Raw genomic sequence first — 57,305 nt, forward strand, 5'->3', positions numbered from 1 at the left:
ACGCGGCTGATGCACGTCATCGCGTGGCTGCTGACGCAACGCGCGGTCCAGGCGGGGGAGCTACGGCCCCGGGACGCGCTCGATCCCTCGCGGCGGCTGGGCGATGCGCCGGTCACTGACGCCGCGCTGCTCGCGATGCTGCCGACGCGGGCGCGTGAGATGATCGGGGCGAGCACCGATCTGCATCGGCGCGTGGCCCTGATGGATGAGGCGCAGGATATGCCGGAAGTGATCGTGAGTCCGGTTCGGTCGATGCAGAAGCGGATCGCCAACGCGTTCTAGAGCGCTGAGTTTGACTCGGCAGCAGGGCGGCCCGCTGGGCGGTGAGCGCTTACATCATCACGGAGAGTTTGGGTTCGGGGAGGGGGCAAACTCACCCCGTAAAATCGGCAATGGTCGGGGCGATAGGATTCGAACCTACGACCCCTGGACCCCGAGACCAGTGCGCTACCAGACTGCGCCACGCCCCGACAACATTGCCGGTGAGCGCCCTAGCCGCGACATCCCGAACGTTCAAGACAATTATGGAGTGTGTCCGCGATCTATCGCGCACGCGGTGTCGCTGCTAGGAGCGCGCCATGACTCCGCTCGACCGCATCCGCAATTTTTCCATCATCGCCCATATCGACCATGGCAAGTCGACGCTCGCCGACCGGCTGATCCAGGAAACTGGTGGCCTGACCGCGCGCGAAATGTCCGAGCAGGTGCTCGACAACATGGACATCGAGAAGGAGCGCGGGATCACGATCAAGGCGCAGACCGTGCGCCTTGCGTATCACGCGAAGGACGGCCTCGACTACGTCCTCAACCTGATGGACACGCCGGGCCATGTCGACTTTGCCTATGAAGTGAGCCGCAGCCTCGCCGCGTGCGAAGGCGCGCTGCTGGTGGTCGATGCCGCGCAGGGCGTCGAGGCGCAGACGCTCGCCAACGTCTACCAGTCGATCGAGCATGACCACGAGATCGTGCCGGTGATCAACAAGATCGATTTGCCCGCCGCCGAACCCGAGAAGGTGCGCAAGGAAATCGAGGACGTGATCGGCATCGACGCGTCCGAGGCGGTGCTGGCGTCGGCCAAGTCGGGGATCGGCATCGTCGAGATCCTCGAGGCGATCGTCACCAAGATCCCGCCACCCAGCGGCGACCCGGAGGCGCCGCTGAAGGCGATGCTGGTCGACAGCTGGTACGATCCGTATCTCGGCGTCGTCATCCTCGTCCGCGTGATCGACGGCGTCCTGAAAAAGGGTCAGCAGATCAAGTTCATGCAGACGGGGACGATGCATCTGGTCGACCGGGTCGGCTGTTTCCGTCCGAAGATCGAGCAGCTGACCGAGCTCGGCACCGGCGAAATGGGCTTCATCACCGCGCAGATCAAAGAGGTCGCGCAGACGCGCGTCGGCGACACGATCACCGATGCTAAGCGGCCTGCGCTGGAAGCGCTCGCGGGCTTCAAGGAAGTCCAGCCAGTCGTGTTCTGCGGGATGTTCCCGGTCGATGCCGCCGAGTTCGAGAAGCTGCGCGAGAGCATTTCGAAGCTGCGGTTGAACGATGCGAGCTTCTCGTTCGAGATGGAAACGTCGGCGGCACTCGGCTTCGGCTTCCGCTGCGGGTTCCTCGGGCTGCTCCATCTGGAGATCATCCAGGAGCGGCTTACGCGCGAATACGATCTCGACCTCATCACCACCGCACCGTCGGTCGTGTACGAGATTGAGCTGACTCACCCCGATCCGTCCGGTACGACGCATATCGAGCTGCACAACCCCGCCGACATGCCCGAGCCGAACAAGATCGCGACGATCAGCGAGCCGTGGATCGAGGCGACGATCTACGTCCCCGACGAGTATCTCGGTAGCGTCCTCAAGCTCTGTCAGGACCGCCGCGGCATCCAGAAGAACCTGACTTATGTCGGCGGCCGCGCGCAGGCGACCTACGAGCTGCCGCTGAACGAGGTCGTGTTCGACTTTTACGATCGGCTGAAGTCGATGTCGAAGGGCTATGCGAGCTTCGATTATCACCAGATCGGCTACCGCGAGGGCGATCTCGTCAAGATGGGGATCCTCGTCAACGAGGAGCCGGTCGACGCGCTGAGCATGATCGTCCACCGCGGCACCGCCGAAGTGCGCGGCCGCGGCATGGTCGAGCGGCTCAAGGAACTGATCCCGCGCCATCTGTTCAAGATCCCGATCCAGGCAGCGATCGGCGGCAAGGTGATCGCGCGCGAGACGATCAGCGCGATGCGCAAGGACGTGACCGCCAAATGCTATGGCGGCGACGCGAGCCGCAAGAAGAAGCTTCTGGAGAAGCAGAAGAAGGGCAAACTGAAGATGCGCGAGTATGGCTCGGTCAGCATCCCGCAGGAGGCGTTCATCGCAGCGCTGAGGATGGGCGACGACGCGTAGGCGCCCAAGGCTAAGCGGCGCAGCGCTTTAGCTGAGGCTAGCGCCAAGCCGGACGGCGACCGGCCGAGCTCGTCCTCGGTCGTGTCGTCCGACGACGCGGCTTTGCCGCGGCGCGACCACGTTGCAATCCGTCGTGGCAGGCCTAAGCTCGCTAGATGACGCGAGTCTCATCCAAACCCCTGGAGTCGGGATCGCCGATCTCCGCGGAAGCCTATGATCGCTGGCTGCGCGGAAAGGTCGCACGATCTTTGGCGGACCCTCGTCCATTTATCGCCCACGAAGATGCTATTGCTGCCATGAGATTGGTTGTGTCGTCCATCGATCGGTCAGGCGGAGATCGCTGAAGCTGATCTGGCGCCCAAGGCGGTTAAGGATGCCACTACTATTCTAGAGTATATCGCCGATCGGAATCCGAGCGCTGCGTCACGCCTATCGACATTGATCGAGGCATGCGCCGATCGTCTTGCCGATCATCCGTTCATGTATCGGCCGGGCAGGGCTGACGGTACGCGCGAAGCTGTCGTGCATCCCAATTATCTTTTGATTTATCGTATCGTCTCGGACACGATCGAGGTCATCAACGTCGTACATGCGCGTCGCGATTACCCGTAATCTCCGTAACCAACTGTCATCATACCAACACAATCCCCGCCTAACCGCCCAACCGGGGAGTGAGCGTCGCGAGGCGTCGTCGGGCCGTCCGGGGAGGGCGGTGGATGGCGCGGAGCGACGTTGCGTATTGGGATGTGCGGCCGGTCGTCAGGGACGCCGCCGCACTATTGGGGAATATCATCTTGAAGATTTCGGTCGTTAAGTCGGCGTTGATGCTCGGCGTCGCGTTTGGTTCGGTTGTGGGTGGCTCGGCTGCGTTCGCACAGGCCGCGCCGGTCCAGGATCAGGTTCAGGCTGGGCAGGCCGCTCCCGAGGAAGGCTTGGACGACATCGTCGTCACCGCCGAGCGCCGTTCGGAAAACCTCCAGAAGGTGCCGCTCTCGGTCGGCGTCGCGTCGGGCGATGCACTGCGCGCCTACACCGCCGGCGGCGACGACACGCTGCTCGCGCTGTCGGGCCGCGTCCCCGGCCTGTACGTCGAATCGACGACCGGCCGTATCTTCCCGCGCTTCTACATCCGCGGCCTCGGCAACATCGATTTCTACCTCGGCGCGTCGCAGCCGGTCACGATCATCCAGGACGACGTGATCCTCGAGCATGTCGTGCTGAAGTCGAACCCGGTGTTCGACGTCCGCCAAGTCGAAGTCCTGCGCGGTCCGCAGGGCTCGCTGTTCGGCCGCAACACCACCGCCGGCATCATCAAGTTCGACACGAACAAGCCGACCAACGATTTCGAGAGCCGCGCCTCGGCCTCGGTCGGCAGCTATGGCAGCGTCAGCCTCGATGCGGGCGTCGGTGGTCCGTTGATCAAGGACCTCCTCTCGATCCGCCTGTCGACGCTGCTCCAGCACCGCTCGAATTATATCGACAACGCCTATGCCGGTGTAAGCCAGGACAGCACCGCGACGCCGCGCAAGGACGCCATGGGCGGCTTCGACGATCGCAACGTCCGCGTGCAGCTTGCGCTGACACCGGGCGAACGCTTCACCCTCGACCTGTCGGGCCACGCGCGCTGGTATGACGGCACCTCGACGTTGTTCCATCGCGGCGCGCTCAAGAAGGGTTCGAACGACGTCTCCGCCGAGCCGCGCAACACCGTGTCGCTCGACGAGGGTAACGACAACCCGCAGAGCTACAACACCTATGGCGGCTCGGCGCGTGCGTCGTATGACTTCGGTCCGGCCACGCTGACCTCGATCACCGCATACGAGACCACGTCCGGGTTCAGCCGCGGCGATACCGATGGTGGTGCGGGCGCGAACTTCCCGGTCCGCGGCGTCGCCAACGGCTTCGGTCAGTCGCAGGGCCAGATCCGCGATCTGGATCAATGGTCGCAGGAAGTGCGCGTTGCCGGCACCCCCGGTGGCCGCTTCAACTGGCAGCTCGGTGGCCTGTACTTCGACAACCGCGACATCACCGATTTCTACCAGCGGACGTTCTTCCTGACGACGGCGGCGCGCAATCCCAACAACTGGGTGCGGTTGCATGACGTCAACACCTCGTGGGCGGGCTTCGGCCAGGTCAGCTACGAGCTGATGGACAAGCTGACGGTGACGCTTGGCGGGCGCATCACCGAGGACAAGAAGCGTACGCAACTGCTGAAGACCGTTCAGAATGCGGCTGGCGTCAATCAGTATCCGACCAACTTCCGCCGCGACGTCACGCTGAAGTCGACCAAGCCGAGCTGGGATGCGAGCATCCTGTATCAGGCGAGCCCCGACATCAGCCTGTATTCGCGCGTCGCCCAGGGCTTCCGCGGACCAACGATCCAGGGTCGTTCGGCGGTGTTCAACTCCGACTTCTCGACCGCGAACTCGGAGACGATCCTGTCGTGGGAGACGGGGATCAAGACGCGCCTGCTCGACAATACGCTGACGCTCAACGCCACGGTGTTCGGCTACCGCGTCAACGATATCCAGCTGAACGGCAACGACGTCAACGGCAACGGCATCCTGTTCAACGGCAACAAGGCCGAGGCGTACGGCATGGAAGCCGAGGCCAATTGGAAGCCGGTACCGAACCTCACGCTGGGCGCCGGCCTTAGCCTGTTGCACAGCGCGATCCGCGACAAGACGACCGAGGTGCAGATCTGCGCGCTCAACAACCTCGTGGTCTGCACGCCCTCGGCGCCCGTCCGCGCGGTTCCCGGCGCTTTCGGGACGACGTACTTGGTCAAGATCGACGGCGAGCCGCTGCCGAATGCGCCGGAATACAATGTCGACCTCACCGCGCGCTACGATCAGCCGCTCGGCAACGGCGGTCGCGCGTTCATCGCGGGTGACTTCAACATCCAGGGGTACACGCAGTTCGTGCTCTACAAGACCAAGGAGTTCACCGCGAACGGAAACTTCGAGGGCGGCCTGAAGATCGGTTATGCCGCACCGGACGACGCCTATGAGTTGGCTGTGTTCGCCCGCAACATCACCGGCGAGAAGAACCTCAAGGGCGTGATCGAGAACTACATGGCGGCGGTATTCAACGAACCGCGGATCATCGGCGTCTCGCTCAGCGGCAAGTTCCGCTGATCGGGTAGGGTGCCATCAATCCTCCCCCGCAAGGGGGAGGTGGCTCGCACTTGCCAGACGGAGGGGGAGGTAAGGGAAACCGCTGTTGTGTGTTCCTCCCCCTCCGTCACCTTCGGTGCCACCTCCCCCTGGCGGGGGAGGATCGTTCGAATTGCCGACTTCATGCGGGAGGGGATGCAGTAGAACCTGCGTCGCTACCTAAACCAAGCGTGACGCATTTTTCAGCAGCGTGGGCGCAAACGGCATTGTAGCGCAACGTTGCGGCGAGTTGCCGTTTTCCTTCGGCCGGTTGATACTCGCTCCATGTCGCTCAATCCCGTATTCTATGATGCAAGCGGACGCCGGCGTCGGCGGTTCACCTTTGGCGTCGCGGCGTTCATCGCCCTGCTGCTGCTGTCGATCGCGATGTTCGCCGTCTCGATCGGTGCGGTGCCGACCGCGCCGCTGCTCCCGATCGAGCCCGAGCATCCCGCGCTTCACAAGCTGCCCGCACCACGCGGCGGCATCCTCCGCGAGACCCGGCGCGACCTCAATTACTACGCCAAGCAGCTGTTCGGGACGAGCGCGGCCAAGCCCGGTGTTGGCAACGGCGCCAACCCGCCGCTCGCGATCGCCTTCCACGCGCCTTGGGACGAAGCCAGCACGGCGAGCCTCGCGCGGCACGTCGAACAACTCGACTGGCTGATCCCCGGCTGGGTCTCGATCACCGGCAAGGATCACCACATCACCGTGTTCCGCGACCAGGCTGGGCGCGATATCCTCAACAAGGCGGTGCACCGCCCGATGATCCTGCCGATGGTGCAGAACGCCGTCGACGGGAATTGGGACGGCGCCGGTAGTGCCGCGATGTTCGCCGATCCGAAGGCACGCGCCGCCTTCCTAGACAAGCTGGTGCCGTTCCTCAGCGCGAACCATGCCGGCGGCGTGTTCTACGATTTCGAGGACCTGCCCGCATCGGCGCAGCCTAATTACCGCGCCTTCCTCGCCGAAACGCGCGCGCGCTTTGCGCCGCGCGGTTGGGTCGTTGCGATCGCGGCGCCGGTCGCCAACCCCGACTGGAACCTGCCCGCCTATGCGAAGGTGACCGATAAGGTCTTCCTGATGGCCTATGACGAGCACGAGACGAGCGGCGCACCCGGCCCGATCGCGTCGCAACGCTGGTTCGCGCGCATGGTCGCCGACGCCGCGCGCGGTATCCCCCCCGCCAAGCTGGTCGTCGCCATCGGCTCCTACGCGTATGACTGGCACGCAGGCGCGGATAGCGGCAACGGCGATGCGCTCGATGTCGAGGAGGCATGGCAGGCTGCAGCGGACTCGGGGACCGTACCGACTTTCGACAAGACCAGTGGCAACAGCAGCTTCGCCTATTCCGAGGGCGGGGTGCAGCATCAGGTCTGGCTACTCGACGCGGCGTCGGCGTACAACCAGATCGCGTTCCTGCAAAAGGCGGGCTTGGGGAGCGTCGCTCTCTGGCGTCTGGGGTCGGAAGATCCGGGGCTCTGGTCGATTTGGGGTCGCGATCATCGAAAGCTACCGATCCCCGACTCGATCGACAACATGCCCGCCGGCACCAACGTCGATATCGAAGGCAGCGGCGAGATCCTCAAGATCGCCGCCGAGCCCGTCACCGGCATTCGCGACGCGGTGCCGGCGAAGGACGGCACGATCGCCGACGTCAATTTCACGCGCATGCCGTCGCCTTATGTCGTGGTGCGGACCGGCTATCGTCCGAAGCAACTGGCGCTGACGTTCGACGACGGGCCCGATCCCGAATGGACGCCGCAGATCCTCGACATCCTCAAGCGCGAGCATGCGCCCGCGACGTTCTTCGTCATCGGCGAGAACGCGCTCACCGAACGGCCTTTGCTCCAGCGCATGGTCGACGAAGGCCATGAGATCGGCAGCCACACCTATACGCATCCGAACCTCGCCAACGTCTCGCAGCGGCAGGTGAAGTACGAGCTGAACACCACGCAGCGGCTGTTCCAGGCGTTCACCGGGCGCTCGCTCCGGCTATTCCGCGCACCCTATTTCGGCGATGCCGAGCCGAGCACCGCGGACGAGATCCTGCCCGCACTCGAAGCGCAGCAGCGCGGCTACATCTCGGTTGGCCTTCACGTCGATCCGGACGACTGGAAGCGCCCCGGCGTACAGGCGATCATTGACCGGACCATTGCGGGCGTCGAGGCGGGCAACCCGGAGCGCAGCGGTAACGTCATCCTGCTCCACGACGCCGGCGGCAACCGCGCCCAAACCGTCGCTGCACTCCCAATCATCATCGAGCGATTGCGCGCGATGGGCTACAGCTTCGTCCCCGTCTCGACGCTCGCGGGGCTCTCGCGCAATCAATCGATGCCGGTGATCTCGTCGAGCGACCGTGTCGCCGCGGTTGCCGATCTCGCGCTGTTCAGCACGCTCGGCGGCATCGTCGTCGCGCTCCGCTGGATCTTCGGGATCGCGATCACGATTGGCATCATTCGCGCGCTGGCCCTGTCCGCACTCGCGTTGATTCAGGCCCGTCGCGAATTGAAGACCGTGTTTCCGGCGATCGATCCGTCGCGGTTCGTCACGGTGATGATCCCCGCGTTCAACGAGGAGCGCGTGATCGTCCGCGCCGTGGAGGGCGTGCTGGCGTCGAACGACGTCGCGATCGAAGTGATCGTGATCGACGACGGCTCAAGCGACGGCACCAGCCGCGTCGTCGCCGAAGCGTTCGCCGGCGACGACCGCGTTCGCCTGCTGACGTTGGAGAATGGCGGCAAGGCACGCGCGCTCAATCGTGGTCTCGAACTGGCGCGCGGCGAGATCGTGATCGCGCTCGACGCCGATACGCAGTTCGAACCGATGACGATCGCCCGTCTGGCGCGCTGGTTCGACGATCCGAAGCTCGGCGCGGTCGCGGGTAACGCGAAGGTAGGCAACCGCGTCAATCTGATCACCAAATGGCAGGCGCTCGAATACATCACCGCGCAGAACCTCGAACGCCGTGCGCTCGCGCGGCTGAACGCGATGACCGTCGTGCCGGGTGCGGTCGGCGCATGGCGGCTCAAGGCGATCCGCAGCGTCGGCGGTTATCCCGACGACACGCTTGCGGAGGATCAGGACCTCACGATCGCGATCCAGCGCCACGGCTGGAAGGTGCAATACGACCAATTCGCGATCGCCTGGACCGAGGCGCCCGAGACGATGCGTGCGCTCGCCAAACAGCGATTCCGCTGGGCATTCGGGACGTTGCAGTGTCTCTACAAGCACCGCTCGGCGATCGGCAGTTCGCATCCGCGCGGGCTCGGCTGGGTCGGGCTGCCGCAGGCGATCGTGTTCCAGATCGTGCTCGCCTCCATCTCGCCGATCATTGATCTCGCACTGCTGGTTAGCTTCGCCTCGACCTACCTCGCGGTGCAAGCGCATGGCTGGGAGCAAACGAGCCACGACGTCTATACGATGCTCGCCTACTGGCTAATCTTCACCGCGATCGACCTGCTCGCCGCGACGATCGCGTTCGCGCTGGAGCGCAAGGAACGCTGGCGGCTGCTCTGGCTGCTGATCCCGCAGCGGATCGGTTATCGACAGGTGATGTATTACGTCGTGCTGAAGGCGATCGCCCAGGCTTTGCGTGGACCGCTGGTCGGCTGGGGCAAGCTGGCGCGGACCGGGCGGGTTACGGCAAACTAGGCGCGCAACGTATCGAACCGACTCGCGTTATGGCCCTGCGCTATATATCGGGTACGCGCAGAGTTCGAGAGGTAGGTGGCATGCGGTATCTGACGACGGCGCTGGTGATGGCGGCAAGTCTTGGGGCGACGGGTGCGGAGGCACAGCAGCGCCCTCCGATGGTGCTCGCTGCCGCCTCGTTGCAGGAGTCGTTGACTGCGGCCGCCGATGCGTGGGCGAAGAAGGGGCATGTGAAGCCGACGATCTCGTTCGCGGCTTCGTCGGCGCTCGCGCGGCAGGTCGAGGCCGGTGCGCCGGCGGATTTGTTCGTGTCGGCGGACGAGGACTGGATGAACGCACTTGCCGCGAAGAACCTGATCGTCACCAGCACCCGCGTCACGTTCCTCGGCAACCGCCTCGTGGTCGCGGCGCCGGCGGGTAGCAAGGTAAGAATCCCGGTGCGCCCGCCGGCTGCGCTCGTTCGCGTACTGACCGCCGGGCCGTTGGCGATGGCGGATACCGCAGTGCCAGCCGGAAAATACGGGCAGGCGTCGCTTGAGAAGCTCGGCGTCTGGGCGCAGGTGTCGCCGAAGATAGTTCGCGCGGAAAATGTCCGCGCGACGCTGGCCCTGGTCGAGCGCGGCGCGGCACCGCTCGCGATCGTCTACGCCACCGATGCCAAGGCGTCGCCCAAGGTTCGTATCGCTGGCGTCTTCCCCGAGGCAACGCACCCGGCGATCACTTATCCAGTCGCGCGGCTGAAGACGTCGACGAACCCGGAGGCGGAAGGCTTCCGCCGCTTCCTCGTCTCGCCCGCGGGCAAGGCGATCTTCGTCCGCTACGGGTTCTCCGCGCGCTAGTGCTCGACGCGACCGAATGGGGGATCGTCGCGCTGTCGTTGAAGGTCGGTGGCGTCGCGATGGCGGTGACCTTGCCGATCGCGTTTGCGCTCGCCTGGCTGCTCGCGCGCGTCCGCTTTCCGGGGAAAGTCGTCGTCGATGCGGCGATCCATCTGCCGTTGGTAGTTCCACCGGTCGTGACCGGTTGGTTGCTGTTGCTGGCGTTCGGACCCAATGGCCCGATCGGTGCTTGGTTGCAGGACTGGTTCGGCGTGACGGTCCTGTTCCGCTGGACCGGCGCGGCGATCGCGGCGGGCGTCATGGCGCTGCCGTTGATGGTGCGCGCGATGCGGATCTCGATCGAAGCGGTCGATAGGCGGCTCGAGAATGCGGCGCGAACGCTAGGTGCGGGGCCGTGGCGCGTGTTCTGGACGCTAACCTTGCCGCTCAGTATCCCCGGCGTACTGGCCGGCGCGGTACTCGGCTTTGCGCGGTCGATTGGCGAGTTCGGCGCGACGATCACCTTCGTCTCCAACGTACCCGGCGAAACGCAGACCTTGCCGCTGGCGATCTATTCGGCGCTCCAGCAACCTAGCGCCGATGCGCTGGTGTGGCGATTATCGTGCGTTTCGGTAGGCTTGTCGCTGATCGCTCTGATTGCGTCGGAACTGTTGACGCGCCGTGCAGGGCGGGGTCTCCATGTCCTTTGAGATCGATATCGAGAAGCGCCTCGGCGATACGCAGGTGTCGTTGACGTTGGCGGCAGGCGAGGGGGCGACGGTGTTGTTCGGCCCGTCTGGCGTCGGCAAATCCAGCGTTCTCAACATGGTTGCCGGGCTACTCCGCCCCGACCGCGGCCGTATCGCGGTCGATGGTGAACCGCTGTTCGGCGACGGCTTGGACGTACCACCCGAGCGCAGGAGAGCGGGATATGTCTTTCAGGAAGCGCGATTATTCCCGCATAAGCGCGTGCGCGCGAACCTGCTGTACGGCGTCCGTGGGGAAGCCCAGCGGTTCGAGGACATCATCGGCTTTCTCGGCATCGGCCATCTGCTCGAACGCTGGCCACGCACGCTCTCCGGCGGCGAAGCTCAGCGAGTGGCGATCGGCCGGGCGCTGCTCAGCCAACCGCGCTTCCTGTTGCTCGACGAGCCGCTGTCGTCGCTCGATCGTGCGCGCCGCGAAGAGATCATGCTGGCGATCGAGCATGTCCGCGACGTGCTCAAGCTTCCGATCCTGATGGTGACGCACGACCCTGAAGAAGCCGAGCGGATCGGAAACCGGGTCGTGCGTATGTAGCTTCGCGGACGAGCAAAATTATACGAGTTCGAAGCTTTGTTTCTCGCCATCGACCGAACTCGTCGCGACCCAGAGGTCGAACAGGCCCGGTTCGATCACCCAATCGCCGTCACCCCAGAAGCGCAGGTCTTCGCGCTGCAAGCTCAATGTCACGCGCTTCGATGCGCCCGGCGCCAACGAGACGCGCGCGAACCCCTTGAGTTCGCGGACCGGTCGGGTGCGGCTGGCGACCCGGTCGTGGATGTAGAGCTGCACCACTTCGTCGCCGGCGCGCGCATCGGTGTTCGTAACGGTGGCGGTCACCGTGAGCGCACTGGTCATCCGCGCTGGCACGACTACGTTCGATACCGAAAAGCTGGTGTAGCTCAGGCCGTGACCGAACGGATAAAGCGCTGCGTTCTGGGTCTCGCGGTAGCGCGACTTGTATTCCTGGCTGCCCGTATTCGGCGCCGGGCGGCCAGTGTTCTTGTGGTTGTAGAAATGGGGTTCCTGCCCGCTCTCGTTGGGGAAGCTGGCGGAGAGCTTGGCTGAAGGGTTGACGTCGCCGAACAGAACGTCGGCGATCGCGTTGCCGCTTTCGGATCCGAGAAACCATGTCGCAAGGATCGCTGGTGCGGCCTTCACAGCGCCGTGCAAGGCAAGAGCGCGGCCATGGCGGAGGAGGATAATCATTGGCTTGCCGGTCTTCGCGATGGCTTCGGCGAGCGCCATCTGTGGTGCGGGGATAGTAATCTCGGTACGCGATTGCGCTTCGCCCGACATGAGCTGCGATTCTCCGACCGCGAGCAGGACAATGTCCGCGTTTTGCGCGGCGGCGACGGCTGCAGCGATGCCACCGGGCAGGGGGGCTTCGATTTCCGACCCCGGCGCCGTCGTGACCGTCAGTCCGCGAGCGCGGAGGCCTTGCGCGATCGAGACGTTGAGCTTTTCGTCAGCCATGAACGCCCAGGTGCCGACGACGTTTTTGCGATCCTCCGCGAACGGGCCAATCACGGCAATTCGGCCCGGGTTCTTCTTCAAAGGCAGCAGGTTACCGTCGTTCTTTAGCAATACGATCGAACGTGCACCGGCCTCGCGGCTGAGCTTCAGCATGGCGGGCGTCGAGACGCTGGTGCGTTCCGCCTTCTGGCTGACCGAGCGATAGGGGTTGTCGAACAGGCCGATCGCATCCTTCAGGTGCAGCACACGTCGAACGCCTTCGTCGAGCCGCGCGAGCGGGACCTCGCCCTTCTCGACGAGGTCGGGCAGCCACAAATTGAACAGGTTGGACTGCATGGCCATGTCCATGCCCGCCATGAACGCCTTCTTGGCGGCGTCGCGGCCATCGGCGGCGTAGCCGTGTGCGATCAGTTCCTCGTCCGCGGTATAGTCGCCGACCACCATCCCGCGGAACCGCCATTCGCCGCGCAGCAGGTCGGTCATCAGCCAGTGATTGCCGCTGGAAGGAACGCCGTCGATGTCGTTGAACGCACTCATCAAAGTCGCTACGCCAGCATCGACCGCAGCCTTGAACGGCGCCAGATGGACTTCGTGCAGCGTTGCGGGCGATATTTCGGTGAAGTTGTAATCCTGGCCACCGGAAACTGCTCCGTACGCGGCGAAATGCTTGGCACAGGCGGCGACGCGCGTAGGGTCGCGAAGATCGTTGCCCTGAAAACCGCGGACGCGCGCTTTGGCCAGTTCCATGCCGAGGTACGGATCCTCGCCAAAGCCTTCCGCGACACGACCCCAGCGTTGATCGCGCGCGACGTCGACCATCGGCGCGAAGGTCCAGTGGATGCCGAGCGCCGTGGTCTCAAGCGCGGCCGCACGTGCGGTGCGCATCGCTAGGTCGGGGTCGAACGCGCAGGCTTCTGCGATCGGTAGCGGGTAGGCGGTGCGCAGGCCGTGGATGACGTCGCCAGCGAAGATCAGGGGAATCTTCAAGCGGGTCGCGAGCGCGGCGTCCTGCGCCGCCTTGGCACCGGCATAGCCGACACCGTTGAAAAGCATGCCGATTTGCCCGGTCTTGATTCGAGCAAGCTGCTCCGCCGCGCCACCGGTCGCAAGGCCCGGGTTGAAGGGGACGCCGATCGGGCGGATCTGATCCGAGAAGCAACTGAGCTGACCCGCCTTCTCGGAGGGCGTCATCTTGGCGATCAGGCTCTCGATCCGGTCGCTTTGCGCAAACACGGCGGTCGAGCCGAGCGACAGGCCAGCGATGGCCGTGCCGCCGGTCAACATCTGGCGACGGTCTAGAATGGGCGACATATCCTGCTCCTCAGTCTTTGGAGCGGGGTAGTCGCTGGACCGCGGTTCCGCAAACTTGCGAAACCGCGGCCGGGGCGGTTAGCCCAGCGCGCGCGTGAACAGTCGCGTCAGGCGAGCGGAGAATGCCCGGGCATCGATCGGGCGCTCCCCGTCGGCAATCTGCGCTTCGTCGAACAACAGGTGCGCCGCGTCCTCGCGCAGGGCCGTCTCGTCCTCACCGAGCGCCGCCAGCTTGGCGATCAATGCCGAGCGCGGGTTTATTTCCAGCACTGGCTTGGCGGCAGGCATCGCCTGACCGCTCGCCGCGAGGATGCGTTCGAGCTGGCGGTCCATCCCGCTGTCCGCCGCGACGAGGCAGACGGCGCTGTCGGTCAGGCGCTCCGACGCTCGAACCTCAGAGACGGCATCGGCGAGCGTCGTTTTCACGAACGCGATGAAGTCCGCGACTTCGGGCGTCGCATCGGCGGTCGGCTGCTCGGCACCGTCGACGAGCGGGATCAGGCCGAGATCGGCAGCACCCTGCGTGACCGACTTGAACGGCTTGCCGTCGTGATCGATGCCCGCCGTCACCCAGAAGCCGTCGACCGAGTCCGGCAGCAATAGCACCTCGATCCCGCGGGCACGGAACCCTTCGAGCTGTGGCGAGGCTTCGAGGCGGTCGAGATCGGTACCGACCGCGTAGTAAATCGCAGTCTGGTTGTCCTTCATCGCCGCGACGTAGTCCGCGACCGAACGCCAAGCGCCCGCGGACGTCGTGGTTTTGAAGCGTGCGAGCTTTAGCAGCACCTCGCGCCGTTCGAAATCCTCGTACAGCCCTTCCTTCAGGACCGCGCCGAAATTCTCCCAGATCTTCGCATACGCTTCAGGATCGCGGGTCGTGAGCTTGTCGAGTTCGGACAGCACGCGGCCGGTCACGCCCTTGCGGATCGCCGAGAGCATCGGGCTTTCCTGAATCATCTCACGCGAGACGTTCAGCGGCAGATCGGAGGAATCCACCAGCCCGCGCATGAAGCGGAGATAGCGCGGCAAAACTTCGGCGTCGTCGGTGATGAAGACGCGTTTGACGTATAACTTCATGCGGCCGTTGCGGTCGGGGTCGAACAGGTCGAACGGCTTGGCGCCCGGGACATAGGCGAGCACCGAATATTCGTGCAGCCCTTCGGCGCGGTAGTGAAGCGTCAGCGCGGGTTCGTCATACTGGCCGGAGACGCTGCGGTAGAAATCGGCATAGTCCTCCGCGGAAATATCCGCCTTCGGCTTGGTCCAGAGCGCGGCGCCGTCGGCGATGTCGACCGGATCGGCATCGGGCTTTTCGCGCAGCGTGATCGGTACGGGCACGTGGCCCGACTGGTCCTTGATCAGGCGCTCGACGGTGAAACGGTCGGTGTAGGTGGTCGCGTCGTCGAGCAGGTGCAGCACGACGCGGGTGCCGCGGGCAGGGGCGTCGGCGGTCGGCACGTCGGCGATCGTGTAGGTGCCGAGGCCGTCCGACGACCAGAGCGAGGCGATGTCCGCGCCGGCGCGCCGCGAGATCACGTCGACCTTCGATGCGACCATGAACGCGGAATAGAAGCCGACGCCGAACTGGCCGATCAGCTGCGCGCCGTCGCTTCCGCTCGACGCGGCGATCCGGTCCATGAACGCCTTGGTGCCCGAGCGCGCGATCGTGCCAAGCGCCTCGCCCATGTCCTCGGCAGTCATGCCGATGCCGTTGTCCTCGATCGTCAGCGTCTTGGCGTCGGGATCGAGCGTGATCGCGATCGCCAGCCGGGTCTCGTCGCCAAGCAACTCGGGCGCGCTCAACGCCTCGTACCGCAGCTTTTCACACGCATCGGCGGCGTTCGAGATCAGCTCGCGCAGGAATACGGTCTTATCCGAATAGACCGAGTGCACCATCATGTGGAGCAGCCGCGCGACGTCCGCCTCGAAGGCGTGGGTCTCGGGCGCGGACGTCTCGGCAGCGGAAGCGGTTTCGATGGTCATAGGATGTGACAGGTCTCTTGGTGAAATGATCAGTCCGAGAATTGGCCGGAGCACGTACCGAATTCAAGGCCCGCGTGTTCGTACGGGTTATCGCCACAAGATCGTCACCGCGGCGTTAAAGATTTCATTTGCGTTACATGCCAAAGCAATGTTCAATCCGGATCGTCCAGTCAAAAGATGCAACGTGTCGAGATATCGCGTGCAAAGGAACGATGTGTTCTTTTGCGATCGCTGTCTGACGTCCATCGGGGCTGGCGGGGGATGATGATCCTGCAAGGCTGCTGACGGGTTCGATCCGCCGGCAATTCTGATGTTCGGCAAACCCAGGGGGGTGCCGTTTCGGGGGGCCTTGATGACTAGACACGGTGTGATGACACGCAGGACCTTGTTGGGCCGACTTGGCCTGATGGGAGGGTTGAGCGCTACGCTTGGCGCAATGCAGGCTTTGGGTCTTACCAATGGATTGATCGGTACCTCGCAGGCGGAGGGGCTGGCGATGCTGCCGCCGGGGGTCGGCAAGGGAACACATGTCGTCGTGCTCGGGGCTGGGATCGCCGGGCTGACCGCGGCATACGAACTCGAACAAGCGGGCTTCCAGGTCACCTTGCTCGAAGCCCGCGAGCGGGTCGGTGGGCGCGCCTGGACGGTGCGTGACGGCGACAAGATCGAGATGATCGGCGAGCAAACGCAGACTGCCAAGTTCTCCGACGGAATCTACTTCAACGCGGGGCCGGCGCGCATTCCGAGCTTTCACCAAGGACTGATCGGGTACGCGAAGAAGTTCGACGTGCCGCTGGAGGTCGAGGTCAATTCTAGCCGTTCGGCGTACGTGATGGGCGAGAACGGCAGCAAGATCCGGATGCGGACCGCGATCAACGACATGCGCGGCCACATCGCCGAACTGTTGGCGAAGGCGATCAATCAGGGTGCGCTCGATCAGTCGGTGACGGCGGCGGACAAGCAGAAACTCCTGCCGTTCCTCAAGGCATATGGCGACCTCGGTACCGACTATGCGTTTGCGGGCACCGAGCGATCGGGGTTCGGGACGGCGCCGGGTGCGGGCGTCACCTTCTCGTCGGCGGGCAGCGCAGTGCCGATGGACCAGTTGCTGGCGAACGAACGGCTGCCGATGACGCTGTTCGAGGACAACCTCTACATGCAGGCGACGATGTTCGAGCCGGTCGGCGGCATGGACCGGATCCATGCCGGGTTCGATCGCAACCTGCGCCGTCCCGCGATCCGCGGTGCGGAGGTCACGAAAGTCCGTCACACCGCCCGCGGCGTCGACGTCGTCTACCGTGACAAGGCGAGCGGCGTGGTCGACACAGTGACGGCGGATTACATCATCTGCACGATCCCGTTCCCGGTGCTCGCGACGATCGATACCGACTTCTCGCCCGCGTTGAAGAAGACGATCGCCGGGGTGGTCTACGATCACTCGAACAAGGTCGCGTTCGAAAGCCCGCGCTTCTGGGAACGCGAACAGATCTATGGCGGCATCTCGTTCGTCGGCGGCCCGACGACACTGATCTGGTACCCATCGGCAGGGCTGCACTCTGCCCGCGGCATGATCCTGGGCTGTTATTCGTCGGGACCCAATGCCGCCGAGTTTGCCAAGCGGCCGATCGCGGAACAGATCGCCTTTTCGCGTGGGGTGATCGATCGGCTGCATCCCGGGCATGGCGGCGATCTGGTCAATGGCATCGCGGTGAACTGGCACAAGATCCCGTACAGCCTGGGGCCTTGGCCCGACTGGAACGCGGGCAGCGCCAATGGGCGGCAGGAGGGGCATATCGATACGCCCGAGTTTCGCCTGCTCCAGCAGCCCGACGGCCGCGTTTATTTCGCGTCCGCCGCACTCAGCCAAACGCCGGGCTGGCAGGAGGGCGGCATTCAGTCCGCGCAAGGGCAGGTCATCGCGCTGGCTAAACGCGTCGCGGCGCAGGGCGCCAACCGGGCTGTACTGGGTTCACGCGATGGAAGACGCGCAGCCTAACACCAGCGCCTCAAGGTAAAACGTTGCATATTAGTGACAGTGCAAACAATAGTTCTGTATTAAATGTCGATTAGATCAGAATCAGTTGTCACGTATCCTCCTATAGTCAATCCTGACTAAGGTTAGGGAATAAAGTAAATCAGGGAATGGAACTACGAAACGGTGTTTCGTGGATCGGGTAACTGTAAATAGGTGGCAGAAGATCATCGAAGAATATTGAGGATGGCTGAAGGCGCTCAACAATAAGGGGGGAAACCTTATGCGGATCGTTACCAGCATTTCACGCGGCGCACTTATCGTAGCGCTCGCCAGCGCCGGACACATGACGGCCTCCGCGCAAACCGCGTCGGTTACCGTGACCGATCCCCAGACTGGATCATCCGAGATACCCGACGACATCATCGTCACCGGCACGCGCGCGACAGGCATTACCGCGGCCGAAAGCGCTGCCCCGATCAAGGTGCTCGACGCCGAACTCATGAGCCATGTCGGCCAGCCCAATCTCAACCAAGTGCTGACTCAGCTCGTACCGTCGTTTACCGCGCAGGCGTTCGGCGGCGACACCGCCAACCTGACGCTGTCGGCGCGGTTGCGTGGGTTGAGCCCGAACCACACGCTGGTCCTGATCAACGGCAAGCGACGACACGGCACCTCGAACCTCGCCGTCCTCGGCGGACCCTATCAGGGCGCGGCGACGGCCGATCTCGACCTGATCTCGCCAGCGTCGATCAAGCGCATCGAGGTGCTGGAGGACGGTGCCGCCGCCCAATATGGCTCAGACGCGATCGCCGGCGTCATCAACGTCATCCTCAAGGACGACAAGGAAGGCGGCGACGCATCGCTGACCGCAGGCGAGAATTACGATACCGGCGGCCGCACCTATGGGGGAAGCCTGCACCTCGCGACCAAGGTCGGTGAAAACGGCTTCATCAACGTCACCGGCTTTTACCGCTATCACGACTTCACGCAGGTCGGCGGGCTCGATCGACGCGTCACCGATATCAACGGCAAGCTGCTCACGAGCGCGACGACGCCGTCGATTACGCCGCTTCAGCAAAGTCTCTATCCGGGGATGTCCGACTTTCCTTACGTGAACAAGATCAGCGGCGATGCGCAGTCGCGCCTCATCAACCTCCAGTATAACTCGGCGTATGATTTCGGCGGTATCGAGGCGTACAGCTTCGGCACCTACTCACGCCGGGTCGCCAGCGCCTATGAGAATGTCCGGGTGCCGACCCGCGTATCGCGCACCGTCGCGGGCGTAACGACCTATTTCGATCCCGAGGGCGATAGCCCGGTCAACGGCTTTTCCCCGCGGGAGAAAATACGCGAGGAGGACATGGCGTTCACCGGCGGTGTTCGCGGCGACGTCAGTGGGTTCCACTACGACCTGTCGTCGACGTTCGGACAGGACAAGAACGAGATCTATACCGTCAATTCGGCGAACGCTTCGCTCTACGCGGACACCGGCTTTACGCCGACCACCTTCTATAACGGCTTTTTCAAATCGAGCGAGCTGACCGCAAACGCCGACTTCACGCATGAGATCGAGGCGGGCATGGCGGCACCGATCAACCTCGCTTTCGGCGGCGAGTATCGCAAGAACGTCTACGAGATCGGCGCGGGCGATGCTGCGTCCACCTACAAGGAAGGCGGGCAGTCCTATCCCGGTTTCCGCAGTTCGGATGCGGGCGTCAACGGACGGAATTCGCAGGCGGGATATGTCGACGTCGCGCTGATGCCGGTCGAGGGCTGGAAGGTCGATGTCGCTGGCCGGTACGAGCATTATTCCGATTTCGGCAGCAAGTTCATCTACAAGGGCACAACCCGCTACGACTTCTCCGATGCGTTCGCGCTGCGGGGCACGTTCTCGACGGGGTTCCGGGCACCGACGCTGGCGGAATCGTTCTACTCCGCGACCAACGTCTCGCCGACCTCCGCGTTCGTGCAATTGCCGGCCAATTCGGCCGCAGCCAAACTGCTCGGTTTCGCCAATCTGAAACCGGAGAAATCGACCAACTATAGCCTGGGCACGGTCATCCGGCCGGTGCCGCGCCTGACGATCACGATCGACGCGTACCAGGTGAAGATCGAGGACCGTATTCTCGGTACGGGATCGCTGTTCGGCGGCGGTGGCGCGACCTCGCCGGTCAACGTCAACTTCCCCGTGGTGACCGCGGCGATCCGTGCGAACGGCAACGTGCTCGATCCGACGGTGACGCAGACCGGCATCAACATCTTCACCAACGGCGCGGATACCCGGACGCGCGGTATCGATGTCGTTGCCAGCTATGCGAGCGATTTCGGCGAGTATGGCAATGCGACCTGGACCCTGTCCGGCAACTACAACCAGACCAAGATCACCAAGGTCATGTCGGCACCGCCTTTGGTCAACGTGCTGGGGCAGACGATCACGGTTCCGCTGTTCGACGAGGGCGCGCGAGCCAATATCGAGACCGCATCGCCGCGGGTGAAGGTCATCGGCTCGACCTTCTATTCGATCGACAAGTTTTCGATGACGTTGCGCGGCACGGTCTACGGAAAGAGCTCGGCCAGATATAGCCCGGACGGCGGCAAGTTCTACAAGCAGACGATCGGGACCGCATTCATCGGTGACGTCGAGTTGAACTTCAAGGCGACTGACGACCTGGAGCTGTCGATCGGTGCGAACAACGTCTTCAACAAGAAGTCACCGACGCTCGGCTTGGTGCCGGGGACGACCAATGCGACCTTGGTTGGGGGCGGCAATCAGCTCGATGCGCCGCTGACGTTCAGTCCGTACGGGATCAACGGCGGCTATTATTATGCGCGCATGAACGTCAGTTTCTAATGTCTGCCGGGCGCCGGAAACATCCGGCGCCCGGTTTCTACGAGGGGATATCCATGACGAAGACTTTTGTTAGATCGCTTGCCCTGTTTGCGGCGCTGGCAGGCGCGTCGGTTGCCGGTGCGCAGGCCCCTAAATCCGGCATCGTCCGTCACACCAATACGCCACCGGGGCTCATTCTTCAGGGCGTGACGGTACCGGCGGGTGCGAAGATGCTGTATCTTAGCGGGCAGCTGGCGGCGCCTATCGATCCGGCGAGCAAGACGCCGTCGGCACAAATGACGACCGCCGATTTCGGCGATACCAAGACGCAGACGATCAGCGTCTTCAGCAAGATCAAGGCGATACTCGCGGCGCAGGGCTATGCGATGAGCGACATCATCAAGCTCACCGTGTTCGTCGCGGGTGATCCGAAGCTTGGCGGCAAGATGGATTTTGCGGGCATGAACGATGCGTTCAAGATGTATTTCGGGACGGCGGAGAACCCTAACACCGTCGCGCGGTCGACCGTTCAGGTGGCAGCGTTGGCGGGGCCGGCGTTTCTGGTCGAGATCGAGGCGACGGCGGCGAAATAAATTCGGGCGAAAATGGCCTCGTGTTCGCTTTCGAAATCAGGTGCTTGGTCCGGTCGGGTGGTTGGCGGACGGCAACCCGCGACTGGATCGAGGCCAGATCGGATGCGTAACGAATTGACGCTCGGGGCGGTGCGTGGGACGATGTTGGACACACCGGATCGGAGACCGCCATGCTCGTCCCCCCGCTCGTTCACGGACTGATCCTCGCCTTCGTCATCGGCATCGTCGCGGGGTTGCGCGCGATGCTGGCGCCTGCCGCGGTAGCCTGGGTTGCGAGCAAGGGTATGCTGCCGTTGCAGGGCACGTGGTTGGCGTTCCTCGGCTACCGGTTCACGCCGTGGATCTTCACGCTGCTCGCGGCCACCGAACTCGTGACGGATCAGCTGCCGTCGACGCCCAGCCGCAAGGTGCCGCCGCAGTTCGCCGCGCGCCTGCTGACGGGCGGGGTGTCGGGCGCTGCCGTGGGGTACGGCATCGGTGCGCCGTTGCCGGGGATCGTTCTCGGCATCGTCGGTGCGGTCTTCGGAATTTATGGCGGCGCGGCTTTGCGCGCGCGACTGGCGGCAACGTTCGGCAGCGATCGACCGGCTGCGCTGATCGAGGATGCGGTCGCGATCCTCCTGGCGGTGCTGGTGGTGCTGTCGATCTGATGCGGAATTTCGATGCGATCATCGTCGGTGCCGGGCAGGCCGGGCCACCGCTGGCAGGCCGCCTCACCGCCGCGGGCATGTCGGTCGCGCTGATCGAGCGGAAGCTGGTCGGCGGAACCTGCGTCAATACCGGCTGCATGCCGACCAAGACGCTGGTGGCGAGCGCCTATGCCGCGCACCTCGCGAGGCGCGCGGCGGATTTTGGGATCGCGACCGGCGATGTCACGGTCGACATGCCCGCCGTCGCGGCCCGCGCGCGCAAGGTCGTGATGGACGCGCGATCGGGCAACGAGCGCTGGCTGGAGGGGATGGCGGGCCTCACCTTCCTGCGCGGCCACGCCCGCTTCACCGGACCGCGGACGATCGCGGTCGACGGCGAAGAGATGACCGCGCCGCGCATCTTCCTCAACGTCGGCGGGCGCGCGATCGTGCCCGACATGCCCGGTGTCGGCGACGTGCCGCATCTCGACAATACCGACATGGTCGCGCTGGAACAGATTCCCGAACATCTCGTCGTCGTCGGCGGAAGCTATGTCGGGCTCGAGTTCGCGCAGATGTATCGTCGGTTCGGCGCCGCGGTGACGGTGGTGGAGCGCGGCGAACGGCTGATCGCGCACGAGGATGCCGAAGTGTCGGACGCCGTGCGGGGCATATTGGAAGACGAGGGGATCACGGTGCGGACGGGCGCGAACTGCATCGCGTTCGCGCGCCATGCGGACGGCGTCGCGGTATCGGTCGATTGCCAGGCGGGCGATCCGAAGGTGATCGGCAGCCACGTGCTGCTGGCGGTCGGCCGGCGCCCGAATACCGATGATCTCGGGCTCGATCTTGCCGGGATCGCGACCGATGCGAAGGGCTATGTCACCGTCGATGACATACTGCAGACCAACGTGCCGGGCGTCTGGGCGCTGGGCGATTGCAACGGGCGCGGCGCGTTCACGCATACCGCGTATAACGATTTCGAGATCGTCGCGGCGAACCTGCTCGATCATGACGACCGGACGCTGAGCGAGCGGCTGGTAGGCTACGCGCTCTATACCGATCCGCCACTCGGCCGGGTAGGGATGACGCAGGCGCAGGCGGAGAAGACGGGCCGACCGATCCTGGTCTCGAAGCGGCCGATGACGCGTGTCGGGCGCGCCATCGAAAAAGGTGAGACCAAGGGGTTCATGAAGATCGTGGCGGATGCGGAAACACAGCGGATCCTGGGGGCGGCGATCCTCGGCACCGGCGGCGACGAGGCGATCCACGGGATCCTCGACATGATGAACGCCGACCAGCCGGTGTCCGCGTTGCGTTGGGCGGTGCCGATCCATCCGACCGTGTCCGAACTGATCCCGACGCTGCTGCTCGGGCTAGAACCGGTGGCGCGGGCATGAGCGATCCCGGCGCGCGCGACCATCAGATGTTTCCGGTGCTTACCGGAGACCAGCTTCAGACGGCGAAGCGCTTTGCGAGCGGTCCGGCGCGCGTGTTTGCCGCGGGCGAGCAGGTCTATGCGATCGGCGAGCACGGCGTCGCGGCCTGGCTGGTGCTCGAAGGAACGATCGACGTCGTCCGCCGCGACGGGCTCAGTCACGAGGCGCCGATTACCACACACGGCCCGGGGCAGTTGACGGGCGAGGTCAACCAGCTTGCCGGACGCCCGACGATCGCGGGCGGCACCGCTGGCCCCCAAGGCTGTACCGCGCTGCCGTTCGATCCGGCGCATCTGCGCGCGCTGATGGTCGGCTCGGCGGACGTCGGCGAGATCGTGATGCGCGCGCTGATCCTGCGCCGCGTCGGCCTGATCGAGCAGGGCAGCGGGGGAACGGTGATCGTCGGCCTGCCGGACAGTCCCGACGTCGTCCGGCTACAGGGGTTTCTCACGCGATCGGGCTATCCGAACATCGTCCTCGATGCGGCATCCGACGACGAGGGGCGTGCACTGGTCGAGCGGACCGGTGTCGCGTCGAGCGATCTGCCGCTGGTCGTTTGTCCAAACGGTACGGTGCTGAAAAGGCCGTCGGATATCGAGGTTGCGGCGTGCCTGGGGATCACACCGGAACTCGATCCCGACACCGTGTACGACGTCGCGATCGTCGGTGCGGGGCCGGCGGGGCTGGCGGCGGCGGTGTATGCGGCGTCCGAGGGACTGTCGGTGATCGTGCTCGACGAGCGTGCGATCGGCGGGCAGGCGGGGGCGTCGGCTAGGATCGAGAACTACCTGGGCTTCCCGACCGGCATTTCGGGGCAGGCGCTGGCCGGGCGCGCATTCAACCAGGCGCTCAAGTTCGGCGCGGAGATCGCGATCCCGTTGACCGTCGAGCATCTCGATTGCGACGAGGATCGGCCCGCGGGCGACCCCCTCGCGCTCGAACTGCCGGGTGATCGACGCGTCCAGTCGCGAACCGTGATCGTCGCATCGGGCGCGCGGTATCGGCGGCCGGACATCCCCGACCTAGCGGAGTTCGAGGGCGCCGGCGTGTCCTATTGGGCATCGCCGATCGAGGCGCGGTTGTGCGAGGGCGAGGAGGTCGCGCTGGTCGGCGGCGGCAATTCGGCCGGGCAGGCGGTGGTGTTCCTCGCACCGCGCGTGAAACACCTGCACCTGATCGTGCGCCGCCCGTTGGCCGCGACGATGTCGAAATATCTGATCGACCGCATCGCCGCGCTGCCCAACGTCACGATCCGCGTCGGCACCGAGATCGTCGGGCTGGAGGGCGAGCGCGCGACTGGACTGACGGCGGCGATCTTCCGCCAACGCAGCGACGGCGCCGAGACGCGGTGCGCGATGCGACACCTGTTCCTGTTCATCGGCGCCGATCCCAATGCGGGCTGGCTTAAGGGCTGTGTCGATACCGACGAGAAGGGGTTCATCGTCACCGGCGCCGCGGCGCTGCCGTTGCAGACGAGCCGCGCGGGCGTATTCGCGATCGGTGACGTCCGCGCCGGCTCGACCAAGCGCGTCGCCGCGGCGGTCGGCGAAGGCGCGGCGGTGGTCGCGCAGATCCACACGGTTTTGGCGGACATGGCGGAAAGGCACGCGGAATGAGCTACGGGTGTACGCATATGGATACGATCCGCCTGGTAACGCCGAGCGCGAAGGGCTGCGAGGAGTGCCTCCGGATCGGCAGCGAATGGGTGCATCTGCGGCTGTGCCGGGAATGCGGTCATGTCGGCTGTTGCGACGACTCCCCGCACCGCCACGCGACCGCGCACTTCCACGCGACACGGCATCCGATCATCGAGGGCTACGACCCGCCGGAAGGCTGGGGCTGGTGCTTCGTCGACGAGACGATGGTAGACCTGCCGGACCAGACGCCGCAGGTTGGGCCGATCCCGCGCTATGTTTGAGGGGGCAGGGGGCGGTCGTAGCGGTGTGATTCGGCATTACGAGCTACCCTGCGCACAAGAAAGTTCAAGACGAACTGCCCACAGGTACACCACCCCGGCGAAGGCCGGGGCCCAGTTGGCATGGCCTGAGTGACAAAGCGCAAACCTACATCACCGACGTTTCCCAACTGGGCCCCGGCCTCCGCCGGGGAGGTGCGTACTCGTTAGAACGGAACTAAGCCGAAGCGCTCGCTGGTGCATGCTTAGCGGTGCAAAACGGACGTTGATACCAACGGTGATTACCGGTTTACTCCACGTCACTAGATACCCCTCCACGCTTGCCTCTCCGCAGGCGGACAGGTAGCCGCCGCCAATCGGTAAAGGCGTGAGTGATCGAATGCGGCGTTTGATGATCGGCTTCGTAGCCATTGCGGCCTTGGCCACTGCGGGAACGGCACAGCCGGCGGGGCGGCAGGTTCAGCGCGCCGAACCGGGACCGAAGCCGGGCCTTGTTCGCGTGCGCCTAGTCACGTCGGAAGGGCCGATCCTACTGGCGCTCGACGCCCGCCATGCGCCGAAGACCACCGCGAATTTCCTCGCCTATGTCGATGACGGCCGGTTCGACGGCACGGACTTCTACCGAGCGAGCCGCCAGAAGTCCGCGCCGAAGCTCGGCTTCATCCAGGCGGGCATCCGAACCGATGCACGGCGGATCCTGCCGCCGTTTCCGCTCGAGACCACCGCAATGACCGGGATCAAGCATCTCGACGCGACGATCTCGATGGCACGGGGGATGACGCCGGCATCGGCGGGCGGGAATTTCTTCATCACGGTCGGCCCGGCGCCGGCGATGGACGCGCGCGCGGGTTATCCGGGCTATGCGGCGTTCGGGCATGTCGTCGCGGGGATGGACGTGGTGAAGCGCATCCTTGCCAAGCCGACCGGCGGCGGGATGGACGCGTTCAAGGACCAGATGATCCTGAAGCGGGTCGCTCTGGTGAGTGCGCGGCGGCTGGATGGGGTGACTAAGCCGACCGGGCTGCCGCGCGCGTGGCTGATCGAGACTGGGCCGCAGCGGCGGAAGTGAGGGGCGGGCGGGCTTCAGTTTCTTGGGTCATGGGCCATCGTCACGACGGGACGCTTTTGTTCAGAATGCGAGGTCCCAACGAGCGCAATTACCATTCGGGTGTCGTACCTCACCGGCGTAGGCCGGAACCCAGTTGCGGAAGCCTGAGTAAGCGGACGCTGCGCGCAGTTACTACTGTCCCCCAACTGAGCCCCGGCCTGCGCCGGGGTGGGGCACCAAAATTTAGTTCTGACGTTCACGTTTCAAACTTCGGCGCCGCGACCCTTCATGTTCTCCGCGAAGGCGGGAGCCCAGGGTAACGATCGCTGGCGCCTGTGGCTCCTGGGCCCCCGCCTTCGCGGGGGATCAAGCTAGGGTCCGTTACGCGATCAAGCTCAACGCAACCGCTTCCGCGACCTTGATCCCGTCGACCGCCGCGGACAGGATCCCGCCAGCATAACCTGCGCCTTCACCCGCCGGGAACAGGCCAGCCGTGTTGAGGCTGACGAAATCATCGCCCCGCGTGATCCTGACCGGCGACGAGGTGCGTGTCTCGACCCCTGTGAGCACCGCATCAGGATGGTCGTAACCCGGAATCTCGCGGCCGAATGCCGGCAACGCCTCGCGCAACGCCGTGATTGCAAACTCGGGGAGGCACTCCGACAGGTCGGTCATGTGCACACCCGGCTTGTACGACGGAATCACCGAGCCGAGCGCGGTCGACGCGCGGCCCGCGAGCAGATCGCCGATACGTTGCGCAGGTGCCTTGTAGTTCGAACCGCCCGCGACATACGCCCGCGATTCCCAGTGACGTTGCAGTTCTATCCCGGCGAGCGGGTGGCCGGGATAGTCGCGCTCGGGGTCGATGCCGATGACGATCCCCGAGTTCGCGTTGCGTTCGTTGCGCGAATATTGGCTCATGCCGTTGGTCGCGACGCGGCCTTCCTCGGAGGTCGCGGCGACGACGGTGCCGCCCGGACACATGCAGAAGCTGTAGACGGTCCGCCCGTTCTTGCAGTGGTGCGACAGGCTGTATGCCGCCGCGCCGAGATCCGGGTGGCCGGCGCAGGGGCCGAAGCGGGCTTCGTCGATCCAGGATTGCGGGTGCTCGATGCGTACGCCGATCGAGAAGGGTTTGGCTTCGACGTGTACGCCTTTCGCATGGAGCATCTCGAACGTGTCGCGCGCGCTGTGGCCGACCGCGAAGACGACGTGGTTGGCTTCGATATAGTCGCCGGTACTGAGATGGAGACCGCGGAGTTGGCGCGTGCCGGCTTCCTCGACGATATCGAGGCCGTCGACGCGGGTCGAGAAGCGGTATTCGCCGCCGAGCGCCTCGATCGTCTCGCGCATGCTCTCGACCATCGTGACGAGGCGGAAGGTGCCGATATGCGGATGCGCTTCGGTGAGGATTTCGGGGGGCGCACCGGCCTTCACGAACTCGGTCAGGACTTTGCGGCCCAAGTGGCGCGGGTCCTTGATCTGGCTCCAGAGCTTGCCGTCGGAGAAGGTGCCGGCGCCGCCTTCGCCGAACTGGACGTTGGATTCGGGGTTGAGGACGCATTTGCGCCAGAGGCCCCAGGTGTCCTTGGTGCGCTCGCGGACGACCTTGCCGCGGTCGAGGATAATCGGGCGGAACCCCATTTGGGCTAGGATCAGGCCGGCAAATAACCCGCACGGGCCTGCGCCGACGACAACCGGACGTGGGCCGGTGTAGCTCGAGCCGCCCTTTGTGACGAAGCGGTAGCCGGTATCCGGCGTGCGCTGGACATGCCGGTCTTTGCGGAAACGCGTGAGGACGGTGTCCTCGTTCTTCAGCGTGACGTCGACCGAATAGACGAGCTGGATGTCCATCTTGTCGCGGGCATCGTGCGCACGCCTGGCGATGGTGTAGCGGATCAGGTCGCGCGGGGTGACGCGCAGGCGGTCGCGGATCGCGGCGGGGAGCGCTTCGTCGGCGTGGTTGAGCGGCAGCTTGAGGTCGGTGATGCGGAGCATGTCGGTCGCTCTAGCGCCGCGCGGCGCGATCCGCCATCGGGTGCGCGAGAGGACATGATCATGCGGACCGACGACGAGCAGAATGCCAAGAGCGCCAAGCGCAAGGAGGTCCACGACCGGATCGTCGCGAGCAAGACGATCGAGAAGGGGCTGATCATCGTCCACACCGGCAAGGGCAAGGGCAAGTCCACCGCCGCGTTCGGCATGGCGGTGCGGATGATCGGGCATGGACGGAAGGTCGGCGTGGTGCAGTTCGTCAAGGGCGCGATGACGACCGGCGAGAAGGCGGTCTTCGATGCGTTCCCCGCGCTGTGCGAGTTCAAGCCGATGGGGGAGGGCTTCACCTGGGACACGCAGGATCGCGCTCGCGACATCGCGGTGGCACGCGAGGCGTGGGACGAGGTGAAGCGGATGATTGCCGATCCGTCCTATGCGATGGTGGTGGCGGACGAGCTGAACATCGTGTTGCGGTATGAGTATCTGCCGGTCGACGAGGTGCTCGCTGTGTTGGCGGCCAAGCCCGAGATGACTCATGTCGTGGTGACCGGGCGGAACGCGCCGGATGCGCTGATCGAGGTGGCGGATCTGGTGACGGAGATGGCGCAAGTGAAGCATCCGTTCCGGTCGGGGGTGAAGGCGCAGGCGGGCGTGGAGTTCTGACTTCTTGATCCTCCCCTTGCAGGGGAGGTGGCTGGCACTTGCCAGACGGAGGGGTGTTGCGATCTCGATGGCGGGTCACCCCTCCGTCAGCCCAAATGGGCTGCCACCTCCCCTGCAGGGGGAGGATTAGAGGTTGCTTGTCTACGGTCGATCGTACGCCTATCGCTTCCCCCGCGACAGGTTCCCCCGACGCTCACGCCAAGGGGGATGAAAATGGGAACGGGAAACACCCGGCTGCCCCTGCAACTGTACGCGGCGAGCCATCGTGCCTTATGCCATTGGGATGGTCCCGAGAAGGCGGTGCGGACGGCGTTGACCCGCGAGCCAGGAGACCTGCCCGTTGCGGTCGTCTTTCGTCCGGCCAGGGTGCGCCGAACGGACGGGTAATACCCCGAGCGACGACTTCGCTTCGCGTCGCGCGGAGGCTGGAGGCGTGCGCCTTTTGCTTTTTGTGCGGTGCGGGACCGACTGTCCGAAGGGGTTCCTATGCCAAGTTCACATCATTCTAATATCGTCCGGGAACGGACATGCTGAGGCCGGTCGAGGACGGCGTCGCGGTGGTCGCGTGCAACACGTGCCGCCATTCCACGGACTCGCGCGATGACGAACAGGGCCAGCGTGGCGGCGCGCTGCTGGTCAGTGCGCTGAAGGCGGTGCAGGCGAGCGATCCCGCCTATGCCGACGTAGCCGTGCAGGAAATGCCGTGCCTGTTCGCGTGCCAGGACTTCTGCACGATCCACCTGCGCGCACCTGCGAAAGTCGGCTATGTGCTCGGCCGGTTCGAGCCGACCGAAGACGCTGCCCGTGCGATCCTGGATTACGCACGGCTCTACGGCGAAAGTGCGTTCGGACAGGTGCCGTTCAAGCAATGGCCGCAGGGGGTCAAGGGGCATTTCATCACACGTACGCCGCCCGCCGGGTTCGTCGTCGAATGACCTTTTTTCCGACGGCCGGGGCATTTCTATCATCCTTGAGCGCGTTGCCGCAGCCGGACGAAGCCGCTCGATCGGCGGCGGTGGCGCGGCAGGGGCAACTGACCAAGCCGCCGGGCTCGCTCGGGCGGTTCGAAGAGATTGCCGTCTTCATGGCCGGCTGGCAGGGCCATGAACGCCCGCGGCTCGATCGCGGCCGGGCGGTGATCTTCGCGGGTAATCACGGCATCGTCGATCGCGGCGTGAGCGCGTTTCCGGCTTCCGTCACCGCGCAGATGGTGGCCAATTTCGAACATGGCGGCGCGGCGATCAACGCGCTGTCGCGCGCGGCGGGGCTCGATCTCAGAGTCGTCCCGCTCGACCTGGACCGGCCGACGATCGATTTCACCGTCGCCCCGGCGATGTCGGAGGAGGAATGCCTCGCGGCGATCAACGCGGGCGCCGCCGTCGTTGCGGACGCGCCCGATCTGATCGTGCTCGGCGAGATGGGGATCGGCAACTCGACCTCGGCCGCCGCGCTGTGCCTCGCCAGCTTCGATGGATCGGCACGCGACTGGGTCGGGCCTGGTACCGGAGTCGACGACGACGGCATGGCCCGCAAGATCGCGACCGTGGAGGCCGGGCTGGCGCTGCACCGGGACGCACTGAGCACGCCGTTCGAGACGCTACGCAGGCTTGGCGGTCGTGAACTTGCGGCGATCGCAGGCGCGGTCATAGCTGCGCGTCTTGCAGGCGTACCCGTCATGCTCGATGGCTTCATATGCTGTGCCGCGGTCGCGCCGATTGCCGCTGCGTGCCCGGATATCCTCGCGCATTGTCTTGCCGGCCACGTGTCGGCCGAGCCGGGTCATATGCGCCTGTTGCGGGCATTGGGCCTCGATCCCCTGTTGTCGCTGGGCATGCGGCTCGGCGAGGGAAGCGGCGCGGCGACTGCGACGTTGCTCGTTCGCGCGGCGCTGGCGGCGCACGACGAAATGGCGACCTTTGCCGAGGCGGGGGTCTCGGTCGCGTGACCGGTTCGCACATGCTGTACCTGATGCGGCATGGTGCTCCCGTCCGCGAAGGCCTGTTGCTGGGGCGAACGGACGATCCGGTAACGGAGGCCGGTATTGCGGCGTGCGTCCGGCGAGCCGCAGGGCTGAAGGTTGCCGCGATCGTGTCGTCCGACCTTATGCGTACACGCGATTGCGCAACGGCGATCGGCAGCGCGCGGGGCATCGTCGGCGAGGCCGATCGACGGTGGCGTGAACTCGACTTCGGAGTGTGGGATGGAATGCGTCCAGCCGATATCGATCCGGCGGCCTTCGCGCGGTTCCACGACGATCCGGACGCTGCCCCGCCGCCGGACGGTGAGCTATGGTCCTCGTTGCTGAACCGGGTCGGCAATGCCTTGGCGGTACTTCCGTCGGTGCCGACGTTGGTCGTCACGCACGGTGGCGCTATCCGGGCGGCGCTCGCGGACCTATGCGGGTTCGACCGGCGGCAGACATGGGCGTTCGACCTGCCTTATGCCGCGCTCGTGTCTTTGCGGATCTGGCCCGGGTTGGATCGGACTGTGCAGATCGTTGGACTTTCGACGTGAAGCGGCTGGTCGTCGCGTTCGGTTTCCTGACGCGGCTGCCGATGCCGCGGGTCGAGGCCGGGGCGAACGACTTTGCCGCGGCGATCCGGTGCTATCCGCTCGTCGGATTGGCGATCGGCGTGCTCGTCGCCGCGGCGGGATGGGCAGGCGCGTCGATCGACCCCTGGACCGGGGCGTGCTCCGCGTTGCTGACGTGGATCGCTGTCACGGGCGCATTGCATCTCGACGGGCTGGCCGATCTCGCCGACGGGCTGGGTGCGGCGCATGGCGACAGGACGCGGTTGCTCGCGGTGATGGCCGATCCGCATGTCGGCAGCTTCGGCGTCGTCGCGATCGTCGCCCAGATGCTCGCCAAGCTCGTGCTGCTGCACGCGGTCGGGCTGACGGCGTGGTGGCTGGTCATCCTGGTACCGTTTGCGGCGCGCATGGGGCCGCTGGCCTGGGCGGTCTTGTTGCCGCCGTTGCGGGCGGGCGGATTGGGCGCGGCGGTCGCGGGCGCAGTCCGGTCGCGCGACCTGGTCGGCTGGGCGCTGCTCCTGGCGCTGGCCGCCGTCGCGGCTCCCGCGCTGTTGACGGTTCCGCTCTTGATCCTAGCCGTCGCTGCGTGGTTGCGGCGTAAATTGGGGGGCGTGACTGGAGACGCGCACGGGGCAGGGATCGAGCTTGTCGAGACGGGCGTCCTGCTCGCTTTTGCCATCGCCGGTGCGTCAGCCGGCGCGCTGGGCTAGGTCGAGCATCGCATCGAGGTCGAGATGACGTTCGAGCGTCGCCGCGATCGCGTCGAGCGCGGCATCGATCGAGGCCGCATGGTCCGGTCCGACCGCGTCGACGCCGAGCCGGGCCAGCCACGCCGCGCGTTGCTCGGCTAGCCCAAACAGGCCGTGGACGTAACTCCCGTGGACCAGTCCATCGGCGCTCGTCGCTCCCTCCGCGCTGCCGTCGGAGCGGTGACCGACGGGACGGTTCAGGTCGGCGCCGGTGGTCGCGCCCATGTGCATCTCATACCCCTCGAAGCGCGCGCCCTTGGCGATCCCCTCGATCCGCTCGAGCGTCTTCGTCGGTGCGAGCACCGTGTCGATATCGAGTAGCCCAAGCCCCGCGATCGTCGTCGCCGCGCCTTCGATACCGTGCGGATCGGCGATGCTGCGACCCAGCATTTGGAAACCACCGCAGAGGCCCAGCACCGGCTTTCCCCGGCGGTGATGCGCAAGGATATCGATGTCCCACCCCTGCGCGCGCAGGAAGGCGAGATCGGGGATCGTGGCTTTCGAGCCCGCAAGCACGATCATGTCCGCCTCGGGGATCGGCGTGCCGGGCGGGACCATCACCAGCGCGACGCCGGGTTCGAGGCGTAGCGGGTCTAGGTCGTCGAAATTAGCGATCCGCGGCGTGATCGGGCAGGCGATCGTTACGCGACGGTCGACCGACGCGGAGCGGCGTTCGAGGATCACGGCGTCCTCGCTGGGCAGGCGTGCGGCGTCCGCTAGCCAGGGTACGACGCCGTAGCCGCGCCATCCGCTGCGCGCCTCGATCGCCCGATAGCCGTCGTCGAACAGCACAGGATCGCCGCGGAACTTGTTGACGAGGAAGCCGTGGATCATCGCCGCGTCGGCTGCGTCGATCACTGCGCGCGTGCCGACGATCGAGGCGATGACACCGCCGCGATCGATATCGCCGACCAGGATCACGGGGACATTGGCGGCGCGGGCGAAGCCCATGTTGGCGATGTCGCTTACGCGCAGGTTGACCTCAGCTGGGCTCCCCGCACCCTCGACGACGACGAGATCGCAGCTGGCCGACAGCCGCTCGAAACTGTCGAGCACGTCGACGAGCAGCCCTTCGCGCCCTTCCCGCCACCGCGCGGCGGCGAGCGTTCCGCGGACCTGCCCGCGGACGATCAGTTGCGACGTGCGATCGCCCTGTGGCTTGAGCAGTACCGGGTTCATGTCGACGCTTGGTTCGACCCGACACGCGATCGCCTGCGTGGCCTGCGCGCGGCCGATCTCCCCGCCGTCGGCAGTAACCGCGGCGTTGTTCGACATGTTCTGCGGCTTGAACGGGCGGACCGACAGGTCACGGTTCGCAAACGCGCGGCACAGTCCGGCGACGAGCACCGACTTGCCGACGTCGGAGCCGGTCCCCTGGAGCATCAGAGCCGCCATGCGAGTACTCCGGCGATGACGAGGAGAAGGATGCAGGCCCGGCGATAGATGCCGAGCGCCGCGCGGAGGTCAGTGGCGGATACGTCGGTGCTTCCGTCGCCGATATACGGCTTGGCAGTGACGATGCCGTCATAGGCGATCGGTCCGGCGAGACGAAGGCCGAGCGCGCCGGCCATCGCCGCCTCGGGCCACCCTGCGTTGGGCGAGGCATGGTTCCGGGCATCGCGTACCATCGTCCGCCAACCGCCCCAGCCCGCAACGCAAAGCAAAACGCCGCTAAGCCGGGCGGGGATGAGGTTGGCGACATCGTCGGTCCGCGCTGCCGCCCAGCCGAATGCGCGCCATCGGGCCTCGCGGTGTCCGATCAGGCTGTCCGCGGTGTTGATCGCCTTGTACGCCCAGAGGCCCGGTAGCCCGGCGAACAGCAGCCAGAACAGCGGCGCGACGACGCCGTCGCAGACGCTTTCCGCGAGGCTTTCGATCGCGGCGCGCGCGACGCCGGCTTCGTCGAGTGTCGCGACGTCCCGACCGACGATCATAGCGACGCGGGCGCGGGCAGCTTCAAGGTCGCCGGCTTCGAGGGCGCGCGCGACCGGCACGACATGGTCGTACAGGCTGCGGATCGCGAGGCCGGGCGCTGCCATCACGCCGATCGCGATCCATGCTATGGGACCGAACACGAGCCGCGCGAGGGAAGTCGCAAAGAGCGCTACGCCGACCGCAACTGCGATGAGTGCAACGATCGTGACGACACCGGCGGCGCGACGGACCGTGCCCGATAGGGTAGGGCGGTTCCAACGCGTCTCCGCCCAGCCGATCATTCGCGCGAAGCCACCAACCGGATGACCGATCCGCGCATAGAGCGGCGCCGGCCAGCCGACCGCGGCGTCGATGATGATCGCCAGCACGGCTACCGGCTCAGCCATCGTCAAGTGCTTCGTCGAGCCGCGCGAAGGCGTCGTCGTCGCCAGGGACGCCCATCCGCAGCCAGCGTGTCGAGTGGTCGAACGATCGAGTCAGGATGCCAGCCTGCGCGAGCCGCTCGAACAGCGCTGGTGCCGCGTCGGTGTCGATCAGCCGGAACAACGCGCAATCGCCGCAGGCTTGGAGGCCATGGCGTGCCAACATCGTGTCGAGCCTCTTGGTGCGTTCGACGATCGAGACCCGCGCGGCGGCGATCCATTCGGCGTCTCGGTAGGCGGCGATGCCATAGGCCACGGCGTGCGCCGAAATGGGCCAGCTGCCGAGCCGCTGGCGCATAACGGCCACGTGCTCCGGCGGCCCGATCATGAACCCGAGCCGCACGCCGGGCAGGCCGAAGAATTTGCCGAACGACCGAAACACGATCGCGCGGTCGTCGGGGTGGAGCAGGGGGATGAGGCTCGATTCGGGCACGACGTCGGCAAACGCTTCGTCCACGATCAGGAAGGCACCGCTGCGCGCGATATCGAGCAGGCGTTGCGGCGTGTCGCACTGGCCGTCGGGATTGTTGGGGTTGGCCAGCAACAGCGTGCCGTCCGCGAGCGTCCCGATCGCATCCCGCGCTATCGGAACGGCGCCGTCGATCGCTTCGGCATGCGTGGCGTAGCTCGGCACGACGAACCTGGCGGGGCTAGGCAGGTCCAGCACGGCCAGCATTCGTAGGCCGAGTTCACTACCGGGCAACGCGACGACCCGGTCCGAGGTCGTACCGAATACGGCAGCAGCGGCGGCTTCCAGATCGGCGATCGCTGCGGGCGAGGGGAGGCTGTGCAGATCGACTGCCGTGACGCGATCGGTGGGCCACGCGCAGGGATTGATGCCGGTCGACAGGTCGAGCCAGGGTCTCGGCGCATCCGGATAGTGGACGGCGGCGAGGTCGATCCGTCCACCGTGGATGCGCAGGGGGTTCATACTGTCTTTCACTCGGATCCGCGGGCTTTCGCTTGATCTTCCGGGCGTCATCGTCATTCCGGGCCCATCGAGCAAGCGCGAAGGAAACGGTAGGATGCAATCGGTCGGGACGCCGTTCGGAAAAAGCCTGTTCGTGCTGGGCGGCGCGCGTTCGGGGAAAAGCCGTCATGCGCAAGGCTTGGCCGAAGCCGCGGCGACGGACCACGCAACGCGGCTCGTCTATATCGCGACCGCGCAGGCATTCGACGGCGAAATGGAGGATCGGATCGCGCGCCATCGTGCCGATCGCGACGATCGGTGGCGGACCGTCGAAGCTCCGCTGGCGCTTGGCGAGGCGCTGAAGAGCGAAGACGGCCCGGACGTCGTGATGCTGATCGATTGCTTGACGCTGTGGGTGTCGAACCTGCTGCTAGCCGACGAGGCTGTCGCCGCGCGCGTGGACGACCTGGTCGAGACGATCGGCCGGTTAAAAGGCCGCGTCATCATCGTGTCGAACGAGGTCGGGTTGGGGATCGTCCCGGACAATGTGCTGGCCCGGCGTTTCCGGGATGCGGCAGGGCTGCTGCACCAGCGGATCGCCGCGGAGGTCGATTCCGTCGACATGGTCATGGCCGGGTTGGTTCAGCGCTGGAAGACGCCGAACGCAGAGTATAGATCTCACAATGACTAGCGATCACATTTCTCACGATGGTCAAGTATTCGCGGTGACCGGAAGCGATCATTTGTGCGATATAAAAAACTGATCTGGTTTTTAGTATCTCGAATTTCGGCAATATGATCGGCAGATCGTGAAACCGATATTTTTAATTTTATTTGTGCAACCCCAAAATTAATTGGAGCAGATCGGTCCGCTCAAACATTAATTAAAACATTTCCGTTCGAGCTATGTTAAAAGAGCTTATCGCCAGCCGATTTTTGGGCCCTGACGACCGAGAGATGCATGTGCTCCCGCCCCGAATTTTGCGGGATTACTCTCATGGCTACGACGCTCAGCCCCCTGGCGCTGATGGTTCGGAAGTTGGAAACGCACGCTGTGCTGGACGACGGCGACCGCAAGGCGCTGCTCGCGCTGCCATATACCCTTCGCACGTTCGAGCCGTCCTCCTACCTCGTGCGCGAAGGCGATGCGCCGGATCAATGCGCGGTACTGTTGTCCGGGTTTGCGTATCGCCAGAAGCTGACTGGCGCCGGCATGCGACAGATCGTGTCGCTGCATATCCCGGGCGAGCCGCTCGACTTCCAGCACCTGTTCCTCGACGTCGCGGACCACAACGTCCAGACGCTCACGCGCGCGGAAGTTGCGACGATTCCGCGATCGGCGCTGCGCGAACTGGCGCGGAACCGTGCGGCCATCAGCAACGCGATCTTCGTCAATACGCTGGTCGAGGGATCGATCTTTCGCGAATGGATTCTGAACATCGGTCGCCGCGATGCGCGGTCGCGGCTGGCGCATTTCCTGTGCGAATTCGCGATCCGTCTGGACATGCAGGGGCTGACCGGCGCCGATGGCTATGAGTTGCCGATGAGCCAGGAGCAACTCGGCGATGCGCTCGGACTGACGGCGGTACATGTGAACCGCACGATAAAGTCGCTCGAGGCGGATGGTCTGATCGGTCGCAATCGTCGCCGGATCAGCTTTCCGCAGTGGGATGCGCTACGCGAACTCGCTGATTTTTCGAGCCGCTACCTGCATCTTGCACAGCAGACCAGCTGACGCTCCTATCGTTGGTGCGCGTGATCGACCGAGTCGATGATCCGCCCGCCGGCCATGAAGACGGCGATCGGGCAGGCCGCGAACAGAAGCCAGCCGCCGTATCCGGGATATTGCTGGAGATAGTGCATCCCGCGTTCGACCGCGCCGACGCCTAGGCCGTAGATGACGAGGAAAGCCTCGAACTTGGTCTTGATGATGAAGAGGCGAGCAAACCGGGTCCACATGGCGGTCCTAAAAGCAAGGTGCGTGCCATTGGCTGATATGCGCGGTTCCGACGTTAGAAAATATGGTTACCTGTAAATTAACTCGACGTTTTAAGTTGGATTGCGGCGGTCAGATGCGAGCGACGTGCGTGACCCGGTCGGCTTCGCGAATGGCCAAGGCGTGCGCGCAATCATCGGCCAGCACGACGCCGCCCTCGATCTCGCGGACCTTGCCGAACGCGGCGCGGAAGTCGGCAAGGTTGCCCGTCGCGACCAGGGCGTCCTTGCCGTCGTCGCCACCGATCCCGACCACGTTGCTGTCGCGCGCGTCGGCGATCGAGCGGACCTGATCGGTGCGGGCGGTCATCGTCGGGCCACCATCGAAGATGTCGACATAGTTTTCGAACGCAAAGCCCTCGTTCTCGAGCATCCGCATCGCCGCGCGGCCCGAGGGATGCGGCAGGCCGATCGCGGCGCGCGCGGTCTCGGTCAGCATCGCGGTGTAGATCGGGTGCTTGGGCATCAGGTCGGCGATGAACTGGTGGCCGTTGATGGCATTGAACTGGTCCGCGTCCTGAAAATTCATCCCGAAGAAGCGGCCTGCGAGGCCATCCCAGAACGGCGAGCCGCCCGCTTCGTCGATAACGCCGCGCAGTTCGGCGAGGATCCGGTCGGCAAAACGCGCGCGGTGCATTTTGATGAAGAGGTAGCGGCTGCGCGCGAGCAACAGGCCGAGGCCGCCCGCGCGTTCGCCGGGATGGAGGAACAGCCCGCCGACCTCGCTCGCGCCTTCCAGATCGGTGGCGAGCGTGAGCATGTCGGCGCGGAAGGTGCGGTTCAGCTCGCGGCTATGCTGCGTGAGCTGGCCGATCCGGTAGCTGTAGAACGGGTAGCTCTGACCCACCTGCGTGAAGATCTGGCAGGTGCCGCGGACTTCCTTCGTCTCGATGTTCTCGAGGATCAGTACGAACAACTCGTCCTGGACCGGGCCGTCGGTGCGCGCGAAGGCGGCGTGGCTGCGTTCGAGCTTGGCGGTGAGTGCGCGGCGATCGGGCGGCAGATTGGTGAAGCCGCCGCCGGTCAGCTTGGCCATTTCGTAGAGGTGCTGAAGGTCGTCGTCGACCGCGGCCCGGATCCTGAAGCTCACAAGCGGCCCTCCGCGATACGCAATATGGTGACCGCCGACAGCGCCGCGCGTTCGGCGAGGCTGTCGGGGATCATGAACTCGTCGGTCGAATGGATCGCGCCGCCGCGGACGCCCATCGTGTCGACGACCGGTACGCCGGCGGCGGCGATGTTGTTGCCGTCGCACACCCCGCCGGTGGCTTTCCAGGCGATATCGAGACCGAGGTCCGCGCCCGATGCCTTGACCAGATCAAACAGCCGCGCGGCGCCGTCGTCGATCGGCTTCGGCGGGCGGTTGAAGCTGCCATGGACCTCGATGCGGACGTCGTGCTCGGCAGCGACCATCGCGACCGCGGAGTCGATATGAGATTGCGCCCGCGCGATATCGTCGAGCGTGGTGGGGCGGAAGTTGATGCGGAGGATGGCGAGGTCGGGGACGACGTTGTTCGGGCCACCGCCCTCGATCCGCGCTGGGTTTACCGCGAGACGCGGGCCGCGGACTTTCGACAAGCGCACCGCGATGTCGGCGGCTGCGACGAGCGCGTTTCGGCCGTCCTCGGGGTTGCGACCGGCGTGCGCGCTGCGACCGTGGACGATGATCGAGAAGTTGCCCGTGCCGCCGCGTGCGCCGGCGAGCGTGCCGTCGGCGAGCGCGGGTTCGTAGGTCAGCGCGGCGACCTTTCCGTGCGCGGCGCGCGCCAACAGCGCGGCAGAGGAGAAGGAGCCGGTTTCCTCGTCCGAGTTGATGACGACGTCATAGCCGATCCGCGCGGCGAGGGGGCTGGCCTCGATCGCCCGGAGTGCGGCAAGCATCACCGCCAGCCCGCCTTTCATATCGGCGACGCCGGGGCCGTTCAGTCGGCCGTCGTCGAGCCATTGCAGAGACTGGAACGTGTGATCGACCGGGTAGACCGTGTCCATATGGCCCGTGAACAGCATGCGGACGGGCGCGTCGGGACGCACGACAAGGTGCAGGTGCTTGCCGTGCTCGATCGCGGAGACCACGCCGTCCGCGCTGACGCTGTCGACGGGTGTCGGCTCGACCAGCGTGATCTCGCCCGGCAGGCTCGCGAACGCATCGCCGAGCAATCCGGCCATCGTCGCCAACCCGGCAAGGTTGCGCGTGCCGCTGTTGACGGCCGCCCATGCCTCGACCTGCGCCAGCATCGGTGCAGCGCCCGCCGTGTCGACGGCATCGCGCTCTATCGGTGTAAGTCCCCTCATCGCGCGACCCTAGCGAGGCCGGGCGCGTGTGGGAACAGCGTCAGAAGCTGTAGACCAGCGACGCGCGGCTGGTGGTGTCGGTCGAGACCGAGCCGACCGGCGGTTCGCTTTCATACTGGACGCTGTACGACAGTGCGGCGGACAGCGGCCCGATCAGCTTGGCGTTGAGTGAGGTCGTGCCGCTGAGCGTGCTGTTGTAGCGCTGGACATAGGCGGAGGCGACCTGGCTGACCGACAGGCCGCTCAGAATCCGCACGCTGAAATTCGCCGTGCCACGCGCGGCGATGCTGCTCTGCTCGGTATCGTCGGTGAATTCGGTGTAGCGATACGCTGGCCCGAGTTCGAGATCGAGCTTGGTCCCCGCGGTCTTGATCACGCTGTAGCCGGCACCGATCGAGGTCGAATAACGGTTGAAATAGCCGAGGAACCGATCGCCTTCATATTGCGCGACGCCGTAGATATAGGCGCGGTCGTCGATCTTGTAGTTGGGCTCGTACGAGGCAAGATAATGCTCGCGCGTCGTGATGTTCTGGTTCGACTGATAGTCCGCCTGCGCATGGAATTTCTGGCGCCAGCGAAGACCTTCGCGGTTGAGGTCGAGCACCGAAGTGCCGCCCGCCGTGTCGGAATTGCCCGTCGTCAGATACCCGCCGACCTCGGCCTTGCCGCTCCACAGGTCGAGGAAGCTGGCCTGGCGGATGACCTGCGTGCGCTGCGCGGCGCGGTCGGCTTTCCACTTTTCGGCGATCGCGAGCACGGCGTCGCCGCTAAGGGGATCGGCGGCGCGCGCGTATTTGGCGATCGTGTTGACGTCCGCTTCGTTCCCCGCCTCCAGCGCCGCGTCGAGCATCGCGCGGATCGTCTCGGGGATCATCACCGACTGCGGGTCGGGCGCGTTCGCCAGCAGCAGCGGGGCGAGCAGGAGAGGGGCTAAGCGGCGCACAGCCGTTCCGTAACGGCAGCGTGACGGAATGGGAACTGTTCAGCGTGTCGAGGTTGCGCCGAGATGTGGCGCGAAGGCGGCGAGTACCTGTTCGTAAAGAGCCTTCTTGAACGGGACGATCAGCCGCGGCAGGTCGGCGGGATCGCTCCAGCGCCACGCACGGAACTCCTCGTGGTCGGTGGAGATGTTCACGTCGGCGTCAGTACCGAGGAAGCGGTACAGGAACCAGCGCTGCGTCTGGCCGCGCCATTTGCCCTTCCAGACCTTGCCGAGCAATTCGGGGGGAAGGTCGTAGACGAATTCGCCGGGAGCCTCCGCGATCAGTTCGACCTTGTCCGGCATGACGCCGGTTTCCTCGCCGAGTTCGCGCAGTGCGGCGGCTTCGGCGTCCTCGCCAGGGTCGATCCCGCCCTGCGGCATCTGCCATGCCTCCAGCGGCGAATCGTTGCGTTGGCCGACGAAGATCTTGCCGTCCGCGTTGATGAGCATGATGCCGGCGCAGGGACGGTAGGGCAGGGTCGAAACGTCGGTCAAAATAGTCTCCGCAACGCAGGTGCTTGGGGCTCGGGCAACTTGGGGGTCGGGCAGCGCGCTCCTACCTACGGAGCATGATCCATGTCGTCCACCATCCCGACTATGTCACCCCCGCGCCGGCGCGCTCGACCTATCGCTGGAACAAGAACGGGCTGATCCGCGACCTGTTGCTCGAAAAGGGTGATGTGGTGACGTGGCACCGCGCCGAGACGACGCCGACTGCGTGGCTGGAGGCGGTTCATGACGAGGATTACGTCGCCGAAGTACTTCGCGCGGACGTGCCGAGGGAGAAGGAGCGGCGGATCGGCTTCCCGGTGACCACGGCGGTGGCATCGCGTGCGGCGATCGTCCCGCACGGGACGTGGCTCGCCGCGTGCCTCGCGCTGGAACACGGGTTTGCGGCGAATACGGCGGGCGGGAGCCATCATGCGCTGGCGAATACGGGCGCGGGGTTTTGCGTGTTCAACGATCTCGCGGTGGCGGCGGCGCGGCTGATCGACGAGGGGCGGGTGGGGCGCGTGCTAGTCGTCGATTGCGATGTGCATCAGGGTGACGGGACTGCGGCACTGTTGGCGGGACGGCCGGAGATCGCGACCTATTCGATCCATGCGGAGAAGAATTTTCCGGTGCGGAAGGCGCGATCGACGGTCGATGTGCCGTTGCCGGACGAGGTCGGCGACGAGGCGTATCTGGCGACGCTGGAGGCGACCCTAGTGCCTTTGCTTGACGAGTTCCGGCCGGAGGTGATCCTGTATCAAGCGGGGGTGGATCCGTTCGAGGGCGACCGGCTCGGGCGGTTGGCGCTGACCTTGGACGGTCTGGCAAGGCGGGAACGGCTTGTCGCTAGCCTTGCGATTGCACGTGGCGTGCCGCTCGCGAGCACGGTGGGCGGTGGTTACGGCGAGGATGCGCTTGCGATCGCCGAGCGGCATGTGGCGGCAATCATGACGCTGGGGGAAACTTTCGCAGCGGCCTGATGCTGGATCGCGGCTTGCTGCGTTGGGGATGCGATGACGACTCCCGTTCTTCTCTGGCTCCGCCAGGACCTCCGCCTTCACGATCACCCCGCGCTGATCGCCGCCGCGCATGCCGGGTCGGTGATCCCGGTCTACGTGCTCGACGACGATGCGCCGGGGAAATGGAAGATGGGGGGCGCTCAGCGCTGGTGGCTGCACCACACGCTCGACGCTTTTGGCAAGTCGTTGGCGGACAAGGGATCGAAGCTGGTCCTGCGACGCGGCGATGCGGTCGAGGTGTTGACGGCGCTGATGGAGGAAATCGGTGCCGAGCAGGTGCATGCGATCCGGCATTACGAGCCGTGGTGGCGCAAGGCCGAGGCGGCGCTTGGTAATCGTTTGTGCCTGCATGACGGTAACCATCTGGCCCGAGTGGAGGACGTAAAGACGGGATCGGGCGGGCAGTTCAAGGTGTATTCGTCGTTCTGGAAGGCGCTGAATCAGATGATGCCGCCGGGCGACCCCGAGCCTGCGCCGCGGACGATCCCCGCGCCGTCGAAATGGCCGAAGAGCGATACGCTGGCGGACTGGGATCTGCTGCCGACCAAGCCGGACTGGTCGGCGGGGTTCGGCGACTGGACGCCGGGCGAGGCGCAGGCGCTGAAGAACGCGAAGGCGATGGCGCCGATCGTCGAGGCGTATGACGTCGATCGCAACATGCCGTCGATCGAAGGCACCTCGCGCCTGTCGCCGCACCTGCATTTCGGCGAGATCTCGCCGCGTACGGTGTGGCATGCGGTCGATGGCCACGGCGACGCGACGACGTTTCGCAAGGAACTGGCGTGGCGCGATTTTACCGATGGTGTCGTCCTGACGATGCCGGATTACGGCGATACGAACGGGCGGCCGAAGTTCGACAAGCTCCCTTGGCGGTCGGGTAAAGACGCCGAGGCGGACCTGAAGGCGTGGCAGGAGGGCAGGACCGGCTATCCGATCGTCGATGCCGGGATGCGCCAGCTTTGGGCGACCGGCTGGATGCACAACCGGGTGCGGATGATCACGGCGAGCTTCCTGGTGAAGCACCTGCTGATCGACTGGCGCGAGGGCGAGCGCTGGTTCTGGGACTGCCTGGTCGACGCGGATTACGGGAATAATTCGGTGAACTGGCAATGGGTCGCCGGGACCGGCGTGGATTCGAACATGTTCGGGCGGATCATGGCGCCGCTGACGCAGTCGGAGAAGTTCGACGCGGGGGATTATATTCGCGAGTGGGTGCCTGAACTGGCGAAGGTGACCGGCGAAGCGATCCATGATCCGGACGAGTCGGGGTGTAGCCCTAAGGCGTATCCGGCGAAGATCGTCGGCCATCGCGAAGGCCGTGAGCGCGCGCTCGAAGCCGGGCGGCACGCGCGCTAGGGTCGCATCTTCTCCCCTCCCTGGAAGGGAGGGGTTGGGGGTGGGTCGGGTTCCGCTTGGTCGACGGTCGTTGGCTCGAACCGGCCTACCCACCCCCGGCCCCTCCCTTTTAGGGAGGGGAGCGCGTTGTGGCCTTGACTACGTTCCAGCCGTTTCCGCCCCGACAACTCTTTCCTAGCCGGCGCCCGTGTTGCATGGAGCGCCGCGATGACCGCCGTTCCCGCTTTCGACGATGTGCCCGCCGCGCAGGTTTCCCCGGTCGCGCGCCTTGTCGCGCCAATGTTTCATCGTCTGCTCGACCGGATCGACGCGGGGCTGGAGAGCGGCGGCATAGACGCGCACTTGCCCGACGGCACGCGGCGGCTGATCGGCGGACGGGCTCCGGGGCCTTTGCCCGTCGTGACCTTGCACCGCTGGCGCGCGCTGGTCCGTCTGGCGACCGCGGGGTCGGTGGGCTGGTACGAAGGCTGGGCGGCAGGCGACTGGTCGAGCCCCGATCCGGTGCCGCTGTTCGACCTGTTCATGCGCAACCGGCGCTCGCTCGGGACTGCGGCACGGTCGGGCGGCGTAGTGCGGCTGGCCGCGCGCGCATGGCACCGGATGCGGCGGAACGACCCAACCGGCTCGCGTAAGAACATCGCGGCGCATTATGACCTCGGCAACGATTTCTACGAGACGTGGCTCGATCCGAGCCTGACCTATTCGAGTGCGATCTTCGCTGAGCCGTTCGACGATGCCGAACTGCATGAGGTGGCGCAGGGGACCAAGCTGCGCGCAATCCTCGACCGGACCGGCGCGCGGGCAGGCGATACGATCCTTGAGGTCGGCTGCGGCTGGGGATCGTTCGCCGAGATGGCTGCGCGCGCGGGAGTTGGCGTGCACGCGCTGACGCTGTCGATTGAGCAGAAGCGGCAGGTCGACGATCGGATCGCGGCGGCGGGGCTCGACGGGGTGCAGGTAGCGCTGACCGATTACCGCGATGTCACCGGCACCTATGATGCGGTTGCGAGCATCGAGATGGTCGAGGCGGTCGGCGAGGAATACTGGCCGGTGTACCTCGACGCGATCGCGCGGGCGTTGAAGCCGGGCGGGCGTGCGGCGTTGCAGTATATCTCGATCGACGACGCGATCTTCGACTCGTACTCGCGGAGTGTCGACTTCATCCAGCGCTACGTGTTTCCGGGAGGGATGCTGTTGTCCGAGCCACGGTTTCGCGCGCTGGCTGAAGCGCGAGGGCTGGCGTGGGAGGACCGGCGCGGGTTCGGATTGCACTATGCCGAGACGTTGCGGCGGTGGCGGGTTGCGTTCGATGCGGCGGTGACCGAGGGGCGGTTGCCGGCGCGGTTCGATGCGCGGTTCGTGGCGTTGTGGCGCTATTATCTGATGTATTGCGAGGGCGGGTTTCTTGGCGGTGGGATCGACGTGGCGCAGGTTACGCTGGTGAAGCGATAGTGTTTTCCTGCGAACGCAGGAACCCAGGGTAACGGGCGGTGGCGATTGTGACCCTGGGCTCCTGCGTTCGCAGGAGAAAGGTTAGGTTACCCGCTCGAAGTGACCAGCTTCAAAACCTTCGATCGCCAGCGCGACGATGCGGTCGGCCACGACAGTCGGTTCCTTTACCGAGTTCGGATCCTCGCCTGGATAGGCCCGTGCACGCATCTTGGTCCGCGTCGCGCCAGGATCGACGATCGCGGTGCGGATGGCGCTGATCTCGGCCATCTCGTCGCCATACGCGCCGAGAAGTATTTCGAATGCAGCCTTCGAAGCGCCGTAGAGGCCCCAATACGCGCGAGGCATCCGCCCGACGCTGGAGGTCACGCCGATCACTCTGGCTGACTTGGCCTTCTTCAGCATCGTGTCGAACGCAGCGATCATGGCCGCCTGCGCGCTGACGTTGAGCGTCAGAACCTGCGCCATTTCCTTCGGATCGATCGCCGGAACCGACGACAACGACCCGAGCATGCCCGCGTTGAGGACGAGGATGTCGAGCGCATCCCAGCGATCGCCGATCGCCGTCGCCAGCCGGGCGATGGCTTCGCTCTCGGCAAGATCCAGCGGGGCGATCGTCGCCGAGCCACCCGCCGCGTGGATCGTCGCCTCGACCTCTTCGAGGCCACCAGGCGTGCGCGCCGTCAGGACGACATGCGCGCCCTTCGCCGCCAGCGCGATCGCCGTCGCAGCGCCGATGCCGCGGCTGGCACCGGTGACCAGGGCCAGCCGGCCTTCGAGAGGCTTGTCCGTCATGTCAGCTCCGGGATTATCAGATGACGCGTTCGGCGAGCATCGCGAACTGATCGACTTCCGAACCTTCGTCATGGTCGGTCAGCGTGGTCGGGTAGTCCCCGGTGAAGCACGCGTCGCAATATTTCGGGCGGACATCCGCACGCTTCGCCTCGCCGAGCGCCTTGTACAGGCCGTCGATCGAGATGAAGTTGAGGCTGTCCGCGTGGATGAAGCCAGTCATGCCGCCGAGATCGAGCTTGGCCGCGAGCAGCTTCTCGCGCTCGGGCGTGTCGACGCCGTAGAAACACGAGTGTCGGGTCGGTGGGCTGGCGATCCGCATGTGCACTTCAGCCGCGCCTGCCTCGCGCATCATCTCGACGATCTTGAGCGAGGTGGTGCCGCGGACGATCGAGTCGTCGACGAGGATGACGCGCTTGCCCTTGATAAGGGCGCGGTTGGCGTTGTGCTTCAATTTCACGCCGAGGTGGCGGACTTTGTCGCCCGGCGAGATGAACGTGCGTCCGACATAATGCGAGCGGATGATGCCGAGCTCGAACGGGATGCCCGACTGCTGCGCATAGCCGATCGCCGCCGGGGTGCCCGAATCGGGGACCGGAATGACGAGATCGGCATCGACCGGCGATTCGATCGCGAGCTGCGCGCCGATCGCCTTCCGGACCGAATAGATCGAGTGATCGTCGACGATCGAATCGGGGCGCGAGAAATACACCCACTCGAAGATGCACGGCCGTGCCGCCATCGGCGCGAACGGGCGGATCGAGCGAATCTCGGAACCCTGGACGATGACCAGTTCGCCCGGCTCGATCGCGCGGACGAAGGTGGCGCCGACGACGTCGAGCGCAACCGTCTCGGAAGCGAAGATCACCGCGTCACCCAGCTTGCCCATGACGAGGGGGCGAATGCCGAGCGGATCGCGGCAGGCGATCATGCCCTCTGGCGTCATCACGATCAGCGAATAGGCGCCTTCGATCTGCTTCAGCGCATCGATGAAGCGATCGAGCAGCGTACGATAGTTCGAGGTCGCGACGAGATGGATGATCGTCTCGGTATCGCTGGTCGACTGGAAGATCGAACCGCGGCGGACGAGCTCGCGACGCAGCCGCATCGCATTGGAAATGTTGCCGTTATGCGCGATCGCGAAGCCACCGGTCGACAGCTCGGCATAGAGCGGCTGGACGTTGCGCAACGCGGTCTCGCCGGTCGTCGAATAGCGGACATGACCGCAGGCGACGGTGCCCGGGAGCGACCGGATCACGTCGTCGCGGTCGAAGTTCCCGGCGACATGGCCCATCGCACGGTGCGTGTGGAAATGCGCGCCGTCGAAGGTCGTGATGCCGGCGGCTTCCTGGCCGCGGTGCTGCAATGCGTGCAGCCCCAGGGCTACGAGCGCGGCCGCGCCATCGGTGGCCGAAACGCCAAACACCCCGCATTCTTCGCGGAGTTTGTCGTCATCATAAGGGTTTGTCGTCAGCATGCCGGTTCTCACGTCGTGCGGAAGCTGCCCTATACGAGCGGATCGCCGGCTTGTCGCCTGTTTGTAATAACATTGCGCGGATCGTTTTGAGGGGGCGGTCGCATCGGGCCGGGTTTCGGGTATATCCCGGACATGACACACAGCCGCGACACGGGCCTGACGCTCGATCCGAAATTCGATTCCGCCGGGCTCCTGACCGCGGTCGTCACCGATCGCGTATCGGGCGACGTACTGATGGTCGCGCACATGAACGCCGAAGCGCTGGCGGAGACGCAGGCGACCGGTGAGGCGCACTTCTGGTCGCGGAGCCGCGAAAAGCTCTGGAAGAAGGGCGAGACTTCGGGGAACGTCCTGCGCGTCGCCGAGCTGCGGATCGATTGCGACCAGGATGCGGTGTGGGTCATCGTCGATGCGGCGGGCCCGGCGTGCCATACCGGCGAGCGGACCTGCTTCTTCCGGCGGATCGAAGGAGGCAGACTGGTGCCGGCCGAATGAAGCGCGTGGTGCTGCTCGCGCTCATGCTCGGCGGGTGTGGGCGGGAGCCGACGACCGCTGTGGCGGACAGCGCGGGGGCTCGGCTCGAGGCTGCGGCAGAGACGGCGGGAATCGTACCTGACCCGAAGGCGCCGCTGCAAGGATCATGGGCGCGCGATACGGACCGCGTCTGCGTGGTCGGTACCGAGAAGACGAGCCGGATCGGCGTCAGCGTCGACTATGGCGAGGACCAAGCGTGCGCCGGATCGGGAACCGTCGAACGTTCAGGCGATGCGCTGAAACTCGCGTTCGGCGCGTGCAAGTTCGACGCACGCTTCGACGGCGATCGCATCGTGTTTCCCGCCGAAGTCCCGGAAGCCTGCGAGTCGCTCTGCACCGGCCGTGCCTCGCTCGCGGCGCTGACCGTCGACCGCCAGAGCGAATCGCGATCGGAGGCTGCGACGCTACGGTCGACGAAGGGAAAGTTGCTGTGCGACAATTGACGTTGACGTAAACGAGAGTTATTTCTCCGGGGATGGCGACACAAGCATCCCTTCGATTGCAGGCGACCCCGCAATCCTACGCGGTGATCGAGCCGCGGCATGATCGCGAAAGCTTCACGATCTCCGATCTCTCCGCCGAGTTCGACGTCACCGCGCGAGCGCTGCGGTTCTACGAGGACGAGGGGCTTATCGCGCCCGAGCGTCGCGGGACTCAGCGCATCTATTCGCACCGCGACCGCGCGCGGCTCGCCTGGATCCTGCGCGGCAAGCGCGTCGGGTTCAGCCTCGGCGAGATCCGCGAGATGATCGATCTCTACGACGTCGGCGATGGCCGCCGCGCGCAGCGCCAGGTCGTGATCGAGCGCAGCCAGGCGCGGATCGCACTGCTGACCGCGCAGAAGCGCGACATCGATCTCGCCATCGACGAACTCACCAGTTTCGTGGCCCTCCTCGAAGTGAGCCGCGCCCAGGACAACCAAGGATAAACCATGCCCCAGTATACGCCCCCCGTCCGCGACACGCGTTTCGTCCTCGAGCATGTCGTCGGTCTCGATCGCTACAATAACCTTCCCGGCTTCGATGCGGCCTCGCCCGACGTCGTCGACGCGGTGCTTGAGGAAGGCGGCAAATTCGTCGCCGAGGTGCTGTTCCCGCTCAACCTGTCGGGCGACCAGCAGGGCTGCACGCGGCACGAGGACGGCTCGGTGACGACGCCGGACGGCTTCAAGGAAGCGTATAAGCAGTATGTCGAGAGCGGCTGGGCGACGCTCGGCAACCAGCCCGAATATGGCGGGCAGGGGATGCCGCACGTCGTGTCGACCGCGTTCCAGGAATACATGATCTCGTCGAACATGGCGTTCGCGATGTATCCGGGGCTCACGCACGGCGCGATCGCCGCGCTGATCGCCAAGGGCTCGGACGCGCAGAAGGCGATGTACGTGCCGAAGATGGTGTCGGGCGAATGGGGCGGGACGATGAACCTGACCGAGCCGCAGTGCGGCACCGATCTGGGCCTGATCCGCACCAAGGCCGAGCCGCAGGCGGACGGCTCATATGCGATCACCGGTACGAAGATCTTCATCTCGTCGGGCGAGCATGACCTGACCGAGAACATCATCCATCTCGTGCTGGCCAAGACGCCGGGTGCGCCAGACAGTTCGAAGGGCATCTCGCTGTTCGTGGTACCGAAGTTCCTCGTCGAGGAAGATGGTTCGATCGGCGCGCGCAACGGCGTCACCTGTGGCTCGATCGAGCACAAGATGGGCATCCACGCAAATTCGACCTGCGTGATGAACTATGATTCGGCGACCGGCTGGCTCGTCGGCGAGGAGATGAAGGGCCTCGCCGCGATGTTCATCATGATGAACGCAGCGCGTCTCGGCGTCGGTCTCCAGGGTCTCGGCGTGGCGGAAGTCGCGTACCAGAACGCCGTGCAGTACGCGCAGGACCGTCGCCAGGGTCGCGCGCTGACCGGGCCGAAGGAGCCGCAGGAGAAGGCGGACACGCTGTTCGTCCATCCCGACATCCGCCGCATGCTGATGGAGGGCAAGTCGCTGACCGAGGGCCTGCGCGCGCTGATCCTCTGGACCGCGCTGCAGGCCGATCTCGAGCATAGCGCCGAGACCGAGGAGGAGCGCCAGCTGGCCGGCGACATGATCTCGTTGCTGACCCCGGTCATCAAGGGATACGGCACCGACAAGGGCTACGAGATCGCGACCAACTCGCAGCAGGTCTACGGCGGCCACGGCTACATCGCCGAATGGGGCATGGAGCAGTACGTCCGCGACGCGCGGATCGCCCAGATCTACGAGGGCACCAACGGCGTCCAGGCGATGGACCTGGTCGGGCGCAAGCTCGCGCAGAATGGCGGGCGCGGGATCCAGGCGTTCTTCAAGCTGGTGGCGGACGACGTCGCGGCAGCGAAGGGCGATGAAGCGACTGCGGTGTTCGCCGAGGCGCTGGAAAAGGCGAACGGCCAGCTCCAGGCGGCGACGATGTGGTTCATGGCGAACGGCATGAAGAACCCCGAGAACGTCGGCGCGGGCGCGGTCAGCTACATGCATTTGATGGGGATCGTCGCGGTCGGCACGATGTGGCTGCGGATGGCGGTCGCTGCGACCAAGCTGAAGGCGGCTGGCGAGGGCGAAGCTGCGTACCTCGATGCCAAGCTGGTGACGGCGCGCTTCTATGCCGAGCGGATCCTGCCGGATGCGGGCGCGCTGCGTCGGAAGATCGAGGGCGGGGCTGAGTCGCTGATGGCGCTGCCGCCCGAGATGTTCATGGCCGCCTGATGCCTTCTGCTCCCCTCCCTGAAAGGGAGGGGCAGGGGGTGGGTAGGTTTCCGCATATCCGAACCGTTGCGGCTCAAGCGGGCCAACCCACCCCCAACCCCTCCCTTCCAGGGAGGGGGGCAGGTTGCGCTTCCCTACTTAGGAGCGGCGGCAGTGGCTGGCGTGTTCGCAGGCAGGGGCGGCGCGGCAACCACAGTCTTCCGCCGCACCCCATTCAGCTCGACGGCAGCTGGTACCGTTGGCATGACCGCAGCAGGCACCGGTACGGCGGTCAAAGTCGCCTGAACCTTCATGCACTGCGTCGGGTCGGCGCGTTTGAACTGGCGGCAGTTCCACAACGACTTTTCGTAATTGCTCGCCCGGTCGCGCAGGTAGCTGAAGCCGAGCGCGGCGGTCTGGGCGAGTGCCAGCGGAAGCGACGTCGCCGCCTTGCTACCGTCCGTCCAGGCCATGTAGCGGCAGAACGGCTTGTCCCCGCACGCCTGTGCCGCGAGCGCAGTAAGTCCGTCGGCGGTCTGGCCACGCGGCAGGGCTACGAGGATAGCATCGCCATCGACTGGCACCGCGGGAGCAGGTGTCGTCTCGGTAACGGGTCCAAACCCCATCGCGATCGACGCCTCTGCAAGCGCGGCATCCGCCTCAGCCAGCGCAGCGCCGGTTTTGTGCGCATCCGACAGCTCGGCGAGCTGCGCGATGACCGGCTCGACGGTCTCCGGGTGACGCCCGAACGCAGGCGGCGTGCCCCACCAGCCCGACCAGCGGAAGAACAGGTGCGTGTTTACCGCTGTGATCTTGTCGAGGCTCGACTGCCAGTACGGCACCACCCAGTCGGTATGGTAGTGCGTGGCATAGCCGACCTGCTTGAACACCGCCCCGGACAGCGACGCCGCAGCCACCTCGCGCGCGCGACGCCAAGCGTCCTCCGTCGGATGCCAGCGCGTGATCGCACCGTCGCAGCTGAAGCTGAATTGGCATCCCGTCGAACGATCCTGCCCCTCGAACACGACGCCGCACACCGTTTTGGGGAAGGCGGGGTGATGAAGACGGTTGAGCACGACCTGCGCGACCGCGCGTTCGCCGAGCGTGTCGTCGCCGGCCTCGTAGAGGATACCCGCCGCCATGCAGTCCGTCGCGCGCGCCAAATCCTCCGGGCCGCCGGCGAAGCGGAACGGTCGTGCCGCCGGGTTGGGATCGGTCGAGAACGGCACGGTCGCGTTGAACGCACGCGCATCTTCAGGGCTGAGATCGACGAACTTAACCGGCTCGACTTTAGGCACTTCGGCTTGCGGCACGACCCGGCCCGCGGGCAGCTTCACCCGCTTCGAGGCGTGGACGATCGTGGGCGGGTTGGCGACGACCAGCGCAGGCCCGACGATCGCCAGCGCGGAGACGCCGACGAGGATGGCGCGCAGCACCTTCGTGCCGCGCGCGGAAAGGTCGGTCGTCACTGTTCGGGCAGGAAGTCCGGGACCGACAGATAACGTTCGCCGGTATCATAGTTGAACCCGAGAACCCGAACGTTGTCAGGCAGATCGGGAAGCTTCTGGAGGATCGCTGCGAGCGTCGCGCCCGAGCTGATGCCGACCAGCATGCCCTCTTCGGTCGCCGAGCGGCGCGCCATGTCCTTCGCCACCGCGGCATCGACCTCGATCACGCCGTCGAGCGCTTGGGTATGCAGGTTGACGGGGATGAAGCCCGCGCCGATGCCCTGGATCGGGTGAGGTCCGGGCTGGCCACCAGCGATGACCGGCGAGGCGGCGGGCTCGACCGCGTAGACCTTGAGCGACGGCCATTCCTTCTTCAGCGCCTCGGCGACGCCGGTGATGTGGCCACCGGTGCCGACGCCGGTGATGATCACGTCGATCGGCGTGTCGCGGAAGTCGGCGAGGATTTCCTGTGCGGTCGTAGCGACATGCACGGCGATGTTCGCAGGATTTTCGAACTGGTGCGGCATCCATGAACCCGGCGTCTGCTCGACCAGTTCCTTGGCACGCTCGATCGCGCCCTTCATGCCCTTCTCACGCGGGGTCAGGTCGAAGGTCGCGCCGTATGCGAGCATCAGGCGGCGGCGTTCGATCGACATGCTCTCGGGCATGACGAGGACGATCCTGTATCCCTTCACCGCGGCGACGAGCGCCAGGCCGATGCCGGTGTTGCCGCTGGTCGGCTCGATGATCGTGCCGCCGGGCTGGAGATGGCCGTCCTTCTCCGCCGCCTCGATCATAGCGAGCGCGATGCGGTCCTTGATCGAGCCGCCGGGGTTCGAGCGCTCGGACTTCACCCAGACTTCGGATTCGGGGAACAGCTTCGACAGGCGGACGTGCGGCGTGTTGCCGATCGTATCGAGGATCGAGTTGGCCTTCATGGCTTGGCTTCTCCGTGTTCGGGTTCGGTCTCTAGGATCTCTGGGGGATCAAAGGTTTTGGCGCGGCCAAGTTCCGGGAACAATCGCGCCCAGCCGATCGTGATCGCAATAGCACCGACGCCGCCGAACACCACTGCGCCGACCGGACCGAGCAGCGACGCCATCACCCCGCTCTCGAATTCGCCGAGTTCGTTCGAGGCTGAGATGGTGAGCTGCGACACCGCGCTGACGCGGCCGCGCATCGCGTCTGGGGTGTGGAGCTGGATCAGCGACTGGCGGACATAGACCGAGATCATGTCCGCGCCGCCCGCGACGATCAGCGCGACGAGGCTGAGGACGAAGGCGGGCTGGACGGGGATGCCGCCGAGCGTACCGGGCGCGATGCCGAGCAGGGTCACGATCGGGGTGGCGACGCCGAAGGTCAGGATCGCGAGCCCGAACACGACGACCGCGATCAGCATCTTGACGCCAACGTTGGTGCTCATCGGCCGGACCGAGAACCAGATCGCCGTTATCGCCGCGCCGATGCCCATGCCGGCCGCGAGTACGCCTAGCCCCTGCGAGCCGACGTGGAGGATGTCGCGCGAATAGACCGGGAGCAGCGAGGTCGCGCCGGCGAGCAGCACCGCGAACAGGTCCAGCGTGATGGTCGCGAGGACGAGGCGGTTGCGGCGGACATAGGTGAAGCCCTCGATGATCCGGGCAAGCGGGCGGTGATCGGTCTGCGCGGCGGGCTGCGGCACGGGGCCGATCAGGAACATGAAGAGGAGCGCGACGACGAAGAGGATCGTTGCCACGCCGTATGCGACTTCGGGGTGGATCGCGTAGAGGAGGCCACCGACGCTGGGGCCCGCTATCGTGCCGACCTGCCAGGCGATCGAGCTGATCGCAATCGCGGTCGGGAGTACCGCGCGGGGTACGAGGTTGGGGGCGAGCGCGGAATAGGCTGGGCCGGAGAAGGCGCGTGCTACGCCGAACGCTACCGCGGCGACGAACAGCACGCCGAGCGTGAGGTGGCCGGTCCAGGTCAGCAACCACAGGGTCGCGGCGGTGAGCACCAGCAGCGCGGTCGTGCCGCGGACGATCCAGCGGCGGTCGAAGCTGTCCGCGACGAGGCCGGTGATCGGGGTCAGCAGGAACAGCGGTACGAACTGCGCGAACCCGATCATGCCGAGCATGAAGGCAGCCTGGCGAATATCCATCGTCTCGCGGGCGATGTTGTAGACCTGCCACCCGATCACGATCGACATCGCACTGACGGCGATCGTGCCGGTGAAGCGGGACAGCCAATAGGCGCGGAAATTGGCGATCCGTAAGGGATGCTGGTGGGGGTCTGCGGTGGAGTCCATTGCGGTTGGCTTTAGGCTTGGGTGAACGGGCAGGGCAACCGGAGCTTTGCTTGGGGTGGGGATAGAGGCTCAAGCCGAGGATGCCCAACCGAAGAAAGCTTGTTTCCCCGCGAAGGCGGGGACCCAGACTGGGCTCCCGCCTTCGCGGGAGAACAAGGAAGCGGGAGGTGTCCCGTCTGAGCAACCAGATCGTCACCACCGCTATCCCTGCATATCGGCACCACCCCGGCGAAGGCCGGGGCCCAATTGGGGGACGTCGCCAACTGAGCGATGAGCGTCGTTACTACAACCTTACCAATTGGGCCCCGGCCTTCGCCGGGGTGGTTTGCTCGTGCGGTAGGGCTCGCGCGACCTATCGAGCGCCCCATCCCACACCCCGCAAACCGACATACCCCAGACGGGAATTGATGTTCCGCCCCGTCCGCGCCTATAGGCTCCCTCAACTCCCCTACGGAAAACGAGGTTTCCCACATCGTGGCCAAGACCCCCCCACCAGCACGCGCAATCGCCGAACCGCCGATTACGAACCGCGAACGACCGGCCGAACCAAAGCCGTACGAGGCGTCGAAGGACGAACTGCTCGAAATGTATCGGCAGATGCTGCTGATCCGCCGTTTCGAGGAAAAAGCGGGCCAGCTCTATGGCTTGGGCCTGATCGGTGGCTTCTGCCATCTGTATATCGGCCAGGAAGCCGTCGCTGTCGGCCTGCAGTCCGCGCTGAACGGCGAGACCGATTCGGTGATCACCGGCTACCGCGATCACGGCCACATGCTTGCCTACGGGATCGACCCGAAGGTGATCATGGCCGAGCTGACCGGGCGCAATTCGGGGATCTCGAAGGGCAAGGGCGGGTCGATGCACATGTTCTCGACCGAGCATAAATTCTACGGCGGCCACGGCATCGTCGGTGCGCAGGTGTCGCTCGGCACCGGCCTCGCGTTCAAGCACAAATACTCGAACGACGGCGGCATCTGCATGGCCTATTTCGGCGATGGCGCCGCGAACCAGGGCCAGGTGTACGAGAGCTTCAACATGGCCGAGCTGTGGAAGCTCCCGATCATCTTCGTGATCGAGAACAACCAGTACGCCATGGGCACGAGCGTCAACCGCGCATCCGCCGAGGACCAGCTATATCGCCGCGGCGAGAGCTTCCGCATTCCCGGCATCCAGGTCGACGGCATGGACGTGCTCGCCTGCCGCGGTGCCGCCGAGGAAGCTTTGGCGTGGGTCCGTGCGGGCAAGGGTCCGGTCATCCTCGAGATGAAGACCTATCGCTATCGTGGCCACTCGATGTCCGATCCGGCGAAGTACCGCACGCGTGACGAGGTCCAGGCGGTCCGCGACAAGTCGGATCCGATCGATCACATGAAGAAGCTGCTCGACGCGCAGGGCGTGACCGAGGCGGACCTCAAGTCCCTTGAACAGGAAATCAGGAAAATCGTGAACGAAGCCGCCGATTTCGCCGAGCAGACCCCGGAGCCGGATGCTGCCGAGCTCTACACCGACGTTCTGGTGGAGAAGTACTGATGGCGATCGAGATCAAGATGCCCGCACTCTCCCCGACGATGGAAGAGGGCACGCTGGCCAAGTGGCTCGTCAAGGAAGGCGACAGCGTCAAGTCGGGTGACATCCTTGCGGAGATCGAGACCGACAAGGCGACGATGGAGTTCGAGGCGATCGACGAAGGCACGATCGGTTCGATTGCGGTCGCCGAAGGCACCGACAACGTGAAGGTTGGCACCGTCATCGCGACGATCGTCGAAGAGGGCGAGAGCGCGAGCGACAGCAAGCCAACCGAGGCACGCTCCGGCGATGCGGCCAACGCCGCGCCGAAGGAAACGCCGTCGGACGACAAGGCACCGCCGGTTCCCGAAGGCGCCTCGCCCGCCAAGGCCGAGAGCGGCACGCAAGCGCTCGTCGCGTCGGCGGAGAAGGTCGGTATCTCCGACCCGGCGATTCCCGAGGGCACCGAGATGGTCAAGACGACCGTCCGCGAAGCCCTGCGCGACGCGATGGCCGAGGAAATGCGCGAGGACGACCGCGTTTTTGTGATGGGCGAGGAAGTCGCGCAGTATCAGGGCGCGTACAAGGTCACGCAGGGCCTGCTCGACGAGTTCGGCGACCGTCGCGTGATCGACACGCCGATCACCGAATACGGCTTTGCCGGCATCGGTGCAGGCGCGGCGATGGGCGGCCTTCGCCCGATCGTCGAGTTCATGACCTTCAACTTCGCGTTGCAGGCGATCGACCACATCATCAACTCGGCGGCCAAGACCAACTACATGTCGGGTGGCCAGATGCGCTGCCCGATCGTGTTCCGTGGTCCCAACGGGGCGGCGTCGCGCGTGGGTGCGCAGCATTCGCACAACTTCGCGGCGTGGTATGCGAGCGTCCCCGGCCTGATCGTGATCGCGCCGTATGACGCGGCGGATGCGAAGGGCCTGCTTAAGGCCGCGATCCGCACCGAGGATCCGGTCGTGTTCCTCGAGAACGAGCTGATGTACGGCCGCAGCTTCGACGTCCCCAAGCTCGACAACCACGTCCTGCCGATCGGCAAGGCGCGGATCGTCCGCGAGGGCAAGGACGTGACGATCGTCAGCTACTCGATCGGCGTGGGCATTTCGCTCGAAGCCGCCGAGAAGCTCGCCGAAGAGGGCATTGACGCGGAGGTCATCGACCTGCGCACGCTGCGCCCGCTCGACACCGAGACGGTCCTGAAGAGCCTCGCCAAGACCAACCGCATGATCATCGTCGAAGAGAATTGGGCAACCTGCTCGATCGCCTCGGAGATCGTGTCGGTGGTGATGGAGCACGGCTTCGACGACCTCGACGCCCCGGTGCTCCGCGTCACCAACGAGGACGTGCCGATGCCCTACGCGGCGAACCTCGAAAAGCTGATGCTGGTCGACGTCGCGAAGGTCGTGACGGCGGTGAAGAAGGTTACTTACAAGTAAGGACTAGGTACCGGCCGGGGACACCCGGCCGGTACGATCATGCAGCGTATGTCGTACAGACGCTCGCGGTGGTTCCGGCCGCGGATCCCAGAACCTGTGTGTTACGCTCGCGCACGTTATAGACAGATTCGGACCGCAAGATCGGTGTTCCAAAAAACCGCGACGAAACCAGCGGCTGATAACGATACGTCACCTCGACGAAGATCAACGATGAACCAGTGCCTGCTGCGATCTGGCGCGTGCTCGTTCCCATATATGGCAAGCTCGCGTCGTTTTGGCCTTTGCCTTCCGCGCCATATTTCGGTTGCGACTCCGGCGCGTT

50 protein-coding genes, 1 tRNA gene and 1 riboswitch (2 of these 52 running past the window's edge) are annotated in these 57,305 nt (G+C 65.3%); of the genes, 33 read left to right on the forward strand and 18 right to left on the reverse strand.

What is annotated here, in order from left to right:
- On the forward strand, positions 1–282 hold the 3' portion of the coding sequence (locus ASE82_RS02695) for a DUF1465 family protein (protein ID WP_156348728.1). 153 nt of this gene lie to the left of the window's left edge; the window shows 282 of its 435 coding nt (coding positions 154–435); its start codon lies off the left edge, out of view; its stop codon occupies positions 280–282.
- A 111-nt stretch (positions 283–393) separates the two neighbouring features.
- Here ASE82_RS02695 and ASE82_RS02700 read toward each other — a convergent pair.
- A tRNA-Pro gene (locus tag ASE82_RS02700) sits at positions 394–470 on the reverse strand.
- Between the two features lie 108 nt (positions 471–578).
- Between ASE82_RS02700 and lepA the strand changes: the two genes are divergently transcribed.
- The 8 genes from lepA to ASE82_RS02735 all read left to right on the forward strand — a co-directional run bounded on the left by lepA (position 579) and on the right by ASE82_RS02735 (position 11,325).
- On the forward strand, positions 579–2,399 hold the full coding sequence (lepA, locus tag ASE82_RS02705; RefSeq protein WP_056049136.1) for a translation elongation factor 4: 1,821 nt from the start codon (positions 579–581) through the stop codon (positions 2,397–2,399).
- A gap of 155 nt (positions 2,400–2,554) precedes the next feature.
- On the forward strand, positions 2,555–2,743 hold the full coding sequence (gene relB / locus ASE82_RS20310; RefSeq protein ID WP_335337794.1) for a type II toxin-antitoxin system RelB family antitoxin: 189 nt from the start codon (positions 2,555–2,557) through the stop codon (positions 2,741–2,743).
- The gene (locus ASE82_RS02710; protein WP_235524462.1) at positions 2,706–3,011 is read left to right on the forward strand and encodes a type II toxin-antitoxin system RelE/ParE family toxin; all 306 of its coding nucleotides are present in this window, start codon (positions 2,706–2,708) and stop codon (positions 3,009–3,011) included. Before relB ends, ASE82_RS02710 begins: the two co-directional genes overlap by 38 nt.
- A gap of 212 nt (positions 3,012–3,223) precedes the next feature.
- Entirely contained in the window at positions 3,224–5,536 is a 2,313-nt protein-coding gene (locus tag ASE82_RS02715; RefSeq protein ID WP_156348759.1) for a TonB-dependent receptor, read from the forward strand.
- A 303-nt stretch (positions 5,537–5,839) separates the two neighbouring features.
- Positions 5,840–9,208: a polysaccharide deacetylase family protein gene (locus tag ASE82_RS02720; protein ID WP_056058513.1), complete on the forward strand. Its 3,369-nt coding sequence runs from the start codon at positions 5,840–5,842 to the stop codon at positions 9,206–9,208.
- A gap of 80 nt (positions 9,209–9,288) precedes the next feature.
- Positions 9,289–10,047: a molybdate ABC transporter substrate-binding protein gene (gene modA / locus ASE82_RS02725; RefSeq protein WP_056058517.1), complete on the forward strand. Its 759-nt coding sequence runs from the start codon at positions 9,289–9,291 to the stop codon at positions 10,045–10,047.
- Positions 10,047–10,736, forward strand: a complete 690-nt coding sequence (modB, locus tag ASE82_RS02730; RefSeq protein WP_056058520.1) for a molybdate ABC transporter permease subunit — start codon at positions 10,047–10,049, stop codon at positions 10,734–10,736. Before modA ends, modB begins: the two co-directional genes overlap by 1 nt.
- Positions 10,726–11,325: an ATP-binding cassette domain-containing protein gene (locus ASE82_RS02735; RefSeq protein ID WP_056058523.1), complete on the forward strand. Its 600-nt coding sequence runs from the start codon at positions 10,726–10,728 to the stop codon at positions 11,323–11,325. The genes modB and ASE82_RS02735 overlap by 11 nt, the downstream gene beginning before the upstream one ends.
- An 18-nt stretch (positions 11,326–11,343) precedes the next feature.
- Here ASE82_RS02735 and ASE82_RS02740 read toward each other — a convergent pair whose 3' ends face one another.
- Positions 11,344–13,575 carry a glycoside hydrolase family 3 N-terminal domain-containing protein gene (locus tag ASE82_RS02740; RefSeq protein WP_082441036.1) on the reverse strand — a complete coding sequence of 744 codons (2,232 nt, stop codon included), beginning with the start codon at positions 13,573–13,575 and terminating at the stop codon, positions 11,344–11,346.
- 78 nt (positions 13,576–13,653) lie between these two features.
- The gene (gene htpG, locus ASE82_RS02745; RefSeq protein WP_056058525.1) at positions 13,654–15,558 is read right to left on the reverse strand and encodes a molecular chaperone HtpG; all 1,905 of its coding nucleotides are present in this window, start codon (positions 15,556–15,558) and stop codon (positions 13,654–13,656) included.
- A 370-nt stretch (positions 15,559–15,928) separates the two neighbouring features.
- Here htpG and ASE82_RS02750 point away from each other — a divergent pair, with 370 nt between their 5' ends.
- The 8 genes from ASE82_RS02750 to ASE82_RS02785 all read left to right on the forward strand — a co-directional run bounded on the left by ASE82_RS02750 (position 15,929) and on the right by ASE82_RS02785 (position 26,008).
- Positions 15,929–17,554, forward strand: a complete 1,626-nt coding sequence (locus ASE82_RS02750) for a flavin monoamine oxidase family protein (RefSeq protein ID WP_162236668.1) — start codon at positions 15,929–15,931, stop codon at positions 17,552–17,554.
- 259 nt (positions 17,555–17,813) lie between these two features.
- On the forward strand, positions 17,814–20,384 hold the full coding sequence (locus ASE82_RS02755) for a TonB-dependent receptor plug domain-containing protein (RefSeq protein WP_056058531.1): 2,571 nt from the start codon (positions 17,814–17,816) through the stop codon (positions 20,382–20,384).
- A gap of 53 nt (positions 20,385–20,437) precedes the next feature.
- Positions 20,438–20,956, forward strand: a complete 519-nt coding sequence (locus ASE82_RS02760; RefSeq protein ID WP_056058534.1) for a RidA family protein — start codon at positions 20,438–20,440, stop codon at positions 20,954–20,956.
- 170 nt (positions 20,957–21,126) lie between these two features.
- Positions 21,127–21,606 carry a hypothetical protein gene (locus ASE82_RS02765; RefSeq protein WP_056058537.1) on the forward strand — a complete coding sequence of 160 codons (480 nt, stop codon included), beginning with the start codon at positions 21,127–21,129 and terminating at the stop codon, positions 21,604–21,606.
- Complete coding sequence (locus ASE82_RS02770) at positions 21,603–22,985, forward strand: FAD-containing oxidoreductase (protein WP_200910663.1); 1,383 nt, start codon at positions 21,603–21,605, stop codon at positions 22,983–22,985. The genes ASE82_RS02765 and ASE82_RS02770 overlap by 4 nt, the downstream gene beginning before the upstream one ends.
- Positions 22,982–24,640 (forward strand): FAD-dependent oxidoreductase, encoded by a 1,659-nt coding sequence (locus tag ASE82_RS02775; protein WP_056058543.1) that lies wholly within the window; start codon positions 22,982–22,984, stop codon positions 24,638–24,640. The genes ASE82_RS02770 and ASE82_RS02775 overlap by 4 nt, the downstream gene beginning before the upstream one ends.
- Positions 24,637–24,942: a UBP-type zinc finger domain-containing protein gene (locus tag ASE82_RS02780; RefSeq protein ID WP_056058545.1), complete on the forward strand. Its 306-nt coding sequence runs from the start codon at positions 24,637–24,639 to the stop codon at positions 24,940–24,942. Before ASE82_RS02775 ends, ASE82_RS02780 begins: the two co-directional genes overlap by 4 nt.
- A gap of 376 nt (positions 24,943–25,318) precedes the next feature.
- Positions 25,319–26,008, forward strand: a complete 690-nt coding sequence (locus tag ASE82_RS02785) for a peptidylprolyl isomerase (RefSeq protein WP_082441041.1) — start codon at positions 25,319–25,321, stop codon at positions 26,006–26,008.
- A gap of 360 nt (positions 26,009–26,368) precedes the next feature.
- Here the strand turns inward: ASE82_RS02785 and ASE82_RS02790 are convergent, their stop codons facing one another.
- Entirely contained in the window at positions 26,369–27,985 is a 1,617-nt protein-coding gene (locus ASE82_RS02790; RefSeq protein WP_056058550.1) for an NAD(P)/FAD-dependent oxidoreductase, read from the reverse strand.
- Positions 27,986–28,039: 54 nt separating this feature from the next.
- Between ASE82_RS02790 and cobO the strand changes: the two genes are divergently transcribed.
- The 5 genes from cobO to cobS all read left to right on the forward strand — a co-directional run bounded on the left by cobO (position 28,040) and on the right by cobS (position 31,887).
- Positions 28,040–28,645, forward strand: a complete 606-nt coding sequence (cobO, locus tag ASE82_RS02795) for a cob(I)yrinic acid a,c-diamide adenosyltransferase (RefSeq protein WP_056058552.1) — start codon at positions 28,040–28,042, stop codon at positions 28,643–28,645.
- Between the two features lie 161 nt (positions 28,646–28,806).
- A riboswitch (cobalamin riboswitch) is annotated at positions 28,807–29,000 on the forward strand.
- Between the two features lie 172 nt (positions 29,001–29,172).
- The gene (locus ASE82_RS02800) at positions 29,173–29,580 is read left to right on the forward strand and encodes a DUF1636 domain-containing protein (protein ID WP_056058555.1); all 408 of its coding nucleotides are present in this window, start codon (positions 29,173–29,175) and stop codon (positions 29,578–29,580) included.
- Positions 29,577–30,590 carry a nicotinate-nucleotide--dimethylbenzimidazole phosphoribosyltransferase gene (cobT, locus tag ASE82_RS02805; RefSeq protein ID WP_056058558.1) on the forward strand — a complete coding sequence of 338 codons (1,014 nt, stop codon included), beginning with the start codon at positions 29,577–29,579 and terminating at the stop codon, positions 30,588–30,590. The genes ASE82_RS02800 and cobT overlap by 4 nt, the downstream gene beginning before the upstream one ends.
- Before the next feature lie 11 nt (positions 30,591–30,601).
- The gene (locus ASE82_RS02810) at positions 30,602–31,159 is read left to right on the forward strand and encodes a histidine phosphatase family protein (protein ID WP_056059576.1); all 558 of its coding nucleotides are present in this window, start codon (positions 30,602–30,604) and stop codon (positions 31,157–31,159) included.
- Positions 31,156–31,887 carry an adenosylcobinamide-GDP ribazoletransferase gene (gene cobS / locus ASE82_RS02815; RefSeq protein ID WP_056058561.1) on the forward strand — a complete coding sequence of 244 codons (732 nt, stop codon included), beginning with the start codon at positions 31,156–31,158 and terminating at the stop codon, positions 31,885–31,887. The genes ASE82_RS02810 and cobS overlap by 4 nt, the downstream gene beginning before the upstream one ends.
- Here cobS and ASE82_RS02820 read toward each other — a convergent pair.
- The 3 genes from ASE82_RS02820 to ASE82_RS02830 are packed head-to-tail and all read right to left on the reverse strand — an operon-like array spanning position 31,867 to position 35,214.
- Entirely contained in the window at positions 31,867–33,321 is a 1,455-nt protein-coding gene (locus ASE82_RS02820; RefSeq protein ID WP_056058564.1) for a cobyric acid synthase, read from the reverse strand. The genes cobS and ASE82_RS02820 overlap by 21 nt on opposite strands.
- Positions 33,309–34,247 carry an adenosylcobinamide-phosphate synthase CbiB gene (gene cbiB, locus ASE82_RS02825; protein WP_056058567.1) on the reverse strand — a complete coding sequence of 313 codons (939 nt, stop codon included), beginning with the start codon at positions 34,245–34,247 and terminating at the stop codon, positions 33,309–33,311. The genes ASE82_RS02820 and cbiB overlap by 13 nt, the downstream gene beginning before the upstream one ends.
- Positions 34,240–35,214, reverse strand: coding sequence for an aminotransferase class I/II-fold pyridoxal phosphate-dependent enzyme (locus tag ASE82_RS02830; protein WP_056058570.1), 975 nt, complete (start codon positions 35,212–35,214; stop codon positions 34,240–34,242). Before ASE82_RS02830 ends, cbiB begins: the two co-directional genes overlap by 8 nt.
- Positions 35,215–35,308: 94 nt before the next feature.
- Here ASE82_RS02830 and cobU point away from each other — a divergent pair, with 94 nt between their 5' ends.
- Together cobU and ASE82_RS02840 are read left to right on the forward strand one after the other, a co-directional pair.
- A complete protein-coding gene (cobU, locus tag ASE82_RS02835; RefSeq protein WP_056058573.1) occupies positions 35,309–35,884 on the forward strand; it encodes a bifunctional adenosylcobinamide kinase/adenosylcobinamide-phosphate guanylyltransferase in 576 nt (191 codons plus the stop codon).
- A gap of 306 nt (positions 35,885–36,190) precedes the next feature.
- Positions 36,191–36,928 carry a Crp/Fnr family transcriptional regulator gene (locus ASE82_RS02840; RefSeq protein ID WP_056058576.1) on the forward strand — a complete coding sequence of 246 codons (738 nt, stop codon included), beginning with the start codon at positions 36,191–36,193 and terminating at the stop codon, positions 36,926–36,928.
- 5 nt (positions 36,929–36,933) lie between these two features.
- On the opposite strand, the gene ASE82_RS02845 is transcribed toward ASE82_RS02840, so the two are convergent.
- The 5 genes from ASE82_RS02845 to ASE82_RS02865 form a co-directional block, all read right to left on the reverse strand.
- Positions 36,934–37,152, reverse strand: coding sequence for a hypothetical protein (locus ASE82_RS02845; RefSeq protein WP_056058579.1), 219 nt, complete (start codon positions 37,150–37,152; stop codon positions 36,934–36,936).
- 109 nt (positions 37,153–37,261) lie between these two features.
- A complete protein-coding gene (locus ASE82_RS02850; protein ID WP_056058582.1) occupies positions 37,262–38,278 on the reverse strand; it encodes an arginine N-succinyltransferase in 1,017 nt (338 codons plus the stop codon).
- Positions 38,275–39,480 (reverse strand): hydrolase, encoded by a 1,206-nt coding sequence (locus tag ASE82_RS02855; protein ID WP_056058585.1) that lies wholly within the window; start codon positions 39,478–39,480, stop codon positions 38,275–38,277. Before ASE82_RS02855 ends, ASE82_RS02850 begins: the two co-directional genes overlap by 4 nt.
- Before the next feature lie 40 nt (positions 39,481–39,520).
- On the reverse strand, positions 39,521–40,423 hold the full coding sequence (locus ASE82_RS02860; protein WP_056058589.1) for a DUF481 domain-containing protein: 903 nt from the start codon (positions 40,421–40,423) through the stop codon (positions 39,521–39,523).
- A gap of 39 nt (positions 40,424–40,462) precedes the next feature.
- Entirely contained in the window at positions 40,463–40,957 is a 495-nt protein-coding gene (locus ASE82_RS02865) for an RNA pyrophosphohydrolase (RefSeq protein ID WP_056058592.1), read from the reverse strand.
- Positions 40,958–41,031: 74 nt separating this feature from the next.
- Between ASE82_RS02865 and ASE82_RS02870 the strand changes: the two genes are divergently transcribed.
- The 3 genes from ASE82_RS02870 (at position 41,032) to ASE82_RS02880 (ending at position 44,781) form a co-directional block, all read left to right on the forward strand.
- Positions 41,032–41,934: a histone deacetylase family protein gene (locus ASE82_RS02870; protein ID WP_056058595.1), complete on the forward strand. Its 903-nt coding sequence runs from the start codon at positions 41,032–41,034 to the stop codon at positions 41,932–41,934.
- Between the two features lie 33 nt (positions 41,935–41,967).
- Entirely contained in the window at positions 41,968–43,329 is a 1,362-nt protein-coding gene (locus ASE82_RS02875; RefSeq protein WP_056058598.1) for a cryptochrome/photolyase family protein, read from the forward strand.
- Positions 43,330–43,536: 207 nt separating this feature from the next.
- On the forward strand, positions 43,537–44,781 hold the full coding sequence (locus tag ASE82_RS02880) for an SAM-dependent methyltransferase (protein ID WP_056058600.1): 1,245 nt from the start codon (positions 43,537–43,539) through the stop codon (positions 44,779–44,781).
- Between the two features lie 81 nt (positions 44,782–44,862).
- Here ASE82_RS02880 and ASE82_RS02885 read toward each other — a convergent pair whose 3' ends face one another.
- On the reverse strand, positions 44,863–45,573 hold the full coding sequence (locus ASE82_RS02885) for an SDR family NAD(P)-dependent oxidoreductase (protein WP_056058604.1): 711 nt from the start codon (positions 45,571–45,573) through the stop codon (positions 44,863–44,865).
- A 16-nt stretch (positions 45,574–45,589) separates the two neighbouring features.
- Positions 45,590–47,047, reverse strand: a complete 1,458-nt coding sequence (gene purF, locus ASE82_RS02890) for an amidophosphoribosyltransferase (protein ID WP_056058607.1) — start codon at positions 47,045–47,047, stop codon at positions 45,590–45,592.
- Between the two features lie 132 nt (positions 47,048–47,179).
- Here purF and hisI point away from each other — a divergent pair, with 132 nt between their 5' ends.
- From hisI to ASE82_RS02910, 4 genes are read left to right on the forward strand one after another with little or no spacing between them, the layout of a single operon-like run.
- Positions 47,180–47,542, forward strand: a complete 363-nt coding sequence (hisI, locus tag ASE82_RS02895) for a phosphoribosyl-AMP cyclohydrolase (RefSeq protein WP_056058610.1) — start codon at positions 47,180–47,182, stop codon at positions 47,540–47,542.
- Positions 47,539–48,024: a hypothetical protein gene (locus ASE82_RS02900; protein ID WP_056058613.1), complete on the forward strand. Its 486-nt coding sequence runs from the start codon at positions 47,539–47,541 to the stop codon at positions 48,022–48,024. The genes hisI and ASE82_RS02900 overlap by 4 nt, the downstream gene beginning before the upstream one ends.
- Positions 48,025–48,056: 32 nt before the next feature.
- Entirely contained in the window at positions 48,057–48,509 is a 453-nt protein-coding gene (locus tag ASE82_RS02905) for a MerR family transcriptional regulator (RefSeq protein WP_056058616.1), read from the forward strand.
- 3 nt (positions 48,510–48,512) lie between these two features.
- Positions 48,513–50,315, forward strand: coding sequence for an acyl-CoA dehydrogenase C-terminal domain-containing protein (locus ASE82_RS02910; RefSeq protein WP_056058618.1), 1,803 nt, complete (start codon positions 48,513–48,515; stop codon positions 50,313–50,315).
- Positions 50,316–50,449: 134 nt separating this feature from the next.
- Here ASE82_RS02910 and ASE82_RS02915 read toward each other — a convergent pair whose 3' ends face one another.
- The 3 genes from ASE82_RS02915 to ASE82_RS02925 are packed head-to-tail and all read right to left on the reverse strand — an operon-like array spanning position 50,450 to position 54,029.
- Positions 50,450–51,763, reverse strand: a complete 1,314-nt coding sequence (locus ASE82_RS02915) for a cell wall hydrolase (RefSeq protein WP_056058621.1) — start codon at positions 51,761–51,763, stop codon at positions 50,450–50,452.
- Positions 51,760–52,680 (reverse strand): cysteine synthase A, encoded by a 921-nt coding sequence (gene cysK, locus ASE82_RS02920; protein ID WP_056058624.1) that lies wholly within the window; start codon positions 52,678–52,680, stop codon positions 51,760–51,762. Before cysK ends, ASE82_RS02915 begins: the two co-directional genes overlap by 4 nt.
- On the reverse strand, positions 52,677–54,029 hold the full coding sequence (locus ASE82_RS02925; protein ID WP_056058626.1) for an MFS transporter: 1,353 nt from the start codon (positions 54,027–54,029) through the stop codon (positions 52,677–52,679). Before ASE82_RS02925 ends, cysK begins: the two co-directional genes overlap by 4 nt.
- A gap of 474 nt (positions 54,030–54,503) precedes the next feature.
- Between ASE82_RS02925 and pdhA the strand changes: the two genes are divergently transcribed.
- Together pdhA and ASE82_RS02935 are read left to right on the forward strand one after the other, a co-directional pair.
- Complete coding sequence (gene pdhA / locus ASE82_RS02930; protein WP_056048766.1) at positions 54,504–55,556, forward strand: pyruvate dehydrogenase (acetyl-transferring) E1 component subunit alpha; 1,053 nt, start codon at positions 54,504–54,506, stop codon at positions 55,554–55,556.
- Entirely contained in the window at positions 55,556–56,983 is a 1,428-nt protein-coding gene (locus ASE82_RS02935) for a pyruvate dehydrogenase complex E1 component subunit beta (protein ID WP_056058629.1), read from the forward strand. The genes pdhA and ASE82_RS02935 overlap by 1 nt, the downstream gene beginning before the upstream one ends.
- A gap of 37 nt (positions 56,984–57,020) precedes the next feature.
- Here the strand turns inward: ASE82_RS02935 and ASE82_RS02940 are convergent, their stop codons facing one another.
- Positions 57,021–57,305, reverse strand: the final stretch of a protein-coding gene (locus ASE82_RS02940) for a TadE/TadG family type IV pilus assembly protein (protein ID WP_056058633.1). It continues 312 nt past the right edge of the window; the window shows 285 of its 597 coding nt (coding positions 313–597); the start codon falls outside the window, past its right edge; the stop codon is at positions 57,021–57,023.

This window comes from Sphingomonas sp. Leaf230 (genome assembly GCF_001421745.1).
GTDB lineage: Bacteria > Pseudomonadota > Alphaproteobacteria > Sphingomonadales > Sphingomonadaceae > Sphingomonas.

Excerpts from the sequence above, each read along its gene's own strand:
- lepA (WP_056049136.1), top strand. The coding sequence starts at position 579 with ATGACTCCGCTCGACCGCATCCGCAATTTTTCCATCATCGCCCATATC.
- relB (WP_335337794.1), top strand. The coding sequence starts at position 2,555 with ATGACGCGAGTCTCATCCAAACCCCTGGAGTCGGGATCGCCGATCTCC.
- ASE82_RS02715 (WP_156348759.1), top strand. The coding sequence starts at position 3,224 with ATGCTCGGCGTCGCGTTTGGTTCGGTTGTGGGTGGCTCGGCTGCGTTC.
- ASE82_RS02720 (WP_056058513.1), top strand. The coding sequence starts at position 5,840 with ATGTCGCTCAATCCCGTATTCTATGATGCAAGCGGACGCCGGCGTCGG.
- modA (WP_056058517.1), top strand. The coding sequence starts at position 9,289 with ATGCGGTATCTGACGACGGCGCTGGTGATGGCGGCAAGTCTTGGGGCG.
- ASE82_RS02735 (WP_056058523.1), top strand. The coding sequence starts at position 10,726 with ATGTCCTTTGAGATCGATATCGAGAAGCGCCTCGGCGATACGCAGGTG.
- ASE82_RS02740 (WP_082441036.1), bottom strand. The coding sequence starts at position 13,575 with ATGTCGCCCATTCTAGACCGTCGCCAGATGTTGACCGGCGGCACGGCC.
- htpG (WP_056058525.1), bottom strand. The coding sequence starts at position 15,558 with ATGACCATCGAAACCGCTTCCGCTGCCGAGACGTCCGCGCCCGAGACC.
- ASE82_RS02750 (WP_162236668.1), top strand. The coding sequence starts at position 15,929 with ATGACACGCAGGACCTTGTTGGGCCGACTTGGCCTGATGGGAGGGTTG.
- ASE82_RS02755 (WP_056058531.1), top strand. The coding sequence starts at position 17,814 with ATGCGGATCGTTACCAGCATTTCACGCGGCGCACTTATCGTAGCGCTC.
- ASE82_RS02760 (WP_056058534.1), top strand. The coding sequence starts at position 20,438 with ATGACGAAGACTTTTGTTAGATCGCTTGCCCTGTTTGCGGCGCTGGCA.
- ASE82_RS02765 (WP_056058537.1), top strand. The coding sequence starts at position 21,127 with ATGCTCGTCCCCCCGCTCGTTCACGGACTGATCCTCGCCTTCGTCATC.
- ASE82_RS02775 (WP_056058543.1), top strand. The coding sequence starts at position 22,982 with ATGAGCGATCCCGGCGCGCGCGACCATCAGATGTTTCCGGTGCTTACC.
- ASE82_RS02780 (WP_056058545.1), top strand. The coding sequence starts at position 24,637 with ATGAGCTACGGGTGTACGCATATGGATACGATCCGCCTGGTAACGCCG.
- ASE82_RS02785 (WP_082441041.1), top strand. The coding sequence starts at position 25,319 with ATGCGGCGTTTGATGATCGGCTTCGTAGCCATTGCGGCCTTGGCCACT.
- ASE82_RS02790 (WP_056058550.1), bottom strand. The coding sequence starts at position 27,985 with ATGCTCCGCATCACCGACCTCAAGCTGCCGCTCAACCACGCCGACGAA.
- cobO (WP_056058552.1), top strand. The coding sequence starts at position 28,040 with ATGATCATGCGGACCGACGACGAGCAGAATGCCAAGAGCGCCAAGCGC.
- ASE82_RS02800 (WP_056058555.1), top strand. The coding sequence starts at position 29,173 with ATGCTGAGGCCGGTCGAGGACGGCGTCGCGGTGGTCGCGTGCAACACG.
- cobT (WP_056058558.1), top strand. The coding sequence starts at position 29,577 with ATGACCTTTTTTCCGACGGCCGGGGCATTTCTATCATCCTTGAGCGCG.
- ASE82_RS02810 (WP_056059576.1), top strand. The coding sequence starts at position 30,602 with ATGCTGTACCTGATGCGGCATGGTGCTCCCGTCCGCGAAGGCCTGTTG.
- ASE82_RS02820 (WP_056058564.1), bottom strand. The coding sequence starts at position 33,321 with ATGGCGGCTCTGATGCTCCAGGGGACCGGCTCCGACGTCGGCAAGTCG.
- cbiB (WP_056058567.1), bottom strand. The coding sequence starts at position 34,247 with ATGGCTGAGCCGGTAGCCGTGCTGGCGATCATCATCGACGCCGCGGTC.
- ASE82_RS02830 (WP_056058570.1), bottom strand. The coding sequence starts at position 35,214 with ATGAACCCCCTGCGCATCCACGGTGGACGGATCGACCTCGCCGCCGTC.
- cobU (WP_056058573.1), top strand. The coding sequence starts at position 35,309 with ATGCAATCGGTCGGGACGCCGTTCGGAAAAAGCCTGTTCGTGCTGGGC.
- ASE82_RS02840 (WP_056058576.1), top strand. The coding sequence starts at position 36,191 with ATGGCTACGACGCTCAGCCCCCTGGCGCTGATGGTTCGGAAGTTGGAA.
- ASE82_RS02845 (WP_056058579.1), bottom strand. The coding sequence starts at position 37,152 with ATGTGGACCCGGTTTGCTCGCCTCTTCATCATCAAGACCAAGTTCGAG.
- ASE82_RS02855 (WP_056058585.1), bottom strand. The coding sequence starts at position 39,480 with ATGAGGGGACTTACACCGATAGAGCGCGATGCCGTCGACACGGCGGGC.
- ASE82_RS02870 (WP_056058595.1), top strand. The coding sequence starts at position 41,032 with ATGATCCATGTCGTCCACCATCCCGACTATGTCACCCCCGCGCCGGCG.
- ASE82_RS02875 (WP_056058598.1), top strand. The coding sequence starts at position 41,968 with ATGACGACTCCCGTTCTTCTCTGGCTCCGCCAGGACCTCCGCCTTCAC.
- ASE82_RS02880 (WP_056058600.1), top strand. The coding sequence starts at position 43,537 with ATGACCGCCGTTCCCGCTTTCGACGATGTGCCCGCCGCGCAGGTTTCC.
- ASE82_RS02885 (WP_056058604.1), bottom strand. The coding sequence starts at position 45,573 with ATGACGGACAAGCCTCTCGAAGGCCGGCTGGCCCTGGTCACCGGTGCC.
- purF (WP_056058607.1), bottom strand. The coding sequence starts at position 47,047 with ATGCTGACGACAAACCCTTATGATGACGACAAACTCCGCGAAGAATGC.
- hisI (WP_056058610.1), top strand. The coding sequence starts at position 47,180 with ATGACACACAGCCGCGACACGGGCCTGACGCTCGATCCGAAATTCGAT.
- ASE82_RS02900 (WP_056058613.1), top strand. The coding sequence starts at position 47,539 with ATGAAGCGCGTGGTGCTGCTCGCGCTCATGCTCGGCGGGTGTGGGCGG.
- ASE82_RS02905 (WP_056058616.1), top strand. The coding sequence starts at position 48,057 with ATGGCGACACAAGCATCCCTTCGATTGCAGGCGACCCCGCAATCCTAC.
- ASE82_RS02910 (WP_056058618.1), top strand. The coding sequence starts at position 48,513 with ATGCCCCAGTATACGCCCCCCGTCCGCGACACGCGTTTCGTCCTCGAG.
- cysK (WP_056058624.1), bottom strand. The coding sequence starts at position 52,680 with ATGAAGGCCAACTCGATCCTCGATACGATCGGCAACACGCCGCACGTC.
- ASE82_RS02925 (WP_056058626.1), bottom strand. The coding sequence starts at position 54,029 with ATGGACTCCACCGCAGACCCCCACCAGCATCCCTTACGGATCGCCAAT.
- ASE82_RS02935 (WP_056058629.1), top strand. The coding sequence starts at position 55,556 with ATGGCGATCGAGATCAAGATGCCCGCACTCTCCCCGACGATGGAAGAG.